Annotated in this window: 56 protein-coding genes, 2 pseudogenes and 1 riboswitch (2 of these 59 only partly in view); of the genes and pseudogenes, 19 read left to right on the plus strand and 39 right to left on the minus strand. The window is 49.2% G+C overall.

What is annotated here, in order from left to right:
- Both V5J35_RS16055 and V5J35_RS16060 read right to left on the minus strand, forming a co-directional pair.
- Positions 1-815, minus strand: the 5' portion of a protein-coding gene (locus tag V5J35_RS16055; RefSeq protein ID WP_354008111.1) for a sodium-dependent transporter. 583 nt of this gene lie to the left of the window's left edge; only the first 815 of its 1,398 coding nucleotides appear in the window; it begins with the start codon at positions 813-815; its stop codon lies off the left edge, out of view.
- A gap of 87 nt (positions 816-902) precedes the next feature.
- Positions 903-1,778, minus strand: a complete 876-nt coding sequence (locus tag V5J35_RS16060; protein WP_354008112.1) for a hypothetical protein — start codon at positions 1,776-1,778, stop codon at positions 903-905.
- 353 nt (positions 1,779-2,131) lie between these two features.
- Here V5J35_RS16060 and V5J35_RS16065 point away from each other — a divergent pair, with 353 nt between their 5' ends.
- Positions 2,132-2,674 carry a hypothetical protein gene (locus V5J35_RS16065; RefSeq protein WP_354016440.1) on the plus strand — a complete coding sequence of 181 codons (543 nt, stop codon included), beginning with the start codon at positions 2,132-2,134 and terminating at the stop codon, positions 2,672-2,674.
- A 19-nt stretch (positions 2,675-2,693) separates the two neighbouring features.
- On the opposite strand, the gene holA is transcribed toward V5J35_RS16065, so the two are convergent.
- The 4 genes from holA to V5J35_RS16085 form a co-directional block, all read right to left on the minus strand.
- A complete protein-coding gene (holA, locus tag V5J35_RS16070; RefSeq protein ID WP_354008114.1) occupies positions 2,694-3,731 on the minus strand; it encodes a DNA polymerase III subunit delta in 1,038 nt (345 codons plus the stop codon).
- On the minus strand, positions 3,728-4,309 hold the full coding sequence (locus tag V5J35_RS16075) for an LPS-assembly lipoprotein LptE (RefSeq protein WP_354016441.1): 582 nt from the start codon (positions 4,307-4,309) through the stop codon (positions 3,728-3,730). Before V5J35_RS16075 ends, holA begins: the two co-directional genes overlap by 4 nt.
- A 104-nt stretch (positions 4,310-4,413) precedes the next feature.
- A complete protein-coding gene (locus V5J35_RS16080; protein ID WP_354008116.1) occupies positions 4,414-5,298 on the minus strand; it encodes an aspartoacylase in 885 nt (294 codons plus the stop codon).
- Positions 5,299-5,424: 126 nt separating this feature from the next.
- The gene (locus V5J35_RS16085) at positions 5,425-5,622 is read right to left on the minus strand and encodes a hypothetical protein (protein ID WP_354008117.1); all 198 of its coding nucleotides are present in this window, start codon (positions 5,620-5,622) and stop codon (positions 5,425-5,427) included.
- A 370-nt stretch (positions 5,623-5,992) separates the two neighbouring features.
- On the opposite strand from V5J35_RS16085, the gene V5J35_RS16090 reads away from it, so the two are divergent.
- Together V5J35_RS16090 and V5J35_RS16095 are read left to right on the plus strand one after the other, a co-directional pair.
- The gene (locus tag V5J35_RS16090) at positions 5,993-7,228 is read left to right on the plus strand and encodes a multidrug effflux MFS transporter (RefSeq protein ID WP_354008118.1); all 1,236 of its coding nucleotides are present in this window, start codon (positions 5,993-5,995) and stop codon (positions 7,226-7,228) included.
- A gap of 127 nt (positions 7,229-7,355) precedes the next feature.
- Positions 7,356-8,804: a catalase gene (locus V5J35_RS16095; RefSeq protein WP_354008119.1), complete on the plus strand. Its 1,449-nt coding sequence runs from the start codon at positions 7,356-7,358 to the stop codon at positions 8,802-8,804.
- Between the two features lie 53 nt (positions 8,805-8,857).
- On the opposite strand, the gene V5J35_RS16100 is transcribed toward V5J35_RS16095, so the two are convergent.
- The 3 genes from V5J35_RS16100 to V5J35_RS16110 all read right to left on the minus strand — a co-directional run bounded on the left by V5J35_RS16100 (position 8,858) and on the right by V5J35_RS16110 (position 11,484).
- Positions 8,858-9,073, minus strand: a complete 216-nt coding sequence (locus V5J35_RS16100; protein ID WP_354008120.1) for a hypothetical protein — start codon at positions 9,071-9,073, stop codon at positions 8,858-8,860.
- Between the two features lie 30 nt (positions 9,074-9,103).
- On the minus strand, positions 9,104-10,276 hold the full coding sequence (locus V5J35_RS16105; protein ID WP_354008121.1) for an alpha/beta hydrolase: 1,173 nt from the start codon (positions 10,274-10,276) through the stop codon (positions 9,104-9,106).
- A gap of 131 nt (positions 10,277-10,407) precedes the next feature.
- Positions 10,408-11,484, minus strand: a complete 1,077-nt coding sequence (locus tag V5J35_RS16110) for an MBL fold metallo-hydrolase (protein ID WP_354008122.1) — start codon at positions 11,482-11,484, stop codon at positions 10,408-10,410.
- A 124-nt stretch (positions 11,485-11,608) separates the two neighbouring features.
- Here V5J35_RS16110 and V5J35_RS16115 point away from each other — a divergent pair, with 124 nt between their 5' ends.
- The 4 genes from V5J35_RS16115 to tatB all read left to right on the plus strand — a co-directional run bounded on the left by V5J35_RS16115 (position 11,609) and on the right by tatB (position 13,664).
- Positions 11,609-12,226 (plus strand): TetR/AcrR family transcriptional regulator, encoded by a 618-nt coding sequence (locus V5J35_RS16115; protein WP_354008123.1) that lies wholly within the window; start codon positions 11,609-11,611, stop codon positions 12,224-12,226.
- A 3-nt stretch (positions 12,227-12,229) separates the two neighbouring features.
- Positions 12,230-12,937, plus strand: coding sequence for a DNA-3-methyladenine glycosylase I (locus V5J35_RS16120; protein WP_354008124.1), 708 nt, complete (start codon positions 12,230-12,232; stop codon positions 12,935-12,937).
- Between the two features lie 176 nt (positions 12,938-13,113).
- Positions 13,114-13,299 carry a twin-arginine translocase TatA/TatE family subunit gene (gene tatA / locus V5J35_RS16125; protein WP_354008125.1) on the plus strand — a complete coding sequence of 62 codons (186 nt, stop codon included), beginning with the start codon at positions 13,114-13,116 and terminating at the stop codon, positions 13,297-13,299.
- 5 nt (positions 13,300-13,304) lie between these two features.
- On the plus strand, positions 13,305-13,664 hold the full coding sequence (gene tatB / locus V5J35_RS16130; protein ID WP_354008126.1) for a Sec-independent protein translocase protein TatB: 360 nt from the start codon (positions 13,305-13,307) through the stop codon (positions 13,662-13,664).
- Between the two features lie 76 nt (positions 13,665-13,740).
- Here the strand turns inward: tatB and V5J35_RS16135 are convergent, their stop codons facing one another.
- Positions 13,741-15,795, minus strand: coding sequence for a metallophosphoesterase (locus V5J35_RS16135; protein ID WP_354008127.1), 2,055 nt, complete (start codon positions 15,793-15,795; stop codon positions 13,741-13,743).
- Between the two features lie 199 nt (positions 15,796-15,994).
- Between V5J35_RS16135 and V5J35_RS16140 the strand changes: the two genes are divergently transcribed.
- The 4 genes from V5J35_RS16140 to V5J35_RS16155 are packed head-to-tail and all read left to right on the plus strand — an operon-like array spanning position 15,995 to position 19,061.
- Positions 15,995-16,945 (plus strand): AEC family transporter, encoded by a 951-nt coding sequence (locus tag V5J35_RS16140; protein WP_354008128.1) that lies wholly within the window; start codon positions 15,995-15,997, stop codon positions 16,943-16,945.
- A gap of 1 nt (position 16,946) precedes the next feature.
- Positions 16,947-18,326 (plus strand): phospholipase D family protein, encoded by a 1,380-nt coding sequence (locus tag V5J35_RS16145; RefSeq protein WP_354016442.1) that lies wholly within the window; start codon positions 16,947-16,949, stop codon positions 18,324-18,326.
- 8 nt (positions 18,327-18,334) lie between these two features.
- On the plus strand, positions 18,335-18,505 hold the full coding sequence (locus tag V5J35_RS16150) for a phospholipase D-like domain-containing protein (RefSeq protein ID WP_354016443.1): 171 nt from the start codon (positions 18,335-18,337) through the stop codon (positions 18,503-18,505).
- A gap of 43 nt (positions 18,506-18,548) precedes the next feature.
- Positions 18,549-19,061 carry a lactoylglutathione lyase family protein gene (locus V5J35_RS16155; RefSeq protein ID WP_354008130.1) on the plus strand — a complete coding sequence of 171 codons (513 nt, stop codon included), beginning with the start codon at positions 18,549-18,551 and terminating at the stop codon, positions 19,059-19,061.
- A 57-nt stretch (positions 19,062-19,118) separates the two neighbouring features.
- On the opposite strand, the gene V5J35_RS16160 is transcribed toward V5J35_RS16155, so the two are convergent.
- Complete coding sequence (locus V5J35_RS16160) at positions 19,119-20,483, minus strand: MATE family efflux transporter (RefSeq protein WP_354008131.1); 1,365 nt, start codon at positions 20,481-20,483, stop codon at positions 19,119-19,121.
- A gap of 284 nt (positions 20,484-20,767) precedes the next feature.
- Here V5J35_RS16160 and V5J35_RS16165 point away from each other — a divergent pair, with 284 nt between their 5' ends.
- A complete protein-coding gene (locus V5J35_RS16165; RefSeq protein ID WP_354008132.1) occupies positions 20,768-21,355 on the plus strand; it encodes a TetR/AcrR family transcriptional regulator in 588 nt (195 codons plus the stop codon).
- 13 nt (positions 21,356-21,368) lie between these two features.
- Here the strand turns inward: V5J35_RS16165 and ribB are convergent, their stop codons facing one another.
- The 10 genes and pseudogenes from ribB to V5J35_RS16215 all read right to left on the minus strand — a co-directional run bounded on the left by ribB (position 21,369) and on the right by V5J35_RS16215 (position 29,669).
- A complete protein-coding gene (ribB, locus tag V5J35_RS16170; protein WP_354008133.1) occupies positions 21,369-22,022 on the minus strand; it encodes a 3,4-dihydroxy-2-butanone-4-phosphate synthase in 654 nt (217 codons plus the stop codon).
- Between the two features lie 150 nt (positions 22,023-22,172).
- Positions 22,173-22,347: riboswitch (FMN riboswitch) on the minus strand.
- Between the two features lie 124 nt (positions 22,348-22,471).
- Positions 22,472-22,762: an AzlD domain-containing protein gene (locus V5J35_RS16175; RefSeq protein ID WP_354008134.1), complete on the minus strand. Its 291-nt coding sequence runs from the start codon at positions 22,760-22,762 to the stop codon at positions 22,472-22,474.
- Entirely contained in the window at positions 22,684-22,869 is a 186-nt protein-coding gene (locus V5J35_RS16180; protein WP_354008135.1) for a hypothetical protein, read from the minus strand. Before V5J35_RS16180 ends, V5J35_RS16175 begins: the two co-directional genes overlap by 79 nt.
- A 10-nt stretch (positions 22,870-22,879) precedes the next feature.
- Positions 22,880-23,131: an AzlC family ABC transporter permease gene (locus V5J35_RS16185; protein ID WP_354008136.1), complete on the minus strand. Its 252-nt coding sequence runs from the start codon at positions 23,129-23,131 to the stop codon at positions 22,880-22,882.
- Between the two features lie 213 nt (positions 23,132-23,344).
- Positions 23,345-23,857: pseudogene (locus V5J35_RS16190) on the minus strand (DUF4019 domain-containing protein).
- Positions 23,858-23,975: 118 nt separating this feature from the next.
- Positions 23,976-24,839, minus strand: a complete 864-nt coding sequence (locus V5J35_RS16195) for an energy transducer TonB family protein (RefSeq protein WP_354008137.1) — start codon at positions 24,837-24,839, stop codon at positions 23,976-23,978.
- Complete coding sequence (locus tag V5J35_RS16200; RefSeq protein WP_354008138.1) at positions 24,839-25,273, minus strand: ExbD/TolR family protein; 435 nt, start codon at positions 25,271-25,273, stop codon at positions 24,839-24,841. Before V5J35_RS16200 ends, V5J35_RS16195 begins: the two co-directional genes overlap by 1 nt.
- 4 nt (positions 25,274-25,277) lie before the next feature.
- Positions 25,278-25,910 (minus strand): MotA/TolQ/ExbB proton channel family protein, encoded by a 633-nt coding sequence (locus V5J35_RS16205; protein WP_354008139.1) that lies wholly within the window; start codon positions 25,908-25,910, stop codon positions 25,278-25,280.
- Entirely contained in the window at positions 25,900-26,910 is a 1,011-nt protein-coding gene (locus tag V5J35_RS16210) for a putative transporter (protein WP_354008140.1), read from the minus strand. Before V5J35_RS16210 ends, V5J35_RS16205 begins: the two co-directional genes overlap by 11 nt.
- A gap of 11 nt (positions 26,911-26,921) precedes the next feature.
- Complete coding sequence (locus V5J35_RS16215) at positions 26,922-29,669, minus strand: M16 family metallopeptidase (protein ID WP_354008141.1); 2,748 nt, start codon at positions 29,667-29,669, stop codon at positions 26,922-26,924.
- 139 nt (positions 29,670-29,808) lie between these two features.
- On the opposite strand from V5J35_RS16215, the gene V5J35_RS16220 reads away from it, so the two are divergent.
- Complete coding sequence (locus V5J35_RS16220) at positions 29,809-32,283, plus strand: TonB-dependent receptor plug domain-containing protein (protein ID WP_354008142.1); 2,475 nt, start codon at positions 29,809-29,811, stop codon at positions 32,281-32,283.
- Positions 32,284-32,461: 178 nt separating this feature from the next.
- Here V5J35_RS16220 and V5J35_RS16225 read toward each other — a convergent pair whose 3' ends face one another.
- Complete coding sequence (locus tag V5J35_RS16225; protein WP_354008143.1) at positions 32,462-33,427, minus strand: hypothetical protein; 966 nt, start codon at positions 33,425-33,427, stop codon at positions 32,462-32,464.
- A gap of 237 nt (positions 33,428-33,664) precedes the next feature.
- Between V5J35_RS16225 and V5J35_RS16230 the strand changes: the two genes are divergently transcribed.
- Positions 33,665-34,069 (plus strand): response regulator, encoded by a 405-nt coding sequence (locus tag V5J35_RS16230; RefSeq protein ID WP_354016444.1) that lies wholly within the window; start codon positions 33,665-33,667, stop codon positions 34,067-34,069.
- Between the two features lie 35 nt (positions 34,070-34,104).
- Here the strand turns inward: V5J35_RS16230 and V5J35_RS16235 are convergent, their stop codons facing one another.
- The 5 genes from V5J35_RS16235 to V5J35_RS16255 all read right to left on the minus strand — a co-directional run bounded on the left by V5J35_RS16235 (position 34,105) and on the right by V5J35_RS16255 (position 42,052).
- Positions 34,105-35,679: a hypothetical protein gene (locus tag V5J35_RS16235; RefSeq protein ID WP_354008146.1), complete on the minus strand. Its 1,575-nt coding sequence runs from the start codon at positions 35,677-35,679 to the stop codon at positions 34,105-34,107.
- Between the two features lie 729 nt (positions 35,680-36,408).
- On the minus strand, positions 36,409-39,009 hold the full coding sequence (gene leuS / locus V5J35_RS16240) for a leucine--tRNA ligase (RefSeq protein WP_354011311.1): 2,601 nt from the start codon (positions 39,007-39,009) through the stop codon (positions 36,409-36,411).
- A gap of 90 nt (positions 39,010-39,099) precedes the next feature.
- Positions 39,100-40,158, minus strand: coding sequence for a hypothetical protein (locus V5J35_RS16245; protein ID WP_354008147.1), 1,059 nt, complete (start codon positions 40,156-40,158; stop codon positions 39,100-39,102).
- A 141-nt stretch (positions 40,159-40,299) separates the two neighbouring features.
- Complete coding sequence (locus tag V5J35_RS16250; protein ID WP_354008148.1) at positions 40,300-41,502, minus strand: hypothetical protein; 1,203 nt, start codon at positions 41,500-41,502, stop codon at positions 40,300-40,302.
- A gap of 235 nt (positions 41,503-41,737) precedes the next feature.
- Complete coding sequence (locus V5J35_RS16255; RefSeq protein WP_354008149.1) at positions 41,738-42,052, minus strand: SCP2 sterol-binding domain-containing protein; 315 nt, start codon at positions 42,050-42,052, stop codon at positions 41,738-41,740.
- Between the two features lie 307 nt (positions 42,053-42,359).
- On the opposite strand from V5J35_RS16255, the gene V5J35_RS16260 reads away from it, so the two are divergent.
- Complete coding sequence (locus V5J35_RS16260) at positions 42,360-43,121, plus strand: enoyl-CoA hydratase (protein WP_354008150.1); 762 nt, start codon at positions 42,360-42,362, stop codon at positions 43,119-43,121.
- Between the two features lie 15 nt (positions 43,122-43,136).
- Here the strand turns inward: V5J35_RS16260 and V5J35_RS16265 are convergent, their stop codons facing one another.
- The 5 genes from V5J35_RS16265 to V5J35_RS16285 are packed head-to-tail and all read right to left on the minus strand — an operon-like array spanning position 43,137 to position 46,800.
- Entirely contained in the window at positions 43,137-43,697 is a 561-nt protein-coding gene (locus tag V5J35_RS16265; RefSeq protein ID WP_354008151.1) for a DUF3299 domain-containing protein, read from the minus strand.
- 15 nt (positions 43,698-43,712) lie between these two features.
- The gene (locus tag V5J35_RS16270) at positions 43,713-44,975 is read right to left on the minus strand and encodes an ABC transporter permease (RefSeq protein ID WP_354008152.1); all 1,263 of its coding nucleotides are present in this window, start codon (positions 44,973-44,975) and stop codon (positions 43,713-43,715) included.
- On the minus strand, positions 44,972-45,703 hold the full coding sequence (locus V5J35_RS16275; RefSeq protein ID WP_354008153.1) for an ABC transporter ATP-binding protein: 732 nt from the start codon (positions 45,701-45,703) through the stop codon (positions 44,972-44,974). Before V5J35_RS16275 ends, V5J35_RS16270 begins: the two co-directional genes overlap by 4 nt.
- A gap of 1 nt (position 45,704) precedes the next feature.
- Positions 45,705-46,373 carry a ZrgA family zinc uptake protein gene (locus V5J35_RS16280; RefSeq protein WP_354008154.1) on the minus strand — a complete coding sequence of 223 codons (669 nt, stop codon included), beginning with the start codon at positions 46,371-46,373 and terminating at the stop codon, positions 45,705-45,707.
- Between the two features lie 46 nt (positions 46,374-46,419).
- On the minus strand, positions 46,420-46,800 hold the full coding sequence (locus V5J35_RS16285; protein WP_354008155.1) for a DUF2946 family protein: 381 nt from the start codon (positions 46,798-46,800) through the stop codon (positions 46,420-46,422).
- A 266-nt stretch (positions 46,801-47,066) separates the two neighbouring features.
- Here V5J35_RS16285 and V5J35_RS16290 point away from each other — a divergent pair, with 266 nt between their 5' ends.
- Both V5J35_RS16290 and V5J35_RS16295 read left to right on the plus strand, forming a co-directional pair.
- Entirely contained in the window at positions 47,067-48,674 is a 1,608-nt protein-coding gene (locus V5J35_RS16290; protein ID WP_354008156.1) for an amidohydrolase family protein, read from the plus strand.
- A 68-nt stretch (positions 48,675-48,742) separates the two neighbouring features.
- A complete protein-coding gene (locus V5J35_RS16295; RefSeq protein ID WP_354008157.1) occupies positions 48,743-49,201 on the plus strand; it encodes a YcgN family cysteine cluster protein in 459 nt (152 codons plus the stop codon).
- Between the two features lie 18 nt (positions 49,202-49,219).
- Here the strand turns inward: V5J35_RS16295 and V5J35_RS16300 are convergent, their stop codons facing one another.
- Complete coding sequence (locus V5J35_RS16300; RefSeq protein WP_354008158.1) at positions 49,220-49,669, minus strand: hypothetical protein; 450 nt, start codon at positions 49,667-49,669, stop codon at positions 49,220-49,222.
- Between the two features lie 159 nt (positions 49,670-49,828).
- Between V5J35_RS16300 and V5J35_RS16305 the strand changes: the two genes are divergently transcribed.
- Complete coding sequence (locus tag V5J35_RS16305) at positions 49,829-51,691, plus strand: sulfatase-like hydrolase/transferase (RefSeq protein WP_354008159.1); 1,863 nt, start codon at positions 49,829-49,831, stop codon at positions 51,689-51,691.
- Positions 51,692-51,793: 102 nt separating this feature from the next.
- The gene (locus tag V5J35_RS16310) at positions 51,794-52,273 is read left to right on the plus strand and encodes a pilin (RefSeq protein WP_419095761.1); all 480 of its coding nucleotides are present in this window, start codon (positions 51,794-51,796) and stop codon (positions 52,271-52,273) included.
- Between the two features lie 46 nt (positions 52,274-52,319).
- On the opposite strand, the gene V5J35_RS16315 is transcribed toward V5J35_RS16310, so the two are convergent.
- From V5J35_RS16315 to V5J35_RS16340, 6 genes and pseudogenes are all read right to left on the minus strand, one after another.
- A complete protein-coding gene (locus tag V5J35_RS16315) occupies positions 52,320-53,378 on the minus strand; it encodes a helix-hairpin-helix domain-containing protein (RefSeq protein ID WP_354016445.1) in 1,059 nt (352 codons plus the stop codon).
- On the minus strand, positions 53,308-54,114 hold the full coding sequence (locus V5J35_RS16320) for a hypothetical protein (protein ID WP_354016446.1): 807 nt from the start codon (positions 54,112-54,114) through the stop codon (positions 53,308-53,310). The genes V5J35_RS16315 and V5J35_RS16320 overlap by 71 nt, the downstream gene beginning before the upstream one ends.
- Positions 54,115-54,145: 31 nt before the next feature.
- Complete coding sequence (locus V5J35_RS16325) at positions 54,146-54,799, minus strand: hypothetical protein (RefSeq protein WP_354008161.1); 654 nt, start codon at positions 54,797-54,799, stop codon at positions 54,146-54,148.
- A 179-nt stretch (positions 54,800-54,978) separates the two neighbouring features.
- A pseudogene (galE, locus tag V5J35_RS16330) lies at positions 54,979-55,996 on the minus strand (UDP-glucose 4-epimerase GalE).
- 101 nt (positions 55,997-56,097) lie between these two features.
- Positions 56,098-56,958 carry a carboxylating nicotinate-nucleotide diphosphorylase gene (nadC, locus tag V5J35_RS16335; RefSeq protein WP_354008163.1) on the minus strand — a complete coding sequence of 287 codons (861 nt, stop codon included), beginning with the start codon at positions 56,956-56,958 and terminating at the stop codon, positions 56,098-56,100.
- 56 nt (positions 56,959-57,014) lie between these two features.
- On the minus strand, positions 57,015-57,227 hold the 3' portion of the coding sequence (locus V5J35_RS16340; protein ID WP_354008164.1) for an ATP-binding protein. It continues 1,491 nt past the right edge of the window; only the last 213 of its 1,704 coding nucleotides appear in the window; the start codon falls outside the window, past its right edge; its stop codon occupies positions 57,015-57,017.

Consider the following 57,227-nt stretch of genomic DNA (forward strand, 5'->3'; position numbering starts at 1 on the left):
GTCACCTGAAGCGCCGTTTTGGGTAGATTGACCTTTCTGTTCAGGTAAGAGCCGTAGACCATCATGCACCCGGTACCCAGAGACATGGAGAAAAAAGATTGCCCCAGTGCGCTGATCAGCAGTTTGTCGTCAAGAATACGGGAAAAATCGGGTAGCAGGTAAATGTTCAGACCTTCCATTCCGCCGGGACGTGTCAGGGCAAAAACAATCAGCACTGCAAGCAGTACAAACAGGGAAGGCATAAGACGATTGCACCAGCGTTCAATGCCATTTTTAACGCCTTCTGTGACAATCAGGGTGGTCAGGCCCATAAACAACAGGGTGACAGCGATGGTGCTCAGAGAGGAGAAGCCTGACAGCCACTGAGCTGCACTGGTAAAGCCTGTCAGACTGGCAAGCGGAGCCAGAGAGAAACCAATAAACCAGCCACCCACTATGCTGTAAAAACTGTAAATCAGGGTCATGGTTAACAGGCCGGCAATGGCGGTTCCCGCACCAATACAGCGCAAAGAGGGGTTGGCACTCAATGATGCCATGGCGGAAATATTATTGCTTTGCCGGTAACGCCCTATGTTCAGTTCCGCGACCAGTGTGGGGTAGGCAAGAATGAATGAAAAGAAAAGATAAACCAGCGTGAAAGCCGCACCGCCGTTTTCGGCAGTCTGGATTGGAAAGCTCCAGATATTCCCGACACCTACGGCACAACCGGCCGCTGCGGTGATAAACCCGATACGGGAACTGAACTGACCTCGCCCGACTATTTCGGGCTCATTGCTGTTGGGTTCGTCGTTGCAGTTTGTCATTGTTCTGGACAAGGTACTTACTCCGGGCACTGGCGTAGACATCGAAGGCTGGACTTAAGGCCCTCTTCCGCTGAGATCCGAATACTATAGCAGTCCCTGTCAGCGGGCAGGCCTGATAAAGAGCAGTGGCATGCCTTTTTCCAGAACGTAGGGATAGGCAATGGTCCTGTTATTGTCTCCGGTACCGACTTTATCCGGCGCAAGGTAGAAGTACACCCAGCCTGGCAATCTGGCGCTGAGCTTCTGGTAAAAGACATTTTCGCTGATGCTCTCCATGCCTTCGCCCTGGGTAATCGCCAGCCTTGGGTAATTGTCATTATCGTGAGAGGCAAAGAACCAGGAGGGTTGTCCGGCAATACTGTAATAGGAGAAAAATGGTGCCTGACTGACAGCCTCGGGTTCCGGTACGTAAAGGCTTAATACACAGTTAAGGCGGGCGAAGCTGCAGATGCCGCCGGATTGCTCCAGATACCACTGTTTGAAATGCAGTTCGTCCAGTTCAAAGGGCTTTTTAAATGCCTGACTCCTGTAACCCATCTCTTCGAGAATGGCGAGCGAAGCCCGACTGAGCATGACTTCCATTTTCTCTCTGGCTTTGCTTTCGTCGTCCGCCATTTCATCCGGCATCCAGGCAAACAGGCGGTTTTCGCTGTAGTGACTGGCTCCGGGAACGGTCCAGCCCCAGTAAAAGCGTTCAAAGGCACCATAAGGCAGGACATTGACACCAACGACACCACTACTGCTGCCATAGGCGGGGTGAGAAATATTGCCGAGTTTGTGTTCCTGCAGATTACCTTCTTTGTCATAGGCCCCGACGGGCAGCTGCTGATCATGTACTTTTTTATGCATGCCAGCGACATGAACCATATTCTTGGCTTTTGACCACTCTTCGTTATAGGGCGGTGATTTTTGAAACTGTAAGGCGCAGCCCGTCATCATCATTGTGGCTACGACCAGCAGGTATCGGATTGTCATGTCCTTATCTCCTGAGCGCTTGTGAGGCCCGGAAGCCTCTGGATGCTGTTTTCTGCTCATGGCTGTCTGATCAGGCTTTAGCCATTTCTGTCATTCGAGCCATCGGCCGGGTATCAGACGCCTTTATGGCATAACGATCCTTGTTGCAAATACTTCTAGTAAGGCTCTGTCTTTAGTATGATAGGTAGTAACCGCAATGCTTTTTGGGGTTACTACTCAATAAAAAGAGGTCTGTTTGTCGAGAGTTGACTGTTTTTTGACCCTGCCTGTTTTTTTCCGGGGTCAGTCGTGTTGGTCAGCTGTCGATTCAAGGATTTTTTCGACACTGTCGGTGATAGAAGGCTTTATCAGAGATGTACCGAATAACAACTATATTGCTTTTCGTCTTGATGCTTACTGGTTGTGACCAGAGAACCCTGCCTCAAAAAAACTACAAGCTGGATGAAGGGGTCATGACGCTTCTGCTTGATGCCAAAGAAGACGCAATCCGGCGCAAGGATGCCGCTGCCGTAAAAGGCTTTTATTCAAAAGATGTGGTGATGGACATAACTGGCCCAAGAGGTCAGATGTTTCAGAGTACCTACAAAATGGTGTCCAGACAGGCTGAGATAAACGCCGAGTACGGTAAGGACTTTTACACCGAGGTTCTGGAGCGCGTGGTATACGTTTCAGCCAACCAGGAGAAAGCCGTCGTACAGCAGCGTATCAGAGAATCCTGGCTGTTCAACTCCCACTTTAATGATGTCATGGTGGAATCTGTGCATCGCATGGAGTGGGAGTTGGTGAATAACATTCCACAGATCACCCGTGCCAGCAAGCGCATTCTGGATCGCAGGGTACTGAATGAAGTTGACCGTCAGGTACCTCCGGAGCAGCACCTGTTGAATGATGCCTGACGACTGCGTGAACAGCCGGTCAGATAACCGGCGCTCCTGCCAGTGTCATTGATAGGGTCAGCAGCTCGTCCCACTCGTTGACCGGGGTCAGCCCCTTTATTCCCTGGTCAATAACGCCTGCATGTTCCAGCATCTGACGTAACTCACGTTCCGACTGGCGGCTCATGCCTTTTTCCAGAAGCCCCCGGCGCTTCTTCAGCATAAAGGGTGAAAAACCGTGCGCCCTGGCTGCCTGCTCTATTGCCAGCTCTGTACTGATTCCCCTGGATTTAAGCCGGCTCAGGTGGCATAGCAGGCGGATTTCTCTGGCCAGCGCCCAGAGCACAATGGGGGGTTCAATGCCTTCGGACCTGAGACCGCCAAGAATACGAACGGTATTCCTGACATCGCCCTGCAGAGCCGTATCGGCAAGCTGAAACACATCAAAGCGGGCATTATCTGAAACCACTTCCCGAACGGTATCGACATCAATGATGTTGCCGTTTGCCAGCAGCTTCAGTTTTTCAATTTCCTGGGCAGCCGCCAGCAGGTTGCCTTCAATCCTTTCAGCCAGCAGGGCGACGGCATCCTTTGATGCCTCGTAACCAGCCATCTTAAAGCGATGGGCTACCCAGCCGGGCAGTTGCCGGTGTTCAACCGGCCAGACCTGGATAAATACACCGGCTTTTTCCAGTTGCTGAAACCACTTGGCTTTCTGCGTCGCAGCATCAATCCGGTCGGTAATGATCAGCAACAGGTTATCCGGTGAGGGATTCTGCAGGTACTCCTGCAGCGCCTTGCGTCCCCTGTCTCCGGGTTTGCCATTAGGCATCCGCAGTTCCAGAATCTGTTTCTCGGCAAACAGTGACAGCGAGTTGGCTGTTTCCAGAAACTCGCTCCAGTCAAAACTGTTATCAATATGGTAGGTGTGCCGCTCTGTAAACCCGCGCTGGCGAGCCTCCTGACGGATGGCATCGCAACATTCAGATACTTGCAGGGGTTCGTCGCCACTGACGATGTAAATGCTACTCAGCTGGCGCTGTAACTGCGCTCCAAGCTGCTCAGGTTTTAACTTCATTCCCGGGCCTCAAGTGCCTCCAGCTCTTTTTTGCGGACTTCCCGGGCGCGCTCGGCTTCCTGTCGCAGAGAGTCTCCCGACATGGCAGCAACCCGGCGAACCGTCGTGTTGATAATGTCCTGACGCAACTCATTGAAGATAATACGCTCCTCGTTGCTGGAAGCGTTGGACTGATTCTGGTCCTGGGTAAAGAAACGCTCGTTACTCAGCTCCATGGGGGTAAACAGCTTCAGGCCGTCATCGGTTTCCAGCTGGTAAGTGACCGTCAGTGTCAGCAGTCGCTCGTAGCTGCCAGCACTGGACTGGGAGCGTTGACCGGTATCCTGGTTGATACGGGTGATTACCAGCCGATAAGGGGCGTCATCGTTAATGCTGATGCCTGTCAGGCTCAGGGCTCTTCTGAGATCCCGGACAAAGGTTCGGTCAGACCCTGTAACAGACAGTTCGGACAGTTCGCTGGCAATATCCATTTGTCCACGCAGCTGAAATCCACACGCCGTTAACAGGCTGGTGACCAGCAACAAAGGCAGGATGGTACGCCATTGAAGGTATCTGGCCTGTTGTGTTGCTCGTTGCATTAATAGCTGTCTGAACATGATCTCTCCATAGCACACAAGAACGACGGTTAATCGCTCAACAATAACATGCTGACCTGTTGTGGTTAAAGGGAAGGATGACACTGCTACCGCTGTTTCAGGTGGTCAACATCCAGAAGCAGTTGCTCTGTTATGATAAACGCCGTGTTTTCCCGGTAATAAGCCGCTTCATTGATAAATATGGGGTAGCCTGAACGCCCCGTATGGGGAAGTGTTTTGCCTTGCAGGGTAAAGAAAGCCGGGTCGCCCGTATCAAGCCAGATGAAATCCCGGTCCTGAAGCTGCTTATGTACCATTGCCGTCAGGTCGCCAGATGCAGATCTGGGGTAAAGTACCCGTTCACAGACTCTGTAGGCTGTTAGGGTGTCTGGCAGATTGATGGGGTGTTGATGGTGGCTCAGGTTTATAAATTCCACCAGTGACGCTATGACCTCCTCGGTTTCAAGCAGTAAATCATGCCGAATCACTGCATTGGCGATCGGACCAACTTCAATGGTCAGGCCAAATTCACAGATACTGTTCAGGGTGCGGCTGTATTTCTGGTCGAGGTCACTGAGAATCAGTTTGATTCCGGGGTGTTTTTGCTGTGCATAAGCAGCCGCCTGAAGATTAAAAGGTGACCGGTCACGCAGTATCAGGGTCATGCCCATATTGGCGGTTGTGCTGTGCAGATCAATCAGAAAGCGGTGGCGGTTGGGTCTGGGGCCCAGCTGGCGGTTGATCTCCCGGGCTCGAAGGTGTTCATAGCAGGTGCAGCCGCTGGCTGAAAGCACATCGTCACTGAAGCAGCGGTTCAGGTCTTCATCAATAAAGCGAACGCCGGCCTTTGTTGCCCTGGGGTTGGCCAGAAGCGTCGATACGCTGATGTTACTGTTCTGATAGGTTCCGAGACTGTCTAATCGCTGAATAATGGTGGGGCCAAGGTATTCGTTGCCATGAGTTCCCCCTGTCAGCGTAATTTCCTGAATCATGATTGGCTCGTTATTGTTTATCAGGTGTCTGGTTTATTAAAACATAGATGATCAGCGAAGTGACGAGGAGGGCATTCAGTGTGTGCAGCCTACGGGCTGCTGCACACAGAGGTGAGATTAAATCAATCAGCCGTGTTCTTTTATAATGCGCAGACAGGCTTTACGACAGATGTCTGAACGGGTTGAAGATGGCAGAACCACACCATGCTTTCTGAGTTCTTTATCAAGTGTTGGCCACTCCTCCAAAGTGCCGCTGATATAACCCAGTGCTGCCTGGCGAATAGGCAGAGATACAGAATCGTAAGACGTGCCAAAACTGGACATGATTTTTTTTTGCTTCCCTGATCGTTTCATAGATACCCCCCAATAGCATTTAATTTGCTTTGGAAATTATTATTCATGAAAACAATTCATCTATTGACTGATGCTGTTGGCTTCATGGTTTATTGTGTTCTACGACACATTAATGTACGCAAGTTACATGCCTGTTACAGGGAATGGGATAGGGGTAAATACTTAGTCAGTATTGCGTGTTGATTTGGATTAATTTGGAACCGGTTACAATTCTGTGCCTGATAGAGGTTGCCAGATTTTGGTTAATTATTATCAAGCAAACGACTCCTGACGCTTATCCTGTTCAGTGATATGATGGCGAAGTATACGACAAAGAATAATTAAAAAAACGGAACCCCTTATGTACAAGGCCAGCTTAGAGCCTCTGTCAATTCGCCTTGCTGTTATGCTGGCAGCCCTGGTTGCTATTGGTCCCTTTGCTATCGACACTTATCTTCCTGCCCTTCCAGCCATGGCAAAAGGCTTTAATGCTTCGGCTGCCAGCCTGCAATTAACCGTAAGTTTTTATTTTATTGGTGCTGCGGTTGGGCAAATAATCGGCGGCCCGGTTTCGGATAGTAAAGGCCGCAAGCCGGTTGCCCTGTTGGGATTGAGCATTTTTTTAATGGCCAGCCTGCTGATCAGTATGGCGGAAACGGTTAACCAGCTTCTGTTATTTCGTTTTATACAGGCGCTTGGGGGCGGGGCAACGGTTGTGATTTCTGCGGCGGCTGTCAGGGATCGCTATGGAGATAAGCGGGAAGCGGCAAAAATGCTGTCCCTGGTATCGATGATGATGTTGATGGCACCACTGGTTGCGCCCGGTTTTGGTGCATTGGTTCTGGCATTTTCGGGCTGGCGCACTATCTTTGTGGCACTGGCTTTTTACAGTGCTTTACTGCTGTTGATGGTTGCCTTTTATTTTCCTGAAACTCTTGGTGTCAAAGCTTCGTCGCCTACTTCTGCCCGCTCAGTTTTTCAGGCTTATGGCAAAGTGTTGAGACATACCAAAGCGATGGGGTTTATTTTCTGCATAAGTTTCGCCCTGGGAGGACTGTTTACGTTCCTGACTTCTTCACCTTTTGCCTATATGGAGTATTTCGGGATTTCACCTAATATTTATCCATTGTTGTTTGGTGCTAATGTTCTGCTTTATATGATGCTTAACCGGTTTAATATGAAACTGCTGAACCGGTATGAACCCGTTCAGCTCATACCCTTTGGCGTTGCCTTGCAGGTTGTGGCTTCACTCTGCCTGGTTCTGTATGTCGCCTTTTATCCACCTCAGTTTGAAGTCGTCTACCTGCTGACCCTGATGAACATCTGTTCAATCAGCCTGATTGCTGCCAATGCGACCAGCTGTGCTCTGAAATATTTTCCTGACCAGGCCGGTACGGCCAATGCGGTTATCGGTACGATGAATTTTGGTCTTGCCGGTTTGACCGGGGTCATAACGTCACTATTTCATGATGGTAGTCTTATGCCGATGGTTGTGACCATGCTGGTCGGCAGCTCTCTTTCTCTGCTGGCATTTGTTGCTGGCAGACAGGTAGCTGAACCTGACGTTAGTTTTGAACAGGTACGCCATCGTCTGTGAGAGGTCGTTATAACCATTAATAGCCTGCCTGCATTGGGTCTATCGATATTTCTGATTAGAACTGCGATAGCCAATCCGTAAAGTAGTGATTGCATAGAATAAAACGCCCACCTTGATGGAGGTTGGAATGAGCAAGACGTATTTAACTACCGCTAATGGCTCCCCGGTCGCTGATGACAACACGAGTGTTACTGCCGGAGAGCGGGGCTCGTTAACATTTGACAATATTCACCTGTTCGAAAAACTGGCGCACTTCAACCGTGAGCGAATTCCTGAGCGTGTTGTTCATGCCAGGGGTTATGGTGCCTATGGAACCTTTACCCTGAATAAGGATCTGTCGGATTATACGGTTGCCGACTTCCTTCAGGGGGCAGGTAAAAAGACAGATGTTTTTCTGCGTTTTTCTACCGTCGCCGGCGGTCAGGACTCTGGGGATTATGTCCGTGACGTGAGAGGGTTTGCCCTGCGCTTTTATACAGAACAGGGTAATTACGATATCGTTGGCAACAATACGCCGGTTTTCTTCATCCGTGACCCGGCCAAATTCCCTGATTTCATCCATTCCCAGAAGAAAGACCCGAAAACCAATCTGCCAGACCCTGCCCATCATTTTGAATTCTGGGCAAACCATCCCCAGTCGATGCACCAGATCACCATTCTTATGTCTGACCGGGGCATTCCTAAATCGCTCAGGCACACGAATGGTTATGGTTCCCACACCCTGAGCCTCTGGAATAAAGACAGTGAACGGTTCTGGGTCAAATGGCACTTCAAGACCAATCAGGGCGTTGAAACGCTGACCAATGACGAGGCAGCAAAACAACCGGGCGATGGTATGCAAAGGGATCTGGTTGAAGCGATTGAGAAAGGTGATTTTCCAAGCTGGTCAGTGAAAATTCAGGTAATGACCGATGAGCAGGCAAAGCAGTGTGAGCTCAACCCATTTGATTTAACCAAGGTCTGGCCTCATAAAGAGTTCCCATTACAAGACATTGGTACACTGGAACTGAATCGTAACGTAGATAATTATTTTGCCGAAACCGAGCAGGTAGCCTTTGCACCTTCCAACCTGGTGCCTGGTGTCGGTGTATCACCGGACAAGGTTCTGCAGGGGCGCTTGTTTGCCTATGCTGATGCCCATCGCTATCGTCTGGGTGTGAACCATCAACAGATTCCGGTCAACAAACCGGTGTGTCCGGTGCATCACTATCAACGTGATGGCGCTATGGCAGGAGCCAGTGGCTGTCCTGTAACCGGTCACCTGCAAAATGCCGATGTTAACTTCTACCCCAATGACCGTTCTGATGCGCCTGTACCTGCGCCTCAGTTTGGTGAGCCACCAATGCCTCTGGAAAATGATGCCTGGCTGAAGGCTTACGACTCTTCTGATGAAGACAATTACTCCCAGGCAGGAAACCTGTATCGGATAATGTCTGAAGACCAGAAGCAGCAGCTGGTGAGCAATATTGCCGGTGGTCTGAGTCAGGCAACGGAATCCGTACAGAGTCGCATGATTGAGCATTTCACCCGTTGTGATGAGGATTACGGGCAGAGAATTAAAGCGTTGTTGAAGTAACCCGTCACCCTCTGTGTTTCATCTGCAAACACAGAGGGTCTTCTATTTTCTATTCACTGCTGTCTGGACAGCCGCGATTTTACACTGTCAGCCATGCCGCCCAGTCCTGGTCTTTCTCCAAGCCTGATAACGTAAAGGGGTTTATCAGTAAACCTGGGGAAATCTGCCTGAAAGTAGAACGTATTGCTGTTGATGATCAGTTCCTGATTTTTCGTCAAGCCCAGAAACGCAACCACCACAATAACCAGTGTTAAAAACAAACGAAACATAGTTTGGAATCCTGAAAGTCACTCATAATTCTATTGTGTAATAGTTTTAATCGACTTTTCCAGCTCTGCAAAATATGGGTTCCATGTCAGTCTCGCATGTATCTTTCCTTCCTCCCGGTAACCCCAGGCTGAATACCAGATATTTTTTGCCCCCGGACATTTTTCGTTGGCCTGAAGTGTCTGACCATTGTCGCACATGCGATAGCTGCCCTTCTCGCCGTAGTAATGATTGGCTGGAGCAAACAGAACGTTCATGTGAGAGAAGTTGCTGATATGCAGCTCCGGTATGGAGCTGTCAAAGACTGAGACTCTTGTATCTTTCGTATCTGGGGGAGACCCGTACCAGACCAGTTGGCTGTGTGGGTGGGTAAACTGTGATTCGAATAAGCTCAGTACCGTATGAGCATCAATAACACTGTCGTTTTCGCTGATGGTCATTAACACTGGAAACGGGACAGGGTTGTCCTCCAGATCGTATCGTACCGCCTTGCTGGTTTTGTAATACTCTCCGGCACCGTTAACAGCCAGCGAGTCATAACGCACATAGTTGCTGGTCAGGTCGATATCGGCCCAGTCCTTGAAATAGGACAGTGCCGGAGACAGTGCCACCAGACTGCTTTTAGGCTTGTAGCCCGGAGAAAACAGCAGCATTCCACTGACTGTGTCTGGTTTCTGCTGTAATGCCCAGCTGGTAATCAGGTTGGCTCCGGTAGAAAAGCCTCCCAGCCAGAGTTCATCGACTTCCGAAGCCAGCAGCTGTGCATGGTGGGCGACAGCTGTCTGCCAGTCTTCCATGTGTACCTGAATCAGGTCAGCGGGTTTGGAACCATGTCCTGGCAATAAAATGGTTCTTACCAGAAAGCCCTGCTGCGCCAGAACGGGGGCAATATCAACGAATGAATAAGGTGAGTCACCCAGTCCGTGTACCAGCAAAATGCCTTTCTTTGCTGTGGTGTTGCTGGCAGGCAGGAGTTCAAACGGACTGTTGCTGTTCAGCTCCAGAGTTTTATTGTGGGTAATAAATGCCCTGTTATCACCAAGCCATGCGCGGGTGTCGTTTATGTACCCGGTAAAAGTACTCTGGTCATAGGCGGGCTGTGAGTCTGATACGGTAAAAGCCGGGCTGTCAGGAGCCTGGCTGCAGCCAGTCAGACTGAAGAATAAAGCCAGCAGGAGGCTGGTTATGACAGGTCGATACAACATCTTCGTAATTGTTTTTAAGTTAGCCGGTTAAGGCAGACTATATCAAAGTCTTTGACCAGATAAAAAAATCATGAACATGTAGTACACTTTTCAATACACAGGCTGGAACGCTATCCAGCCTGTGCTGACCATTACCACCATGGCTCTTTCGGTTCAGGGTTCTGCAATTGGATGATTTCACCGAATTTTGGAGTCAGTACCTTTTGATTGCGTTTCCTGCTCTCATCAACGGATCGTTGCAAAGGTTCGTACCAGGCGTGTAGTGCCAGATCAAATGTACCGTTATGAACCGGAACCATCCATTTGCCCTGAAGGTCGATATGAGCCTGAACACCTTCTTCCGGGAACATGTGGATATTTGCCCACTCCTGATGATACGCACCGGTTTCAATAAAGGTCAGGTCAAAAGGCCCATAGCGTTCACCAATGGTTTTGAAACCATCAAAATAGCCAGTATCACCGCTGTAGAATAAACGTTCGTTGTCAGTCATTATGACCCAGGATGCCCACAGGGTTGAGTTTCTGTCGAGCAGGCCCCGGCCTGAAAAATGCTGGGCAGGCGTGGCGACCAGTTTAACACTGCCATGACTGGCAGACTCCCACCAGTCAAGCTCGGTGATTTTGTCTGCAGCAATTCCCCAATTCTGCATCACCTTTGCTAATCCGAGAGGGACATAAAACTGTTTTACCTGCTTATCCAGCTGCTGGATTGTGTTCTTATCCAGATGGTCATAATGGTCATGGGAAATGATAACGCCTTCGATATCGGGTAAAGCTTCCAGTGTTATGGGAGGTTCGTGAAAGCGTTTTGGCCCTGCCCACTGTACCGGAGAAGCCCGTTCAGAAAAGACCGGATCGACCAGCCAGAAGCCTTCGTCGAGGCGTAACAGAACCGAAGAATGACCCAGTTTGACGGCCAGTGTACCCTTCAGCTTGTCCAGGCTGGAGATGTCGAGCGGAACAACAGGAATATCTTCACTGGGGGAGGCATCGGGTGACTTTTGTCCCAGTGTACGCCAGATAATTTTTGGCAGGCTGCTCAGCCCGGCAGCCTGTTCTCCGCTGGCGTTATGGAATTTGCCATTGTTGTACAGGTCTGAGCCAGAGACCGGGCTATCAGAAAGAGCGTATGGGCTGAACCCCGTGGTCATGGCAATGACTCCCAGATAACTCAAAAAACGTTGAAAATAACGACTCGATAAAGACATTAGAAATAACTGAAAAGTAAACTTATGAGTTTAGTATAGAGATAGTTTTCAGAAAGTAAACTGGCGAGTGTAATATCCTCGTATAAAGATTTTGAACGATTTGTAAACCTTTATGGTGAGAGACATGGCTGAAAAAACGCTGACGAGAAGCGAGCAGAAACGTTCTTCTATCCTCGAAGCAGCAACAAACGAGTTTAAGGAGAAAGGCTTTCAGGGTGCCAGTATGGATCGGATTTCCGAGCGGGCCGGGGTGTCCAAACGAACGGTGTACAATCACTTTCCCAGCAAGGAAGACCTGTTCTCAGACATTTCAGACAACCTCTGGCAACGCATGAAAGCGGCTGAAAAGCTGGAGTACACATCTGAAATTCCCATGGCGCAACAGCTGGAAGCGTTTGCGGCTGAAACGATGACGTTATATGCCTCGGAGGATTACATCGGCCTTTCCCGCTGCATACTGGCAGAGTATATGCACTCAGAGACACTGGCCCGACAAGCTATGACAAAGTTTACTGAAGACGACTCAGCACTGGAGCGATGGATTCAGTCGGGAATAAACGACAAACGTCTGAAGAAAGGCAGCCCGGTGTTTATGGCAACACAGTTTTTCTATTTATTGAAAGGCTTTGGTTTCTGGCCTCAGACGATAGGGCATTCGCCCGTACTGACTTCCGAAGAACAGCAGCAGGTGATTCAGTCTTCAGTATCGATGTTTCTTAACCAGTATCAACTGAAGGAGTAAGGCGTGAAACAGGAAAGTTATCAGGTGATTTATGAACGGGCCTGCGAACGCAAAGGCGGAGAACTGGCGCTGGAATCCCTGTTGGAAAAACCACTGTCATCTACTCAGCTGGAGAGCATTGGCAACGATCGGTATCTGGCAGAATTGACCCGCAAGGTCTTCCAGAGCGGATTTGTCTGGCGCGTTGTTGATCAGAAGTGGCCTGATTTTGAGGACGTTTTCTGGGGCTTTGATATTGAAAAGTTGCTGATGATGCCCGATGACATGCTGGAACGAAAAGCGACTGACCCCAAAATCATACGACATTTGAAGAAGGTGTGGAGCATACGGGACAACGCCCTGATGATCAGGGATGTGAGCGACGAACATGGCAGTTTCGGCCGGTTTATTGCGCAGTGGCCGGAAGATAATATTGTCGGCTTATGGGCTTACCTTAAGAAACATGGCTCACGCCTTGGTGGCAACACCGGGCCTTATGCATTGCGGGCAACAGGCAAAGACACGTTTTTGCTAACCCGTGATATCGAAGGGTATTTCAGGGCAATGGGTATCATTGAGGGTAGCGCAACCAGCCAGAAGAGTCTCAGGGCCATTCAGACCTTTTTTAACGAATTGCATGAAAGCAGTGGTCGAAGCTATAGCGAACTCAGCCGCCTGCTGGCGTTCGGGGTTGGTGATAACCGGGTTCAGGCCGTCGCTGCAATTAGGTAGTTGCAATGTAGCTGTCACACTTACCTGTTAAGATGGACGATTCAATTTTTCCTGATTTGCAGTACCGGGTCGATAACTGTGAAAAGTGATAGTGGACATATGTCTGTTACTTGATTAGAGGTTGTCGTCTGAATCATCGGGCTGTGGACGTTTAATGATTATTATGGAGCAGAGAAATGGGTTTGGGCGGAATCAGTATCTGGCAGCTGGTTATTATTCTTCTGATCAGCGTCATGCTGTTTGGAACCGGTAAGCTGAAAACACTGGGTAGTGATCTGGGGGGAGCGATCAAGGGTTTCAAAAACGCTTTGAGTGACGATGAGCGTGAACCAGAAGCCCTTGATAAAAAAGCCAGAGGTTAAGCTGTATGTTTGATATGGGTTTTGCCGAAATGATCACCATCGGCCTGCTGGCGCTGGTGGTCATGGGACCCGAACGGCTGCCGCAGGCTATACGTTCGATTCTGAAGTGGATTCACTATCTGAGACAGACCGCCAGCACATTGAAAGATACGGTTGAGCAGGAGCTGAAGATTGATGAGATAAAGAAAGACCTGCAAACTGAAGAAATCGAACGTCAGGTTGAGTCATTCAGGCAACAGGCTGCGAAAACGTCAGCAGACTTCAAAAAAGTCAGCCTGAAAAATAAAGAGGAAATTTCTCGCCTGATGGATGAAGATAAAACACCAGAATTGAAAACGGCTCCCGGGAAAGAACAGGCAGCTTAAAGCTTCTTTTTTCAGCCATTAAAAAAAGCGGCACCTTCATTCAAAGGTGCCGCTTTGGTTTCATCAGGAAGCCGTTTCAGATAAACAGTTTATTGCCTGCCATATCCTGTACTTCTCCGAGCTTCAGGTCGATAAAAAAGTGGTCAGCAGGCTGGGCATGCCTGAATTGATAGTACAGGCGGGCAAGGGCGGCAAAGCGTGACTTGATAGTATTCAGGTCACAGTCTTCCATTTTGACCTCACCCCCGTTTTTCGGATTACCACCTACGTAGTCATGCTCCCAGTCGATGGTATCCAGATCACCATCAGAATCGTGTCTGGCAAACAGGTCGGTCGCAACATTTACCGGAATCAGTAATTTGTAGCTCAGGTCTTCCAAAGCCAGCTCGTCACCATTTCGCTGATACAGCGTCGCCAGACAGATTTCATTAAAGGCAGCAGTCATCATTTGCTGGCGGTTCAGACCGTATTCAGCGATGTGTGCGTAGACGGCATTGATCGCCTGAATCATATCGGCTCCGATATTAAGGCTGTCAGCCCGACTGATAACATCGTCATCAGAGGCTGTGTCGTTCATCACATTGAGCAGACTGAGAATCTGGCTGCTGTTGATATTGGTCTCCAGCTCAGACAGTGCCATCAGCCAGAACAGCGGTGTGCGGGCTTCAAACAGCGTCTTCATATCTTCACCCCAGCGGTTTTTAAGGCTGATTTCGATCAGGACTTCCAGGTGCCTGAACATCAGGTCACGGTAGTCTTTTGCCTCCAGCATGATTTTCCATGGAACATCAGCTCCCGCCCACTCACGCCAGTCCATCTCTCGACGGTAGTAAGGGAAAAGCGCATCATAATCCCTGACGTGCTTTAGAGTATGGGTTTCAATTTCAAACAGGTCAGGGCTATGAGGTTTGACCAGCTTGTAAGAGGGGGTGTAGGCCGCCAGGGACGGGCTTTGAATATTAACCAGTGAACCCTGCTCGTTGCGATGAACAGCCGTGTCGTTTACATGGATATGACCACCAAACTGCACTTTAATCCCGGCTGCAATGGCCTGGTCAGCAGTATCCGGCGTTGGTACGCGCGTGTTGTTGTACGAGGCATCGTTAAAGACGTAATAAAAGTCGTTCGCGCTTTTGTTCAGATATTCGGTTATAGGGTAATGGCTGAATATAATCAGAGCCTTGCCCTGTTCTTCTGCACGACGGGTTACATCTTTCAACCATTCAAACACTTCTTTTTTGTGCGTCTTGCCTTCTTCCCAGCCAATGGCTCTCAGGTCCCAGTCGCCATTTTCCCTGGGTGTGTAGATGTTCATATCCACTGAACAGATCCACAAGCCGTTTTCTGGTTCAGCCAGATACGTGGCGTCCGGACACCAGGCTGTAGTCCCATCATTACCTGTGATATTCAAACCACGGTCTTCAAACTGTTCGGAGCCCCACGGGGTTTCATAGTGGAGGTAAGAAGGTTTGTTCCTGAAGCCGTAGTCTGCCAGCACGTCAAACATATGTTCATAACCAGCCCCAAACATACGCTCAGTTTTGTGCTGTTCCTGCACAATGCTGCCGGGGGTAAAACCTCTGTTGAAATCACTGGTGACCTGAACAGAGGCTCCGTCATGTCGTAAAAAGTTTTTGGTCTGGTCCCTGCCAAACGGGCGAACCGGGTCGTGGTTACCGTTAGCAATAAAGAATTCAAAACCGTATTTTTCAATGTATGGCTTAACCACACGATTGAAACCAGCCAGTGTGTCTATCTGGCCATCGTCAGTGAAGTCACCGAGCAGGCAGATGTATTTAATGCCCTGTTCGCCCAGCTCTTCCAGTGCGCTGATAAAGGCAAAATAGTTTTCATTAAACATGCGTGTTGAACCAACGGAGTCCTGCATGCTGCGGATGGTGACTTCACTGTTGTAGTCGCTGAACTCGTAATCTCCAAACACGTCATGGAAGTGAACGTCTGCGAGCATGGCCACTTTCATATTGGCAAAGTCAGGGGCGCCCGGATCCTGTGGACGGTCCTTGCTGTCATCAGTACAGGCGGTTAGTAGCGGAGCTGCGGCTGCAACGGTACCGGCTTTGGCGCTTCCTGCCAGAAAGGAGCGGCGGGATAACAGTTTTGTGATTTCCATCTTGATTACTGCTTTGAGGGAACGTTGGAGCAGGAAGGTTAAATGAGCTTTATGACAATAATGATACGATCAAATGACAGAAATATTTCAACGGTATGAATCTGTCACCGGCATTTTGCGCGTTTCGTTTTCTCTGTATTCCTTTTCAGATAAGGCTTGGGCAAAATTACCGGTTTGCCGGTTAATTGAGTCGTGAGCGATGCCTGATACCCTGTTATTTACAGCTGGAGTAACTCTGCCTGTTTGTATAATGCTGCTGGCGGGTATTCTGTTAAAAAAGACAGGGTATATTGATGATCATTTTATCAGTGTTTCATCCCGGCTGGTGTTTAACTTTGGGTTACCCGCTGTCCTGTTTTTTAGCTTGTCATCGTTAGACCACAGTCAACCATTTGATACCGACCTTTTGTTGTTTACCTGCATCGCAACAGTGACCGGTTTTTTCCTTGCCTGGCTTTTGTCTTTAAAAGTCGTGCCAGTATGGCAGGACCGGGGCGTATTTATTCAGGGCGCGGCACGTGGCAACCTGGCCGTGGTTGGTCTTGCCCTGGCTGGTAATATGTATGGTGAAGAAGGCATTGCACTGTTGTCGCTGCTGATGGTTGTTACCATACCTGTTTATAACATCCTTTCTATTGTACTCCTGGCGTATTATGGGCAGGATCGTTCACAGCAAGTCAGCCCGCTGAAACTTTTTCAGGATATTGTTTCTAATCCACTGATTATTGCTGTACTGGCAGGAGTGCTGTTCAGTACAACCGGGCTGGAGATTCCAGCAGTGATTGATAAAGTGGGTCACTATTTCGCCCGGATCACCCTGCCTCTCGCTTTGCTGGGTGTCGGTGGTACGCTCAGCCTGAAAGCCCTTGGTAAAACCAGTCACGTGTCGTTTTGGGCCAGCCTGGCCAAAGTCGCTTTGTTGCCACTTATTGTTGTACCTGTAGCTATGCTTCTTGGGTATGAAGCAATGGAGCTGGGTGTTTTATTCCTGATGATGTCCTGTCCAACGGCAGCTGCCAGCTTCATTATGGCAAAAGCATCCGGAGGAAACGGAGAGCTGGCCGCTAATATTATTGTTTTGACTACTCTGGCGTCGTTGCCTGCTGTCAGCCTTGGTCTGTTTGTCATGAAGACATGGGGAGTTATCTGAGATGTTACTGTCCAGCTGGCGCGTGCCTAAAACCGGTCTGCTACTGATGGCAGTGATCGTTCTGCTGACAAGCGTCGGCTGTACCAATCTGCCGAAAAATGTTCAGCGCACCGAATCCCATGCTTTTACCACAACAGAAACAACGGTGATTGGTACGCATATCAGGGAAGCCCTGAAATCACACCCGAAGACTGAGACGGGGTTTTACCCCCTTAGTAATGGCCTGGATGCCATGGCGACCAGATTGGCATTGATTGATGCTGCGCAGAAGAGCGTTGACGTACAGTATTATCTCTATCACAACGATCTGGTTGGGCAACTCTTTACTAAACGATTGCTCTATGCGGCGGACCGTGGCGTCAGGGTCAGGATGTTGCTGGATGATCTGGGTGCCTCAGATAAAGACCGTATGCTGTCCGTGTTGAATCAGCACCCTAATATCGAAGTCAGGTTGTTTAATCCAATTACAACCCGTGGACTGTTGCGGAACCTGAATCTGGTGACAGACTTCAGCCGGATTAATCGCCGTATGCACAACAAGTCGTTTATTGTCGATAATCAGATTGCCATTATTGGCGGACGCAATATCGGTGATGAATACTTTGATGCCAGTGTCGTCGAGTTTGCCGATCTTGATATGGTTCAGATTGGTGCAGCTGTGCCGGATATTTCTGTCGATTTTGATGAATACTGGAACAGTAACCACAGTTTTCCGGCTGAAACGATCATCAAGAACCATAACGTCTCTGATAAAAAGCGCGCCAGGCTAATGCAGAAGCTGGAAAAAGCCATGCAGACGTCTGAGGGACAGCAGTACTTTGAACGTTTGCACAATGCACCGATCATCCAGAGCCTGGCTGAGAACGATTTGCAGTGGTTCTGGGGGCAGGCCAATGTTTATGCAGATGCACCCGATAAAATAGAACTGGTTGATATTGATAACAATATTCATCTGACGCCCAGGCTGGAGCCGTATTTCCAGAAAGCGCAAAAAGAAGTGATTATGGTGTCGGCTTATTTTGTACCCGGTGAGGAAGGTATGGCCTTTATTCGCTCAATGGTCGAGCGCGGGGTTCGGGTAACTATTGTCACCAATAGCCTGGCCTCAACCGATGTCGGCATTGTTCATGCGGGTTATCGTCAGTATCGCCCGGAACTGCTGGATCTTGGGGTGCAACTGATTGAGATGAAACCCAGAACGAATGAAAAGAAGCACCTGATCAAGGGTTCCAGCAGTCGTGCAAGTCTGCACGCAAAGACCTATATCATTGATGGCGATATCATGTTTGTCGGATCGCTGAACCTTGACCCACGTTCCATCAGGCTGAATACCGAAAACGGTGTGATCTACCATTCACCCGAGCTGGTCACACATACATAAAGGAAGAAATGCTGGGAGCGGATCGTAAGCTCTATTGGGTGCTGAGAAAAAACGGCAATACGATTGAGTGGGTGAATGGTCAGGGAGAGGTCGATGCCACAACTGACCCGGAAACGTCCTGGCTACTGCGGACCGGTATACGGCTGTTGTCTATTTTCCCCATCGAAAGCCAGTTGTAGTCTATGCTGACTCCTGAAACGAAGCCTGTTTCAGGAGTTGTTCATGTCCAGCCGCACACACCCTTATCCCCGCAGTTTCAGCCATATTGGCCTGTCAGTACCGGATCTTGAAAAAGCCGTTGAATTCTATACTGAGGTGCTGGGCTGGTATCTGATTATGCCTCCCACCGACATCACGGAAGACAACAGTGCTATTGGTGTCATGTGTACCGATGTATTTGGCAGTGGCTGGGGTTCTTTTCGGATTGCCCACCTGTCAACGGGTGACCGGATAGGTGTCGAGATCTTTCAGTTTCCCAACCATGAAATACCTGACGATAATTTTGAGTACTGGAAAACCGGCATCTTTCATTTCTGTGTTCAGGACCCGGATGTAGAAGGGCTGGCAGACCGCATTGTCCGTCATGGAGGCAAGCAGAGGATGCCTGTCAGGTACTATTTTCCCAATGAGAAACCTTATCGGATGGTTTATATGGAAGATCCCTTTGGCAATATTCTTGAAATTTACTCGCACAGTTATGAACTGACGTATTCTGCTGGCGCTTACGGTAGATGAAGCCCTCCTCGAGAAGGGCTTCAGCTCGTCAGTTCTTTTTCATTCGTCCATGACTGTTTATGCTGTCTGCAATGCAGCTTCGCACTGTGCTTTCTTTAGCTTTGGCAGCTCTCTGGCAAAAACAGCCAGTGTCAGAATACAGGCCAGGGCATCGGATACCGGGAAGGCCAGCCAGACGCCTTTCAGCTCAAACACCTGTGGCAACAGGTAAAGCATAGGAATCAAAATTAACACCTGTCGGCTTATCGTCAGGATAAATGCAGCAACAGGTTTGCCCATCGCCTGAAAATAGCCAGCTGCAATGCTCTGGGCTGCCGCCAGTGGCATCAGGACGGTGATCGTTTTCAGCCCCTGAACACCCAGCTCCACAACGGTTTCATCACTGGTAAACAGCTGAATCAGTGCTTCCGGAAAACTCCATGCCAGAAGTGCCAGCGCCCCGGAGACAATGGTTCCGAACAGAATGGATTTATAGACGACTTCGAGAACCCGGTCGTACTGTTTGGCACCATAGTTGTAACCTGCGATAGGCAGAAAGCCCTGTGTCATACCAATAATCGGAACAAACAGCAGGGAGGTGATTCTGTGCAGTATGCCATAAACCGCAACCGCTATAGGCCCTCCGTATAAATACAGGCTCTGGTTGAGCAGTATGACCATGGCACTGCCTGAACCCTGTCGTCCAACAGTGGATGCCCCAAGAGACAGGATTTCACGAATAATGGCTTTGTTCCATCGAAAATACTGTCGTTTGAATTTAAGGTGGCTGCGCCCTCGCAGATAAAACGACAACAGATAAACCAGTCCGGCGATCTGGGACAGGACGGTAGCGATAGCCGCTCCCTTCAGCCCCATATCCATGAAGATAACAAAGACGATATCCAGTATCAGGTTAATAGCCGACGACAGGCACATACCAATGACGGAATATTTGGTCAGACCTTCAGCGCGCAGTGTATTGTTCATACACATCCAGCTGCCCAGGATGGGAATCCCCATAAGAATGATGGTGTAGTATTCCATGGCATAGGGAAGGATCTCCCCGCGTCCGCCAAACACCGAGAGAATTTCGGTGGCATAGATACCGCTAAGCACAGAAACCGTCGTACAGATCAGTATTGCCAGTGAGAGCGCATTACCAAAAGCCAGTCGTGCGGTTTCAAAATCCTTTGCCCCAAGGCTGCGTGAGATAATGGATGCACTACCGACGCCGATGCCCATGCCAAGCGTCGGAATCAGCATGCTGACAGGCAGAACGACTGACATTCCTGCAATAGCCATGGCTCCGGCATACTGGCCGACGATAATAGTATCGATGATGTTATACATCATCAGAACCAGAATGCCTGAGCATGCTGGCAGTGTCATATTGATGAGTAATTTGCCAATGGGGGCATTACCCAGCCGATTCAGTTGGCTCATAAAGATAGGCTAAGGTCGGCAGGATTCTGTCAGGCACTTCAGTGTGACATTTTCCTGAACCTTTCTTGTTTAATTAATTAGTACAGAAGTACATATCATAAAGAGAAATCGCGATGTATTGAGCTATGACGGGGTAGGGGGAAATGCGTAGTTACTTAATAGTTATTTAATAGTTATCTAATAACTGGATGGTCAGCTTTTTATGCGAAACTGGACTTAATCAGACTTGCGTATTGATGAATCGTCAACAAAACTAAGTCCGTATAACTACTTATGGCACCGAGATGGCAAGACCACAGCAGTATGACCGGAACATTGTAACTGATCGTGCTATGCATCTTTTCTGGCATAAAGGTTACTATACGACACCGGTCAGTGAAATCATTAAAACCACAGGACTTCAGGCCGGTAGCCTGTATTCAGCGTTTGGCAGCAAAGAGGGTTTACTTCTGGCGACGCTGAAGCACTATACCGACCAGATGGAACAAATGTTTACCCATTTGTTGAACGAACGGGAATCCGCACGAGATGGCTTTGAAAGGCTGTTTGACGAATTAATTCACCTGGTGACTGACGAGAGTCAGAACGACGGTTGTCTTTTGTTTAATACACTCATCGAAGTCGCAGGACACCAGCCGCATTTGTGTGTGCAGGTAACAGAACAGCTTAAACGACTTGAAAGTTGTTTTCGGCATGGTCTCGAAAGGGCAAGGGCTGAAGGCGACCTGAATAGCTCAATGGATATCAATGGGCTGGTTATTTTTGTGATGGGCGTTACTTGTTCAGTTTCGATTATGGGGCGGCTGGCACCCGATAAAGAGCACATGCAATCGCTGGTAAAACCGGCGTTACAGGCGCTCTTTACGCCCTGAGGCGTTCAGGATATCAGGCTGTCTTCGACTGGTGGTTCAGACGATACTGAACCAGGTCTTCTATAGTCAGGACGGGCATGTGGTGTTGCCTGGCAAACTCTGTCAGTGCTGGCAGGCGCATCATTGTACCGTCCTCATGGGTTAATTCGCACAGTACGCCTGCTGGTTTTAATCCCGCCATTGCCGCGAGGTCTACCGTTCCTTCTGTGTGTCCACGTCGGGTTAATACACCACCCGGTTGAGCGCGAAGTGGAAAAACATGACCAGGGCGAGCCAGGTCTTCCGGACGACAGCCATCGGCTGTGGCCGTTTTAATGGTGGTGACCCGGTCAGCAGCGGAAACACCGGTTGTTACTCCGACCCTTGCTTCAATAGTGACGGTAAAGGCCGTTCCGTTTTTACTGGTGTTATCTGAGACCATAGGAGGCAGGTCAAGCTGGTTAAGCTTTTCATCGGGCAGGCACAGGCAGACTATGCCGCTGCATTCCCTGATCAACAGAGCCATCTGCGGTGGTGTAATGGTTTCAGCTGCAAAGATCAGGTCGCCTTCGTTTTCACGGTCTTCATCGTCGACCAGAACGACGCCCCGCCCCTCTTTAATCGCGTTCAGTGCATTGATAACGCGGTCTTCAGAGGTTCCGAAAGGTGTGAGTAGTGACTGATTCATGGTAGTGGTCCAACCTGGATTGAAAAAGAATTACCAGAATCAGGGCAAAGGAATGAACAGGCACTCATGCGCAATAAGTCGTCATGTGTAATGAGCAATGCAGCATGCCTGAATGAACGAACTCAGGCTTCAGTCAGTGCTGAAACCCTGGTTTATTCTCTTCCATCCGGACTGTAACCGTCGGCTCTGGTTTCTCACCAGATCTGCTGACCCTGTTACCGAAAGTACTTAACAGCAACAGGCGCTCGCGGGCTCTCTTTATTCGACAACTTACTGAATAAAGAATACCGCCGGTGGGGAATTTCACCCCGCCCTGAGAATAGTTTTACCAGACGCGTGCATCTGGTTCGCACATCCTAATAAAACCTGCTCTCAGGCTCAATAGTATGAATAACGGATGAGGTAAGTGCCTGGCCAGAAAATACGGTTTTGTATGGTTGGATACTTATTTACAGGAAAGTGATGAACGCCCAGTAAAACAGCAATCCGGCTATCACAGTAACCATCAGGCTTTTGCTGATGCGAGCGACGATAAAGGCGACAATGGCAGAACAAAGGAAAGCTTTGTTAATACCCAGAGAACCATCCGGAGCCTGAACCATAATGGTTTGAATAATAATGGCACTTAGTACAGCGATGGGGACGTATTTCAGAGATCGTTCTACGTTCGGAGGACGTGTCCAGCTGAACCCGTGTAATACCAGTACAGCCCTTTGCCTTCTTTGTTGTTGCGAAGCCATCCTGAGACCACGGCAAAGGTTTCATCAGTCAGCCAGAATGCCAGTTTGGCTCGTATGGAACTACGCATGTGGCGAGTATGGGGAACCAGGGTAGCGGCATAGAGCATGTGGCGCAGGTTAAGAAAAAAAGGTGGCCAGTAAAATGGCGGGCCAGGCTGCGGCAGCTCCCAGCATGGACACGGCAATAAACTGTGCCGAACCGGCAAAGACCAGGGCTGACATTCCCATTATCGCCAAGTCGGACATTCCGGCTGCTTTCGCCAGAACACCATAGAGAATGCCGAAAGGGACAGCCGCCAGAATCAGTGGCAGTGAGTGTTGGGTACCCTGAAGCAGTAAACGGGCTGGAGACAGTGCTTGATCAGGCATTGTTGTGTTGTTGTTTGCAGTTTTGAGTGGTCAGACTTTAGTTTTTTTGCTGGAAAAATGCCAACCTCCTGTTCCAGAATTCTCTGAGAAGCTACGTAATCCCCCTCCATACTTTTTACTGTTTTTTCATCAATTAATACTCTGCTGAAAAAATTAATGCAAAGACGCTCTGGGCTAACGGTGTTGTTATACACCAGAGCGTTCAGGTTGCTATTATTTAATGAAGTAACCTACGGCTTTCCATTCGTCGCCCACTTGTATGAACGTGACGGTTTCAATGGCACTGTCTTTGTTTGTGAATTTTGTTTTGTAGATCATAACCTGATAATGCCTGGCAGGAGCATTGGGCAAACTTGCAGAATAGCTTGACTGATAAAGCTCTCTGGAAATGACTTCCCCCAAGGGCCTGCGGACAGATTTCAGGGCTTATACCCAATTTCTTTCTGATACATGAGATTGAAAAAAGGGTGCAGCATTTTGCCAGCTTTGTTGATATGAACCGTTGTCAATTGAGTTTAACCAATCTGACACGGCATTCAGGTTAATCTCTGGTTTACTATGGTTGGCATTAATGCCCTGCTGATCTTTTCCACTGTGTGCCTGTAGCTGATGTTGTGATGATCCTTCTACGGCATCAGTTCCATTTTGATCATGATTAGCACAGCCTGATAATGATAACACCGATGCAGCGATGCATATTTTCAGTGCGATTTTTGATTTGATCATTAACTACTCCTTCAAAAAAGTTAATATGTTTGTTAGTTTTTCGTATTCGCGTATTAAAAGCAGGCTGTTGGGTACTCATGTTCAGAGATCAATATGTCAGGCTCCCCAATCGGACAGATCATTGAATAGAATAAACAACATTAATCGTGTACTTCCGTTGTTCCCAGTCGGCAGAAGGCGGTGCTTTTGGATACGGTGCTGCCTGCCTCACCAGACTGATAGCTGCCCTGTTGAACTCCCTGACCCTTGAGCTTCTGGCAATACCTTGCTCAAGCAGCTTGCCTTCGCGGTCAATAGTGAATTCAACGGTTACTGTACCGGACTGCTGTCTGCGCCTGAGTACATTGGGCGTCACCTTGTTAGCCAGCAGATGTTGGCGAACATGGGCGTCAAAGACTTCCTGTTCAGAACCACCTGCCTCCTGACCCAGTCCGCTATCCTGTTCATCCGGATCTTTGTTGCGAGAACCGTCAACGCCCTCATGGCCACTGTAGTTTTCCATTGACGCTATCTGCTGCTCCAGAGGTTCTGTTTCCATTTCCTGAACTTCTACAATTTCCTCTGGCTCAGCCTGCTCTTCTTCGGGTTCAGGGTCTTCTTCGGGAAGATTTTCAGGCTCCTGTTCTTTTTGCTCAATGGGTTCTTGCTCTACTTCCTGAATATCTTCCTCAACTGTTTCAAGAGGAGGTTCTTCGATGCTTTCTTCTTCCTGAAGCGGCTCTTCTTCAGGCAGTTCTGTGTCGTCTTCCTCGGATACATCTTCGATCTGCTCAGTAGGCGGCAGAAACTCTGTAACCTCCTGAGCAGCCGTCGCTCCGGCTATTGCTGCCTGCATACCCGATGACACCACCAGACTGTCTGAAAGTCTGGCCAGCACAGGTGGCGGTGCCGTTACTTTCCACAGTCCAATCCCCAGAAGCAGGTGTAGTGACAGAGAAATAATGACATTTCTGGAAAATGCATCAGAAGACAGTGGATTCATTAAGAAGGTTTCCCCCCGGACTGCAATGCCAGGTGAGCGACTTCCAGTTTTAACGACTGCAAAATGGCAAACAGGTTAACCATGGCCTGAACAGATGCATCTTTATCACTGCTGACAACAATGCTGAACGATTCATCGTATTCTGTTGTCAGCCTCACAAGCTCGGTTTTTAATTGCTCGTCGCTGTCAATCTTTTGCTCATTCAAAAACCATCCCTCAACCTCAGGGTTAATGGTGATGGTGATAACCTCTTTTTCCAAAGGGGTAGTAGAAGCAACAGCCGATTCGGTTTCAGGCAGCTCTACTTGCATATTCAGCATCGGAGCGTTAATCATGAGCATCATAAAAGCAATCAACGAGAAAATGACGTCAATCATCGGCGTCATGGCATCCTGAACGGATACGTTTTTTTCCGGCTCTGGAATATCGATCATTAATTTATCCTGCTGACGCTGCACTGCCAGAAGCGTTTTGCAATTCCAGACTGTGAGAGAACAGATTCAGCAAATCCTTCGCATCGGCTAAGTGATGGCGAATGCGAGAGTTAATCAGCGCATGCAGAAAGACACAAAACACAGCAATCAGCATACCGGCTGCAGTGGTGGTCAGAGCTTGCCAGAGTCCATCAGCCACCACTGATGGCTCGACAGGCCCCTGGGAAATCCCGATATCCCTGAACGAGCGCATCAGACCAATAATGGTACCCAGCAAACCCAGCATAGGGGCCAGCGAGGCAATGGTGATCAGACCTGACATTCGCCGCTGCAACTGGTTGGCATAGCGTACCAGCATGATCTGAATCGCTTCATCGCGAACGGCTTTGCTGTTGTCGCGGTGGCTCATCATCTCTTCAATAACCGGCTGATAACTGGTGGGTGAATCATCCAGTACCGCAAGGGCATCGTTGGTCTGGTGCTGTTTTAATGCTGAGAGCACGACCTGTTTCTGCTGCTTGCTCAACCCTTTGCGGGTCAGAATAAAACAAATGCGCTCAATTGCTATCGCAAGGGCAAAAACTGAGCAAAGCAGCAGCGGAATGCCTGTTGCGATGGATAAACTGTTAGCAGGCATACTGTTCTGCCTCTGAAGAAAGTGTGTTGGAACGCTTGATTTCCTTTTCAAAACCATTCAGTCGTTTAAAGACCGACATCAGCTCGACAATGGTTGACCAGCTTCTGATCAGGTAATGCAGAGACCCTTCCACACGTTTGAAAGCACGCAAAACCTGCTGCATGATGCCCAGAGTGATGGCACCGGACACCAGTGTCGGAGCCAGAACAACGTAAGGAACAATGGAAGACAGTTGCAGATAAGACCATTTGGTGGTATCGAAGTACAGGTAGTGCCTGTACATTGCCACATAGTTTTCCCGGACATGGCGGAACAGCTCTTTCATGGTTTTTGGATCAGCACGACTGTTGTCGTCTTCACCCAGAACCAGCTCTTTGCGCAGAGCCGCCTCGGCCTTCTGGTTATTGAATTCCAGACCCGGCAGTTTCACTCCTACCAGTGCCAGCAGAACGGTACCAATGACCGATGTTAAAATAGCGGTGTAAATCAGCACATGATCAACGTGTCCGATGAATGGCACCTGATTAATCTTTTTACTGAGTTCCCACAACAGAGGCTGAAACATCAGAAAGGTCATGACGGAGCGCAAGAGCGATACGCCCAGTCGTTCAATAATCTGGGCAAAGCGCATGGTGTCTTCCTGAATACGCTGGGATGCTCCTTCAATATGCCTCACCTTGCTCCAGTGCTTTGTGTAATATTCATGCATGGCCGTACGCCAGCGAAACACGTAATGGCGCAGTAAAAACTCCAGAGATGCCATCACGGCAATATAGACGGCAGATATTCTGGCAAAGGTCAGCAGGTGCATCAGCAATTCCCTTTCGGTCACAGAGCCGGGGTCTGCCAGGGCATCCTGAATAGCGTTGTAAAACTGACCAAACCACTCATTGACCTCAAGGTCTATCTGAACCTGATACCAGGTGGCCAGAATGATAATAACAGTGCCTGCCCAAGACCAGAGTCGCCACCGGGCATCAAGGAAAAAACTTCTAAACATGATTCAGTCTATTACTTCTTGTTAACGGGTAAGCCAATAAAAATACGTTGGCTTTTCAGGGGGAAAATCTGCTCAGCCATTGATGTAAGCTGTTCAGCATCAATGGACTGGCTAAGCTGCTGCATAGTGTGCAGATACTGCGGTGACTGGTAGCGTTTAAAGCTTAAGATCAGTCTCCTCAGCCAGGTGTTTGCGTCAGCCATTCGCAGGCTTTCAGCAAAATCAATGTCGTCACGAACCCGGTCAAGATTTTCTGATGCGATGACATTCTCCAGATTATTGAGAACGCCCTCTGAAGCAGCGATTAATTCATCAACCCGTCCGGGGTTCGTGGTAAATTCCAGCCGGGTGGTTAACTGGTCGTTTTGATTCAGCTGCATCTCGAACTGTACGCGGTATACGCCACCGAGCCTGTGTCGCAATTCATTGCGCAATGCTCTCTGGATAATCGGGTTCAGGGCAGAGATATAGAAACTGGTTTCAGGCTTCCATGACAGAGTGCTGTGTCCATTGATGGTGACGGTCGCTTTTCCCTGCGGATGAATATAATCGACCCGACGTTCAGACCCCTCAGGTGCTGGAGTTGCTGCTGCCATTGTGAAAGGTTTGCTGGTTGTCAGTGTGGCGAGATAGGGCAGAACCTGCCCGGCGATTTGTGCTTTGGTTGCCTCCCCAACGATATAAAGCGTTGCCGGTTGTTGGGCAAAAGTGCGCATTATGTCTTTGAATGCAGAATGATCGAGAGTCTCTAATGTGTTGAGTGCTTCCTGTGGTTCGGACATCGCCTGTATGCTCGTTGACAGGGTATCCATCAGCTGCTCAAAATCAGATTCACTGAACTGCCACAGAGACTGCCGGGCAGTGTAAAGGCGAATCAGTTTATCCAGCTTATCAGCCTCAATGACAGCTCCCCGATCCAGTTGATGTTCTCTGTGCGTCCATGACCATTCAATACCATTCTGTCCTTGCCATCCCTGTAAATGTTCAGCAGACACAGGGGACAGGTCGGTCTGTTGCCATACCTGAACCGCCGCTTTGTTCATCCACTCAGGGTTCTGGCTATTCAGGTAACCACCGTTGTCTATTGTCCGGATATAGAGTTTGTTATCGCGGGTAGGCTGTTTCAGCCAGACCACTGAATAGCCATTGTCTAATGTCCACTGTTGGACACCTGTTTCTGGCCAGGATTTTTTAGTAAAAGGCGGCGGTTCTGAAGCAGCTGGCAGTGAAGACCAGTCAATGCGAACCGGCTCCTGTTCCTTTTCAGTCAGAGCATTGTCTGCTTCCTGAGAAGGTTCCGGTGCCTGTGCCAGTGGTAGCTTTTTAGCGGGCAGACGAGCTTTGAAGGCTTTGACCTGCTGTTGCGACGGTAAGTCTCTCTCTATGCCTCCGGGAACCTGATAGTAAATAAACTGATCATCTGCTGATAACAGCTCGTTCAGCCGTTCGTTCAGCTCGCTCAGGGTCAGGTCATCAATCCATTGCAGCGTGCGGCTGGCACGGACTTCGTAATCCTCAAGAATGCCCTGTTGCATAACAGCAGTGGTGATTTTATCTTCCCACTGCTGAAAGTTTCTTTGAGTCACCAGTGTTCGATTGCGTTCAACCGATTGTCTGGCATCAGCTTTTAACTGCTCAAAAGCTTCCCGGTTGAGTCCGTTCTGTTTCAGTCGTTCAATTTCTGTCAGTACGGCTTTAAGGCCGAGATCGTGGTCTGGTGTCCGCGCAGCCAGTGCCAATACCTGACGCTGGGCTGTTGATTCTTCAAAGACCAGTGAGAGGGAGTTGATGTCAACGTTTTCATAAAAGGACATTTGCTGTCGGACCTGCCGGGAGGCCAGTCTGCGCAGGAAATAGATCTGAAAACGCTGATACAGTCCTTCCATTGTCGTGTAGGGCTCAAGAGGGCTGCGAAAACCGGTTGACACAATAGACGACACACCCTGTGGGTCCTGAACCTTGCCAATATACAACTGTTCTTTTAGCGGCAGTTCCACATAGTCACGCACCGGTGCCGGAGAAAAAGGTTGCTTGCCAAAGGTTTCATTAACAGCACTGTCCAATACCTTCAGGTCAATATTACCTGTCACAATCAATGTCATATTGGCAGGCACGTAAAAGGTTTCATAGAACGCCCTGATATCCTCAATGGTGGTGTTCTGGACATCTTCTTTCAGGCCAATGGTCGGGCGGTCAGCATAGCGGGAGTTGTTACGTACCACTTTCTTTTTCAGCTCATTGACCCGGCCTGCCAGACTGTCTCCCAGACGCATTTCTTCCAGAATAACGTTACGTTCAACCTGCCAGTCTTCGTCCAGCAGGCTGGCGTTAAAGGCAATGTTGGCAAGAAGATCAATGGACTGCTCCAGGTTCAGGGCATCATCGGGTCTGGTGCGAACCATGAACTGGGTTTCACTCTGGCGGGTCAGGGCATTGACCTGTAGTCCGGTTCGCCAGCCCAGCAGGTCAAGATAATTGTAAATAGTGTTACCGGCATAAGCTTTATTTGCCCGGAACACCATGTGTTCGATGTTGTGCGCCATGCCACGCAGTTCGTCATCGACTGAACCGACATGAACAATCAGCCTCAGGTTAAAGGGATCACTGTCTGTTTCGCTGTTGTAAGCAATGTAGCGGAAGCCGTTGTCCAGAGTTCTGACGGTTAACTGGCTATCCCATGCGACATCGGCAGGCGTTTCAGCTTTGAGAGTAACAGGAATTAATAAAATCAGTATATGAAACAGAAGCTTATACGACACCTCTGACCAATATCGGAATGTAAGCATTTGGACAGCAAAAACCAAACTAAATGTAATAAAATTGTTGCCAATAATAATCATTATCAATAAGATTCGCAATTATTGTTCAGTAGTACTTCCGCTTAGAACCCTCTTTTTCATGAATAAAAAATCTCTGTACACCGCCATACTGATCGGTGCGTCTAATGCAGCTTTCAATGTTGCTATGGCTCAGACTGAAGCCATTGAGCTGGGCGAACTTGATATTGCCGATACCGCTGCAACTGCTCAAACATCCACAGCCGTCGAAGCATCCTACGAAAGTTATGACCCTGTTGATAGCGGTGTTTCTGTCATCAATGAGCAGTCTGTACAGAACAGCAGAGGGGGGGGGATTGATACCACGGAACTGCTGGAGCAACTGCCGTTTGTGCAGATGGACGTTGAACGTGAACGGGTGACACAGGAAAACATCCAGTCCATCCGCCCATCCGACTTTTCTATTTCCGGTGGTAACTACTACGACAACAACATCATGATTAATGGTGTGTCGGCTAACTCGGTGCACGACGCCACGCCACAGAGCGATAACTCGATTGAGGATGTGTACGGTCAGACGTCTCAGACGTTTTATGTAGACCCGTCGTTGATCGGCAGTGTAGAAGTCTTTGACTCCAACGTATCGGCTAAATACGGTGACTTCATGGGGGGTGTGGTCAACTACAATGTGCGCGACCCCAAAAAAGAATTTGGCATGAATCTGAGTGTGGGTTACCAGTCGGATAGCATGGTCAAATACAATGTTGACCGTAAGACTCTGGATGAAGGTGAAGTACTGGACCCAAAACCGGAATTCAGCAAATACACGACATCCATCTCTTTTGATTTACCGGTTAATGAACAGCTCTCGTTGTTAACGGCCTATACACGCGCAGAATCCAGTGTTAACTATAGACGCGATGACAGTTTCGGCGGGGGCAAATTCTCCAGTGGTGATACCTCAGAAAACTTCCTGCTCAAGGCGGTGTACGAACACAGTGAGAATCTCACCTTTGATGGTCAGATCATGTACAGCCCTTACGATAGTGAGCGTGAGCAGCCGAACCGCTTCAACAGCTATACCACGTCTGAATCCAGTGGTTTACAGGGTTATCTGGGGGCCAGCGGTGTTGCTGGCAACACCGACTGGAACACCAAACTGTCTTTTATGCATAACGATTCCAGCCGTGAGTCGGCTAATGAGCTGATTCGCTGGACTGGTTCAACCGTAGACTGGTGTGACGCAACGAACTGTTTTGATGGTGGCATTGGTGATCTTGAGCAAACCCAGACCGATTACACCTGGAATTTCGATGCCTCGACTCCTCTTTTTGCTGGCCTGTTGAACTATGGAGCGGAGTGGCGTCATACAGTAGCCGAGAAAAACCGAACCAGTGAGTACAATTCATATACGTCTGCCAAAACACCTGACGAAGGAATTAGCTGGGACTGTCGGCCTGGTGACCCTGCCTGTAAAGGCGACAATGTTGCAACACAGTACACTAATTACGGTAAAAACGACGCAAGGGTGACTGTCAACTCCCGGACGCTATGGTCTGAATACATTCAGGATATTGGTTCGGTCAGCATTCGTGCCGGGGCACGGCTGACTCATGATGATTTCCTGAAAAATGCTAACTTTGCCCCCCGCTTGACTACCTCCTGGGAGTTTATGGACGACACATTCCTGACTCTTGGTGCGAACCGCTATTACTCCAGTAGTATGGTGGGCTATGCCATTCGGTCAAAAGAATCCGATCGTTTAATTTACAGACGTGAAGTGGATGAAGAAACCGGTGAAATTGGAGACTGGGAACTGAGCAGTAGCTTTTCACCAACGCAGTATGGCGAATCTGATCTGGATACTCCCTACAGTGATGAGCTGACTGCTGCCTTAACTATTCCGACGGCTCTGGATGGCACACTTCGTCTAAAAAGCGTAATGCGCAAGTATAGAAAGCAGTTCTCCAGCAGTGACCGAATTTATGGTGAAGATGGAAAAAGCTACCATTTTGAGATGGCTAACGATGGAGCAACAGACTACATAGGTCACTCCATTGAATGGTCCGGCAGTTATGACAATCATTTCTTTAATGCCAACGTCACCTGGTCTGAAACGAAAAACAAGGGTCAGTCTGATTACTTTGATTTCGTCGATCCAGAGGATGATAACAATTATGTCTATTACCGCGGTGAAATAATTTCCTTGTCGGAACTGCATGACATAGAAGGTCGTCAAAACTTTGCGGCTCCGTTCAGAGCCCGTGTTTCTTGGAGTACCAACTGGTTTGATGAAAGCCTGATGACTCATGTTAGCGCAACCCACCGAGGTGCTTACACGCACATTAATAAGACCAGAGATACCATTGAAATTGATGATACTGAATACGATATGTATGAAAAAACAAAGAAAAAGGCATTCACAACCGTAGACCTCAATAGCCGCTATCGCCTTATCAAAACGGCTGACTATGAAGCAAGTGTTGAAGTTAAAATCAGAAATCTGTTCAATAACCTGCCGCACACCACGACCACATCCGGCAAGCGTTACCAGATGGGTCGTGCTTACTGGGTTGGGCTGAACTTCAGTATCTGATGACAGGCTTTTGAAGCCACGGTACAGGGTTGTACGCTAACGGCAAAAGAGTTCCTCTTGTTGTGAACAGGCCTCAGCGTGCAACCCTCTCCTACAACGGCTAAAAGAACATGGGTGCGGTTCCTTCGTCTCACAAAGTTTTTTCAGAAGCTCACGGAATGAACAACAACGTCATGTTTCAAATGCCTCTGGGGGTAAGGGATAGCAGAGTTTTCTGTGCCAGTTTCAGTTCTTCGTTCCAGAACTCTTTTTTATGCAGCTGGTCTATTTTGTGGAACAGAGCTTCTGTCAGCTGTTCGGTCATCTGTGTTTGAAACCGGGGGTGATGTATCACCTGCGAAATGCAGTTGCTGTAAAGGGTATAGGTATCTTCGGGATTGTCTTCGGGCAGGTTTATAGCTTTTTCCAGAGATTTGAATGCATCAGAATACTGCCCCTGCTTCATGGCCTCTGATGCCTGTTCCCTGAACCAGGCCGCTCCAACCGGTACACCAAACTGGGCAAGATCCCTTGACCAGATGCCTTGGTCACAGAGTTGCTCTAACTGATTCAGGATGACTTTGGGGGAAGTACCCTGCTTTCGCTCGTCTTCCATAAAGCCCAGCCATGCCTCAATTTCCAGATCGCCCATAGCTTCAGTAAAGTCATGGGGAACCCCTTTACGGTGTTTTTTAGACAGTTCAAGGGTATCAATAGCCGCTTTGTAGTGCTCATTCCGCGCCTGGATGAAGATGGCAACAAACAGCGCCTTGCCTTTAATACCTTTGATTTTGGCGTCTTGATGGGAGAGGCTCCATTCCAACAGCCCCGGTTCCATATCCGGTCCCCCTTTGTGGATATGACCTAGCGCCCGGATAATCTGTTCGGGAGTGTATTCATGCTCAAGCATAAAGCTGAAAACAGAGTACAGCTGCTTTGGATGATTATTTTCAATAGCCTGCTTCAGAAAACCGTCCACCTGATTTTTGGTCGCTTTCTCGGCAATAGCGGGAAAGTCGTCATGGCAGGCAGGCTTTCTTTCCATCACAGGCTTGTCGATGATCGAAACCGGCTCAATGGGCAGTCCTGTTTCAAGATCGTGTCCCAGGGCGTTGGCTGCTTCTTCCAGCTTCATTGCATGCAGATTACTGGCCGTGGGCTTCATAGAGTTCTTCCTGTGCAGTTAAGGGATCAAATTGGCCTATTTCTTGTATTTCGGACTTTACGGCTATTGATTAAGGCGATTGCTGGCTTTTTTATCGGCAGATGATGGTTTCCCCGGGTTATTGAGAAAGAGTCGGTTTTTTGTCATGAGACAAAAGTCGCAGTCATTTGGCGATAAGTTTTTTCTTCCGCCAACCGATGATTTATTAACTTGTAGCAAATGAGCAGGGTGAATGCCGTGGAAGACTATCAGTCGATTCTGACCGGTAAACAGATTCTGGTGGCAGAAGATAACTCTGCAAACCAGATGGTGATGAAAAAGCTGTTAAAGAAAGTCGGTATTGAGGCGGAGTTTGCTAACAACGGGCAAATTGCCCTGGAAAACTACCAGCAAAACCATGAACGCTGGCAACTGGTGTTGATGGACTGTGAAATGCCGGTGCTGGACGGTTACGATGCGACCGCTGCCATCAGGCAGTTCGAAGAAGAAGCGGGTTTAGACAGGAAGCTGATAATAGGGCTAAGCGCCCATGCCATTAATGAGTTAAAAAAGAAAGCCCTGGAACGGGGAATGGACGACTACCTGACCAAGCCGATTGACCGGGACTTGCTTTACAAGACGCTGGTTGACTACCTCTCCTGAAAAAGCGGAAGGTGAACCCTTCCGCTGAGCTGATCTTATTTATACTGGATACAAAAAGCCGACCAGTGCAAGCCTTGGCTCCTTGGTGCAGCCGGGTTAATTTCCCGGTATCCCTTATCCTCCAAGGCTATAAGCTTTCTATCTGGAGTAACCTGATAAGCAGGGGTGCCTTCACTAAGACCTACTTCAGGCAGGGATGTGACCTGGTACCATTGCTGTTCGGGTTGATTAATCATATCGCCTTTAAGATTCGCTGGTATTGGATGGGCATACACTTTGTCAGGAAGTTCGTAGCGCCATGGGAAGACCATCATTTGTCCCTGGCTCACCTTGAGATAGTCATTACCCAGCCACAGTTTCGGGGCTTTTCCGACCACGGTTCGAGAGGTAACCCTGTCCACTTCTGCATAGGCATTAGGCCTGAAGGTTTTGCTGAATTCATCTGATTTGAAAAACTCGGATTCAACGTAGCCAACATTGTGCAGGCGGTACATAGACGGATGAAAGACAGAGTCGTTTGTCGGCCGAACCATCTCGTTGAAAATCATCGGGTTCATGGTTTCAGCATTCAGTGTGTCGCTTTCTCTGAGTGCCTGTACTTTTGCATCAATGGCTGGGTGCCTGGCCTGAGGTTCACTGACAACGACAGGCTGGTTGTGATGCCCATGCATGGCCATAACCGGAGGATATTCCGGATCTGATTCTATGGCGAGATAAGTGAAATCCCGTTTCAGGCCGCCATCCGAGGGGTTGTTGCTCGTTCTTGCGAATTGTAAAGGCACTGCGAAAGGTGCTGGCCCGGTTTCTACAACGCTTAACCCATCTTTAGTCAGCCTGGACATATTGACCGGTACCGGTCCGTCTTTGGCATGATCGGCGGTGTAACTGTTAAACAGGCAGGCATTGCCTTCAGAATCCTTTGTCAAAGCCAGTGTGATAATTGATGAATTAGCTTCAGCATACTGACAGGTATTGTCAGGGCCGGTCAGGGGCTGAAAACCTTCGGGCATTTGTCCTGGTTGTGGGCAAAGCTTGATCGTTGCAGAGGCTCCCTGACGAGCTTTTTCAACATCAAGTACAAAAATCCGTCCCTCAAAACTGATGTACAGCAGTTTGGTCTGATTATCATAGGCAAGGGAGATGCCGTAGTCTTTGTTATATTCCTGCAGCTTGTCAAAGTCCTTTGTGGCCAGTGTACTCATGTCCAGGCTGATATCCAGAATGTCTGGTTGGTCGGCAGGTGCTTTGATAAGCACATGGGAACGCTCAACAGTAAAAGCAAGACTGTTATCAGGCAGTGCCGTCATATCCTGCAATTTGGGCAGGGAGTCAAATTCACGATGGGTGAACTCAACGGGTTCTTTGGTTTTGGAGTGGCTGGGATATTCAGTAACGATTCGGGACTGAATGGACACTGGGTGATCCGTATATTTTGCCACAGGCTGCCAGGCATCGGGCGTGCCATTAAAGAGTGACTTTCCTTTAACTGCTTTGATACGTCCCTGACTGTCACTTTCAAGTGGGACTTCAGCAACAAGATGCCCATCTGGCCCTGAAGCAAGGGCGACAAGGTAAGGTTTATAAGCGGGCGCTCCGGTAGGATCTGGCATGAGATAAGTACTCCTAATTCCATTTAGAGAATGGGAAACAGAGCGTTCTGCCTCCCTGATGTTGCCCTCTTTGACTGGTAGAATCGGCCTGAGTTCCTTCACGACTTTTAAACAGCGGCTCCATAGACAGCAATAGCAAGCTGCAGAGTGTGTTTCTATACTCATTAAAAACTTAATACGCAGGGATACGACAATGATAAAAAATGCTGCTCTTTTGACCGTATTGCTGTTTTTTTATACAGAACTCTACTCAGCTCCTATGCTGCCCAGACCTGAACAGGGTTCTCTACAGGAACTTCGGAATCAGGTCCCTGAAGCCTGCCGGACTCAGTGCCGCCTGGAGAAAAAGCCCTGGATTGGAAAAATTATATTACCGGGAGAAGAAAAGGCTGTTGATTATCAAAACGCCGATATCACAGAGCCATTGAACTATTATTGTGCTTGCAGAAACAGGCAGGCATCGACGAACAGAGATGCTCTTTATAATAACACCCATGCTGCTGCCGAATGTCCTAAACGTTGTGAGAAGGAAGTGGACAAGGTTACCAAACTTCCGGGGATGATATGGACAGGAGCCTGGTGGTCACTAGATACCATACCCAGTAGTTCAGTTTGTTTGTGTGCTTCGAGCATGCCCAATTAAAACTTGCCTCTTGTTTTGGACCTAAAAAAAGACCGGCGCAATACCGGTCTTTTCTCAGAATCATCTATCGATGATCAGCAGACACCTCAGTTGGCAACAATATTGACCAGCTTGCCCGGTACCACGATCACCTTGCGGATGGTCTTGCCATCGGTAAACTTGGTGACGTTTTCCTGTTCCAGAGCCAGTTTTTCAACGTCGTCCTTAGCCATGCCTGCAGGCACTTCCAGTTTGGCGCGAACCTTGCCGTTTACCTGAATGACCATAGTGATGGCGTCTTTCTTCAGGGCAGATTCGTCTACCACCGGCCAGTTGGCACCGACAACGGCTTCCGTGTGACCCAGGGACTGCCAGATGCTGTGCATGGCATGCGGTGCAATCGGAGCCAGCATCAGGGTAGTGGCTTCCAGCGCTTCACGCACAACGGCACGGCCCTGGTCGCTGCTGTCTTTGAACTTGCCCAGGGCGTTGTTCAGTTCCATGATGGCCGCGATGGCGGTGTTGAAGGTCAGGCGACGGGCGCAGTCATCAGATACCTTTTTGATGGTTTCATGAGTCTTGCGACGCAGGTCTTTCTGCTCTTTAGTCAGCGCGTTCAGATCCAGTGCCGGGGCTTCGCCACCCGCCGTGTGATCAGCTACCTGTTTCCAGAAACGGCGCAGGAAGCGGTGCGCGCCTTCCACGGCGCTTTCAGACCATTCCAGAGTCTGCTCCGGTGGCGCAGCAAACATGGTGTACAGACGGATGGTATCGGCACCGTACTGGTTGATCATCTCCTGTGGATCGATACCGTTGTTCTTGGATTTGGACATCTTGCTCATGCCCGCGTGCTCAACGGCTTCCCCAGTCTCTTTCAGCGTCGCTTTTACCAGACGGCCTTTGTCGTCGAACTCCATGTCAACGTCAGTTGGCGCAATCCACTGCTTAACGCCTTTTTCGTCCAGTTTGTAGAAGGTGTCCGCCAGAACCATGCCCTGACACAGCAGACGCTTGAACGGCTCATCACTGTCGACCAGGCCTGCATCACGCAGCAGCTTGTGGAAGAAACGGGAGTACAGCAGGTGCATCACCGCATGCTCGATACCACCGATATACTGGTCAACCGGCAGCCAGTAGTTGGCAGCAGCCGGGTCCAGCATCATGTCGTCGGACTGCGGAGAACAGTAGCGGGCGTAGTACCAGCTGGACTCCATAAAGGTGTCGAAGGTGTCGGTTTCCAGGGTTGCCGCAGCACCGTTGTGAGTGGTTTTTGCCCATTCAGGATCGGCCTTGATGGGGGATTGAACACCGTCCATTTCCACATCTTCCGGCAGCAGAACCGGCAGTTCTTCCAGAGGGACAGGAATTTCAGTACCGTCTTCCAGGTACTTCATCGGGATTGGCGCGCCCCAGTAACGCTGGCGGCTTACACCCCAGTCACGCAGACGGTAGTTTACCTGCTTTTCACCCTTGCCTTCGGCAATCAGCTTGTCGCAGATGGCATTGAAGGCGTCTTCAAAGGCCATTCCGTCGAACTCGCCAGAGTTCACCAGCCTGCCTTTTTCAGTGAAAGCGGCTTTAGACAGGTCACACTCTTCATCACTGCTCAGGGGTTCAATGACCTGCTCAATTGGCAGACCAAAGCGCTGAGCGAACTCATAGTCACGCTGGTCATGGCCCGGAACCGACATAACGGCACCAGTGCCGTAATCCATCAGTACGAAGTTAGCTGCCCAGACGGGTACTTCACGACCTGTGATCGGGTGAATGGCACGCAGGCCGGTATCAACGCCCATTTTTTCCATGGTCGCCATTTCGGCTTCGGTGACACCGTTGCTCTTGCACTCTTCAATGAACGCAGCCAGTTTTTCATCATTGGCAGCCGCAGCTTTTGCCAGAGGGTGTTCTGCGGCAACGGCTACGTAAGTGATGCCCATCACGGTGTCCGGACGGGTGGTGTAAATCTGGAACTCTTCCGGCGTGCCAGCGATCGGGTTGGCAACCTTAAAGGTCATCTGCACGCCTTCAGAACGACCAATCCAGTTACGCTGCATCGCTTTAACCTGTTCAGGCCACTCTTCCAGCTTGTCCAGGTCTGCCAGCAGTTCGTCAGCGTAGTCAGTGATTTTGACAAACCACTGTGGCAGCTCTTTACGTTCTACCAGCGTGTCACAACGCCAGCAGCGTCCGTCTTCTACCTGTTCGTTAGCCAGTACCGTCGCGTCGTTCGGACACCAGTTAACGTTGGACATTTTTTTGTACACCAGACCTTTTTCATACAGTTTGGTGAAGAACCACTGTTCCCACTTGTAGTAATCCGGCTTACAGGTCGCCAGTTCGCGGTCCCAGTCGTAGCCAAAGCCCAGACGCTTCAGCTGGCCTTTCATGTACTCAATGTTTTCGTAAGTCCATGGGGCTGGTGCGGTCTTGTTCTTGATGGCTGCGTTTTCCGCAGGCAGACCGAAGGCATCCCAACCCATAGGCTGCATGACATTTTTGCCCTGCATGCGTTGATAGCGGGAAATCACGTCACCAATGGTGTAGTTGCGGACGTGACCCATGTGTAGTCGACCACTTGGGTAGGGGAACATGGAAAGGCAGTAGTATTTCTCCTTTCCTTCGTCCTCGGTAACAGCAAAGCTGTTGTTTTTATCCCAGTAAGTCTGGGCATCAGTTTCGATCTGATGCGGGTGGTAATGCTCTTCCATCATAGCTCTAATAAATAGCTCTATCGAGAATCAGGTATCGGGTTTAAACGGACAAGGATACCTCAGTGAAACCGCTTGGGACAGTTTTCTTTACAGGTCTTCCTTGCTAAAAGCATTTTCGTTTGTGCGCTTGCGAACACTGTCATCTGTATTGTCAGCAACCCTTTCAAAGGTAATATGAGACTGATAATGATCCATCTGGGGTTGACCGCCAGTTAAGTCTTTTAGCTCTCTGGGGGAAGGAGGAGCAGGCAGTTTGTCGGGCCAGTTGCAAACTCTGGGAAGGTGCTGTCTGGAATGGGCTGGCAGCATGCCTGTATCACATTTGAATTTATCAGAGGCGTAATTAAAAGGATTATGCTCATGCGATTCGGTGGAAGTGCTTGATGTGTCTTTCCATTGTTTGTCGGGAACGCCGTTGGTCAGAGGCAGGCTTTGAATAAGAAGCTCAGGCTTTTCTGTCTTTTTGTCGGGTAAGTCCAGAGCACCCAACAAATGAAACTTGTTTTGTTTATCCCTGAAAATATCAAACCCGGCCATTGGCTGAGTATAATCGATGCCTTTTTGATCGCTACCCATTCGCAGGTAAATACCGCCATAAAAGCCGAGATAGCGAGTCCAGCTGTCTATTGTGACGAGTTGTTTTGTGTTGAGGTCAATAATGAACAGGTTGCCTTTCTGGGTGACAAATAACCAGTTTTTTCCAGAGGCATTGTTAAACTCTTTGCTGAATGCCATGAAAACAGGTGACGGTTTCCACAGTAAACCAACCCCTAAGCCGTCCTTTAAATATATTTCGTCATACCAGTACCAGTAATTTGTGGGAAGCAGGACAGACTCAACCGGCTTACCATTTTCGGCAATAAATACGTAACCATTCGTACAGCCAAAAGCAAACTGGTTATTGCCCAGAGGTTGGTGAAAGGTATTCCGGACAGGTCTATCTGGCTGATCACTTTTGTTTACCTCGCAATTGCCAAGCGTACCTTCAAACACAACTTCCCAGTGTTCGGCTCCTGAATTTTCAATAACAACCGTTGTTCCAGCAGAATCTGTTCCAGCCAGTTGATGAATGACATCAGCATGAATGTTTGTTGAGACACCCATGAATAAAGCGGTAAAGGGCAGTGCTTTGAGTAACCTGTTCATTGAGCTGATCCCGTCTGTCTGAACGTTTTGACAGAACTGGTTATAGATGGCGAATACAGTAGAAAGGTAGTTCAGTTTACAGCGGGACACATTTTGTCAGCGGACGACAGGCTTCCGGGAAGCTGGTATTCGGCACGCTGCTTATAAGTCTAACTGGTCTTTTTTGCTGAACGTTTTTTTGTCAACACGATGATTCCAACAGCTTCCCGCTGCGTCGCTGTAAGTCCTTCCATACCTTGAGGAGTACATCTCAAAGGTTTTGAAGGAGTAATAGTGCGCCACCTGCGGTTGAACCTTGAGTCCTTTGAGTTTTTGGGGAGAGGGGTATTCGGGGGATGCTTTTATCCAATTACAGTCAATGAAGTCAGAGGCTTGAATTTTTTTTGTAAGACTCAGCTTTGTGTTTGTGTCGCATTTTAACACACACCCGCTGTTGCCAGCGGAGAAAACAGTCCTGCCATCCGCTTGCAGAAGTGTATAAGAGCTTTCGGTGCCGCTGAAGGCTTCGCTATACCTTTTTTGCAGGTAAAGTAGAGTGATGTCACCCTCTTTTTCATCGATGGTTTCATTTTTGGAATTTCTCCAACGGTTCTCAGCAAACCTGTAGGAACACAAGTCTTGAATCAGGTGCATCGGCTTTGTTTCCTTTTTTTGGGATGTACTGAACTCTACGGCAGCCCGCAAATATGCGACTCCCCTGCGATCATGGATAACACCAAGTCCTGTTGTGGGTTTTGTATGGTCAACGTCATCCCTGCCTTCCCCCATTGGCAAATAAGATTGCCAAAAGCCAGGCCAGTCTTTAAAACTAACCAGTTTCTTCACTTTGACATCAATGATAAAGAGATAGCCTTTCTGGATAACAAATAACCACTTATCATCATGGTTTTGTTTCATGTGCCCATTGAAAAGCATGTATGCGGGCGACTTTTTCCATAAATGGTCGGTTTGAAGGTTAAACCCCCAATTTTCAGTGATACCAAACTCGTACCCGTCTAACCAAAACCAGCTTGCTGTAGGAAGTTGGACATATTCAGCCTGCTTGCCGTTTTCGGCTATATATACATAGCCATTGGAGCAGGCAAAGGCAAATTTACCGTCGTCCAGTGGCTGATGGAAAGTGTTGGGTATGTGATCATCTAACTCTTCAGGAGTATTCATCAGGCAGTTATCAAGGTGGCCCTCAAAAACAACTTTCCATGGGCGATCCTGTGAGCCTTCGATTACGACTGTGTTGCCAGCGAGGTCTATGGTGGCCAGTTGATGAATGTAATCAGCACTGACCATTACTGAAAGGCTCACGAAGGAGGCGGAATAAAGAAGAGTTTTGAACAGCCTGCCCATAAAGAAACTCCGCACGTTAAAGTGCTGTATCAATTTTTATTACAAAACCCGAACTCCGTAGATAAAGTAGCTCAGTTCACAGAGGAACACATTTCGTCAGCGGATGGCAGGCTTCCGGGAAGCAGTAAGGGCATTGCAGAGGAAGTATAGAAAGGGCTCTCAGTCAGCCATGAACAGCGGTTCAAAAGGCTGACTGAGAGTGTTCTGTTGCGGCGGGGGACGGTAATAAACGATTCTACTGCTTGAACAACTCGCCCAGCTTGCTGGCCAGCATCATATTGCCTTCGGTGCGCAGCTTGCCGGTCATAAATGCCTGCATGCCATTCACTTCGCCGGTCATGATACCGACAAACGTGTCGGTGTCAGAAATCAGGCTGACGCTTGGGTTATTGCTGGTACCTTCAACGATGTCACAGGTGCCGTCGTTAACGTCGATGTGGAACGGATCACCATCAGTGATATTGAACTGAAAGACAATGTTCAGGCCAGCAGCTGCGCCTGCGTCAAAACGATCGGACAGGCCACTGAGGATTTCCTGCATATCTGCCATTGTTGTTGCTCCGTTGTTATTGTATTGGGCTAATCTCAGTAGCCGTAGCCGCTGAGATAGACGACAAATAATTTCTTTTGAGTCTGTCGTTACTGCTCACCTGCAAGATTGCCTGTTAGGTGGTCTGATGGCAAGGTTTTGTGACGATGTTTTTCTTTCGCTATGGGCATTTGTGAAGCAGGTACGGTTTGGGCAAATATCCTGCGGTGAGCGTATAAACTAACGACAGGCTGATTTTTCAGATGGGCTCAAGTATGATCTTTATCATCCAGGCATACGACACCAATAACATAATAAGGTGAATAAAGTGGAAGGCGTATTCCAATCTGACCATGTTCTGCTGGAGCAGCAGGGGCGTATTTTAACCATCACGCTGAACCGCGTTGAGAAAAAGAACGCCCTGAGCGGTGATATGTACAAAGCCATGACCTCTGCGCTGGCTTATGCGGCCGGTGAAGAGTCTGTGTATGCCGTACTGGTTACCGGCAGTAACGACTGCTTTACAGCAGGCAATGATCTGGCTGATTTTCTGCAGTCAGAACTGGGCAACAATGCGCCGGTTATGCTGTTTCTCCGCCAGCTGATTGATTTTGAAAAACCGCTGGTGGCTGCGGTGAACGGGGTGGCCGTGGGAATTGGTATTACCATGCTGCTTCACTGTGACCTGGTGTATATCGGTGAAAACACCCGCTGTCGTCTGCCTTTTGTAAATCTCGGGCTGGTACCGGAAGCGGCATCCAGCCTGCTTCTGCCGAACATCATGGGACATCAGAGAGCTGCTGAACTGCTGATGCTGGGGGATTTCTTTGATGGCAGAAAGGCAGCGAGCTACGGTATTGCCAATGAAGCCCTGTCTGATGGCGATGCTGTCACTCAAAGAGCGCTGGAACAGGTTAACAAACTGGCACAGCAACCAAGGGAAGCATTACGGCTTACCCGCAGGCTGCTGAAAAAACGTGAATACGACCCGGTGGAACACCGTATTGGCGAAGAGGGGATGATATTTGCCAAACAGCTGCGTTCAAAAGAAGCAACAGACATCATGGAAGCGTTCTTCACGGGGGGCTGATCTGCCCCCTCATGCTCAGAAATACCCTTTGATCGACTCGACTTCAATAGAATAAAGGGTGTCGGTGTACTCCGAGGAGTTTTTCTCAACCAGCAGTGTTCCGGTTACCCAGTAAGGTGTGTACCCGGCTTCGGTCACACGGATACCCTTGTCGAATTTAATGTAGATCGTCTGATTCGGCGGTGGCGGTGGCACATGAATGCAGGCACCCATGGACGGAACCAGTAACAGCTCAGTAGCTTTCTGGTTTTTGTCCATATTCAGGGGTACCAGAAAGCCCGGCATTTTGCCGTAAGTTTTATCCATTTTTTCAACTGCTGTATTACCCAGCTTGTCCAGATAAGCGATAATAGCATCACGATCTATTTTGCCTTTCTGGAAGTCTTCCACTATTTTCGGATCCGGCTCAGGCATTAGCTCACGCCAGTCAAGCTCACGTAATTCCTCTTTTGAGTCAGCTTTGGCAGTTTTCTCTGCTGCTTTCTGTTTGCCTGTATCGACGGGGCTGGCCAGGGATTCGCCCACTGACAAAGTGGCTGCCACAGTCAGCGCCAGTGTGAGTAATCCTTTTTTCATCGTTTAATTCCTGTTTCAGAGTCGTACAGTCAGACCGTCGGCCAGTGAATTTCTGTAGGCGCGCCAGGCGGGAATTAATCCCAGAATAGTCGCACAGAATACAACAATACCGGCTATCAAGCACTCTACAGCGCCGGGAGCCGTAATCGGCAGATAAAAGCCAAAATACTTCTGAAGTGACGGCTGAACGGCAAACAGAAGACCATACTGCAACGCAAAACCAAGCGCGGTTCCAGCTATCGCATAAATCAGTGATTCACTGACCATCAGGGCAAAGATATGCCCGGGACGAGCGCCAACAGATCGTAAAATAGCCATTTCCCGTCGTCTTTCATTGAGAGAAGTCAGAATAGTCGTCAGCATCCCTATCAGCCCAGCCAGTACCACCATCACTGAAACGGCCAGCAGAGCCTTTTCCGCCGAACCAATCAGTTGCCACAATTCCTGCAGGGCAACGCCTGGCAGGATGGCAGACAGTGCTTCCTGACGATAGTCATTAATCATGCGTTGGTAGCGGAAGGCCGCCACCCTTGATTTCAGGCCCACAAAGTAAGCGGTAATGCTCGCGGGTTTCAGATCCATCTGCCGGGTTCTGTCTGCCGATATATTGAAGCCGGGAACCGGTGGTGCGCCACTGATCCAGTCAACATGCAGGGCTTCGATGCCTTCCAGCGAGATCATAATCACCCGGTCCATCGGTGTGCCGGTAGCTTCAAGAATACCGCTGATGACAAAGGGTTTGTCGTCGTGCTTCTGCAATGAAGTCGCTTCAACACCATGGCTCAGGGTAATGGGCTGACCCACTGAATAACCCAGGGCCAGCGCAATTTCTGCGCCGATGACTGCATCGTACAGATCATCAAACGATTTTCCGGTTCTGAACGACAATGTTTGATCATCGGCATACCGGTAATGATCAAACATCCCCTGAGTCGTACCAACCACCCGATACCCCTGATGGGAATCGCCCAGTGCAATGGGAACCGTCCAGGCTACTGCAGGGTTGGAAGACAGCTCTTCATAGGTCTGCCAGGTGATGTTGTTGGTGGCATTGCCAATGTGGAACACCGAATACAGCAGCAGATTAATTGAGCTGCTGCGGGCACCGACAATCAGGTCGGTACCGGAAATTGTGCTGGTGAAACTGTTCTTTGCCTCAATCCTTACCCGTTCAACACCCAGCAACAGAGCAACACTGACAGCAATGGAAAAAATAGTCAGTAACGCCGTGGTTTTGCGATTGCGCAGGCTTTTTAATGCCAGACTGGCTGTGCTCATAATACTTCTCCCGGTCTGGCGCCTGAACTTGCGTGATTGATTTCATGCAAGGCTATAGTACGGTCAAACAGCTTTTCCAGAGTAGGGTCGTGGCTGACAAATACCAGCGTGTTTTCTGCTGCCTGACACTCTTCAAACAGGAGTTCAATAAAGGCTTCACGGGTATCGGTATCGAGTGCTGAAGTGGGTTCATCAGCAATGACAATACCGGGGCGGCCAATCATGGCTCTGGCGGCGGCAACACGCTGCTGCTGTCCAATACTCAGTTCAGTCACACTGTTGTGCAGTTGTTCATGGTCGTTTAATCCAAGATGCGACAGCAAGCGTAAGGCTTCCTGACGGGCGCTCAAGCCGGATTGTTCGACCTGCTGCTGTCGCCGTTCGGAAAAACTCAGCGGCAGAGTGACGTTATCAACCAGTGACAGGTAGGGAATCAGGTTGAACATCTGAAAAATAAAACCGATATGGTTGGCACGGAAATGATCCCGCTGTGCTGGGGACAAACCGCACAGGTTTGTCCCCAGCACACTGACTGACCCCCGTTCAGGTACCAGCACGCCACCCAGAAGTCCCAGCAATGTGGTTTTACCAGAGCCGGAAGGTCCCCGGATAAAGACCTTTTCTCCCTGATAAATAGTCAACTGACTAATATCCAGAACCGTCGAGCCCTGCTTCCAACTGAACTGAACCTGATCCAGCTCAATAACCGGTGAACGGGAATCAGTCATATCAGAAACGTACCTGTGGCTGGTTCGGGGTCATGGTTTCGGACAGCTGACCACTTTGGGTGAAGCCCTGCACACGAATCCTTTCACTGCGTGGGAATGCTTCGAACAGTGCGGTTGACAACTGGTTCAGCTGGTTAACCGCCTTGCACTCGTAGACATAGGAAGCAGCAATATCCATATGCCCGTCGTGATCATGGTCATGATGATGTTCATGGTCATGATCGTGCTTGTCATGGCTGTGTCCGTGATCATGGTCGTGCTTGTCATGGCTGTGTCCGTGGTCATGGTCGTGCTTGTCATGACCATGACCATGACCATCCTTAACATGAATCTCTTTCGTTGGGCTGGCATGGGCATGATTCAGCTGGCAGCCTGCAGCAACAGACAGTGACCAGATAGTGTCAGATTCCAGTTTTTCCAGCGCTTCATTCAGCTGTTTCTTCTGGGCATGGGTGTTAATGCTCTCAAAGCCCAGTATGTCGTGGGCGGGCATCATCAGCTCCAGATGCAGTTCTGAACCTTCTGTCGCAAAGTTCAGTTCGCCTTCCCCGTGTACATGAGCCCCGGCATGGCGAACTTCATCATTATGATGGTGGCTGTGTGCCATGGCTGCACCGGAAACCGCCAGAGTACAGGCAGCCGCCGCTGCCATACGAATAGATGTACGCATAAATAAATCCTGCTGCATAAAAATGGTAAAAAATAGTCAGGGAATATCAGACAACAGGTGGTGCGCGGGTCAGTCGTTTGGTGGGGGTTTTACGGGAAAAATAACTGAGTTCCGGAGTCGTTAAGGTGGTATCAGCTTTCAGGGTGGCGACGGTGCTGGTGGCATCAGCCGCGGGATGACTGAACTGGAACTTACAGGCGGTACAGTCGTGTGCATCACTGTCCCAGTCATGACTATGGCCTTCCAGTTCCAGAGAATGAACAAACTGGTGTAGCTCCTGATGAAAGTTTTCAGCAGTGTCAGAGTGTGTTTTATGGGTATGAGCTGTGGCGTAACTGGCACCTGTGATGTAAAGAAACATCAATAGCCAGATAACAGCGGTGTGACGCTGCAGCCGTCGCAGAATGTTGGCTATTGACAGGCTCATAGAGTGTTCCAGTGAAAAACAACGGATGACGTTTTCTCAAACAAGTCGACTATTTTTGCATAAAAAATATTTTTTCTATAACAATTATTGTTTTTTTTACTACTGTTCTAAATTCAGGCTTCTCTGTTCTGAAAAAACAGTTGAGGTTGGAGATTTTGGTCAGACTAAGGGAAGTTCGTACAAATGCAGTTGGTGCAATTGATGGCATAGGGTAGGGTATAGAGAAGTAGCTGCATAAAAAAAATAAAAATCGCATGGAGAGCGTTATGTCGGATCGTTTTATTCTTACCGGTGGAATGATTTGCGACGGCACCGGTCAAGACGCCTTTCAGGGTGAACTGCTGGTTGAAAACGGAGTGATTCAGCAAGTACGCCGGGGTGTCACCGCTCCGGTTGACAGTACTCCCAGAGTAAACTGTCAAGGTCTTGTTGTGGCTCCGGGTTTTATTGATATCAACTCAAACATGGATTTTTATGCCGGTTTTGGCGGTGCGGTTTATTTTGAAGGCTTTACCCGCCAGGGAGTCACCAGCTTTGTCACCGGGCAGGGAGGATACAGCCCGTTTGCGATAGCGGCTCACAGCCCTCATCAGTCATTACTGAATCAACCACCCTTTGATATAGGGCAGATTGAACAACCTGCAGGCGGTCTGCGGCAATTCCATCATCACCTCAGTCCGGATATTCATCATCAATTGATTCCCCTGGCGGGACATGGCAGCTGTCGTTTATCCATTGCCGGTTATGACAATCGCCCACTGAAGGGTAAAGAGCGACAGCAGTTACTGGGTCTGCTGGAAGAATCCCTTCAGGATGGTGCAGCAGGGCTATCCATTGGATTAAATGAACGTCCCGGAATGTTTGCCACAAAGGAAGAGTTGCTGGCGGTGGCTCAGCTCGCTCAGCGATACGGAAGGCTGTTACGGGTTACTGGCCGGACACAGATGGCGTTGTCGGGTTATTACCCGCCCGTTTCCCTGATGCGGCACAACCTGAAGGCGATTGATGAAATGGTGACACTGGCTCGGCAGACCGGAGTAAAACTCCAGTGTTCACACCTTGCCTTTATGGGGGACCGGTCGTGGTATACCTTTAATACTGCACTCGAGAGTATTCATAAGGCCTGTGAACTCGGTGTGGATATCCAGTTTGATCTTTCACCCCACAGTGTTGCAACGACGACGCTGGTTAATCTGTTGCCTCAGTGGGCTGTGGGAAACTGGCAGCAGGTCATGGAATCCAGCCTGCAGCGATCCCGGTTAAAACTGGCACTGACTATGAACTTTGCCATGTCCGGGCTCAGTTTCAATGATATCAGGCTGGTGTCGGCTGTTTCTGACCAGTATGAGCAGTACGAAGGCGAACGTCTGGACACGATTGCCAATGCAACCGGGCAGAATCATTTTAATACGTTGCTGGATATTTTAAGCAAAAGCCAAAGTCAGGCCCGGGTTATGGTTTACGAACGCTATGGCGTTGGCATGGTGCAGCAGTTGATGGAACATGCATGTTCACTGCTGGGTTCCGGAGCCGTACCTGAACCGCTTTCCGGTGTGCATAATCCATCGGCTGCAGCGGCGTTTCCCAGGTTCCTGCAAATAGCCCGTAATACCGGTGTTCTGTCGATGGAACATTGTGTGCGTAAAATGACCGGCGGTGTGGCTGATCGTGCCGGAGTGCGGGACCGTGGCTATCTGCTGGAAGGTAAACGGGCCGATATCACCGTGTTTAACTGGAAGAGCCTGATGGACCTGACCGACTTTGCCGGTTATAACGCTCAGCCGGACGGCATTGAACAGGTGTATATTGGCGGGAAATGCCTGCTGAGAAACTCGCAACTGGTTTCGGCAGAAAGCGTTTCCAGCAGCGTGTGATACGGGTTCTTTTTCCCGACAGGTCGAGGTAAAGTGGCGCACCTTTTATTCCCTGCGGGGACGGTGTGATGAAATCGGCCTGTGACTCAAAACAGCCTTTCTGGCTGCAAAAAAACCTTGATGAAATGACCTCTCAGGAATGGGAATCCTTATGCGACGGTTGCGGGCGTTGCTGCCTGAACAAGCTGGTGGATGAAGACGATAATATTCTGACCGTTGCCGTAGCATGCAAACTGCTCGACCTGGACAGCGGCCTGTGCAAAAACTACAAGCACCGCCGCAAGCATGTACCGGACTGCATTAAATTCACCCCTAAAACCCTGCACGAACACCTGAAGTGGCTACCTGACAGCTGTGCCTATCGTTTGTTGTATGATGGTTATAGTCTGCCGGACTGGCATCCGCTGGTGACTGGAAACCCTGAATCAGTACATGACGCTGGATTTTCAGTTCGAAACAAAGGGTTTGTATCAGAAGACGATGTACCGGTAACACAGTGGCACGATTACATTATTTGTACGGACTGAACTGTTGGCTACGGTGGCTTATTCCTGGATCCTGACTTTTCTGGCAGTAAGGTCAGGATCTAAAAAGCCTTTGTAATAAAAAAACTCTTCCGTAATCTTTTTCTCATAACTCACCTTATACAAAAGAATAAAAGGCAGACTTTCGTTACTGTGCCTATTTCTAACATCTGTATTCCACCCAATAAACCGGTGAGACTGATAAGCCCCCAGCTCATTGTCCAGCAGCGGCAGAAAATGGTTTTTTTTATTGCCGGTGGCGGTTAGCACATGGCGGTCCATCTGAATGACCAGATTGTCTTCCCTGGCTATGCCATCAGCAAAGTAGTTGTTGACTTCCTGCTGGTAGAAATACTGCAAACTGGCTGCTGCGGTAATCAGTCCAGCAGTAAAAATCAGCACCACGGTGATGCAGCGTGAAAGAAGCGAGAGTTTTCGGTTGCTGATCAGAACCCGCTTTTTTATGCCCATAAAATGTCCCCTGTCATTAATCAGACATATCGGACAAAGCGGGGAAACGCTTAGCTGAAAAATTGACACAGTCACCACTGGCAGTTTGCCATTACATGCCGATGAAAAATATTCAGGTAAAAGAATTCAGACCAAAACAATAACAACAGGGTAAAGCTCATGAAGGTGAGTAAATCGACAGTAGGGGAATGGTTATTGCTGGTGATGCTGACACTGGGGCTTATGCTGCTTCAGGGGGGGTACCGGTTCTGGATGTTTGCAGAAACCTTTGCCATTAAGAAAGGCTCCATCAATGCAGATATGATGATTGCCGCTTTCTGGGAAAGCCCGAAACTCCAGAGTGATTTACTGCATTACCTGATGATGCAGTTTTTATTGCACCTTTCCCTGGCAGTGCTGGCCTGGTTGCTGGCCCGATGTTTTTTGAAACGGCTCCCCGATTATGCCAATCAGCCGAAAAGGGTTATCGTACTGTTCTGGGCTGTTCTGGTGCTGTGTACCTTTATTGGTAACTCACTGGTTTACAAGTTTTCATTCTTCTCATGGTACACCGCCATTAACGAATGGTTCGCTATTGCCTTTCTGGCATTGGTGGGGGCGCTTACCATTTACCTGAGCCGGGGCTGGGTGTTGCTGTTAGTCGCTGCCTGGTTACTGCCTTTTACCAGCACAACAAAACACACCGTTGCAGAGTCTGAACAGCCGAATATTTTTATTATCGGGGTGGATTCATTAAGGGCCGATATTATCGAGGCAGAACAGTCCCCTGCACCGGTGTTAAAAGCTATCACGGAATCATCGGCCTATTTCAAAAATACACTCACCCCCGTTGCCCGCACGTTTCCGGCATGGATTTCGATTTTAACGGGCAATGCACCACAAACCACCGGAGTACGCATCAATCTTCAGAACGTCTCGGAAATGGACTGGAGCCAGACCCTGCCCAGTATTCTGCAAACCCGGGGCTACCAGACCGCTTATATTACCGATGAAAAACGCTTCAGCAATATTGACCATCGTTATGGTTTTGATGTGCTGGGCGGTCCTGAAATCGGTGCTTACGATTTTATGCTGGGCAGAATTAACGACTTCCCCCTGTCCAACCTGGTTATGAACTCAGGGCTGGGAAAAAAACTGTTTCGCTACACCCACCTGAACCGGGCTGCTGACCATGTCTATGACCCGGATTATTTTGTTGATAAAACCATTGAACTGCTGGGTGGCATGGGTTCGAAGGGCAGCGTGTTTGCTGCGGTGCATCTGTGTCTGCCGCACTGGCCTTATGTCTGGGGGGATGCCGGGCGCGACAAGACTCTTTTTGTACGGTATCTGAAAGCTGCCGCAGAAGCTGACCGGCAGGTTGGGCGACTGTTGGACGGCTTACAGAGAAAGGGAATGCTGGAGAACAGTATTGTCGTATTTCTGTCGGATCACGGTGAAGCCTTTCCGACCGCCTATGAAAATGGCAAGCCCCTGTTTCCCTGGTTGTCTGAGAAATATGTCGATTATGTAGGACTGCACGGGACGGATCTGCTGAGTATTAACCAGAACCGTGTATTGCTGGCCATTAAGGATTATCGCCCGAAAGCCCGGTTTAACCCGCAAACCGTCACAGAAGTTGCTTCATTAATGGATATTGCACCAACACTGCTAGGTCTGGTCGGGATGGAACGGCCGTCAGACAGATACTTTGACGGGGTTGACCTGCTGGCAGAAGGCTCAGAAGCGATTCTTCAGTCCAGGACACTCTTTCTGGAAACCGGCTTTACAGTAGAAGCCATGTTTCGGGCAAAGGGGCTGAATCTTACGGATATTGTTAATGAGTCGTTTGATTTCTATGAAATTGATACTGATACGGGGCGTTTGCAGGTAAAGCACGATTCGGCTCATAGTCTGATTGAGAATAAATCCTTCGGGGTGCTTAAGGACGGTCTTCTGAAGGTGACGGGCGCTTCTCATGAGGCAGGCAATACGCTGGATATAAAGACAGGGGAAGTTTTTTTCTCTGAACCACTGGAATAATGACAAAAACGACAAGAGGACGACTACCATTAATTAAAGGTCGAATTAATCGAGCCGAAACATTCAACAGGACCACTTTCAGTGGTTGGCTGATGATACTCAATGATCGAGGATGAGAAAATGAAGACAAGGATGTCTGGTAACAGGGGTTTTACCCTTATCGAATTGATGATCGTTGTAGCGATCATCGGTATTCTGGCGGCGGTGGCTATTCCGCAGTATCAGAATTATACGCGTAATGCGACAGTGAACGCGGCAATGCAAGAGGCAAGCTCATACAAGACTGCAATCTCTATCTGTTTGCAATCTCGCTCTCTAACAAACTGTGATCTTGGTGAAGGAGGCGTTCCTGCAGCTCCAGCAGCGCCAACAGGCGGTACAGCCATTATTGGTGCTGGTACTCCTGATACAGCTTCATTTACTATTACCCCTGGTGGTCCATTTGATGCTCAAAGCTTGACAATGACACCAAACGCTACCGGTAATTCCTGGGTCCTGACTTGCGCAGGAACAGGTACCGGAGACGTGAATCTTTGTAATAATGACTCTGTGGAAGCATTCATTGCTCAGTTCAGCTCTTGACGGCCTGACCCTGAATCAATAAAAAAGGCTGGTTTCCCAGCCTTTTTTATTGCCTGCTTTGCAGCTGTCTGAGTATTTTGATCAGCGCCTGATTTTCTGGTCTCTGTAAATATCGCCTGAGCTGCTGAATGGTGGCTTCCCCAACGTCTGCTATTGCCTGAAGCTGTTTGTTTTCGGCCTGAAGCAGTTGATCCCAGTTAGAAAATGCTTTTCCAAGCTTTGTGGAGCGGGCTTTGCCGATATCCGGAATGCCCAGCGCCCGAACCTGCTGTTCGAAAGGCAGAGCGCCTGTGAGTTCAATAGCCGAACGAAAATAACCGCTCTGTTCCCAAGTGCTGCCCGCTTCCTGAAGTTGCTCTCTGCTGAGTGTTAACAGGTCAGCCAGCGTCTTTAACTGGCCACTATTGACCAGATTATGGATAACGGGCTCATCCAACCCAGGCAAGTCCAGTCGTTTACTGAGCCACTGAATCCGGGCAATAAACTGTTCTTTGCAGCCCTCAATCAGGGACAGGCAGGTGAACGGGCTGTATTGCTGTGAATCGGGCAGAACCGGACGCTTTCGCTGTGAATCTCTCAGAATGACTTTATTGAAGGTGGGCGTGGCGGAACCCTTCAGGGCAATGGAAATCTGGTCGCCAATGGCAATGTCTTTGCCTTGCAGGTTATTCAGACTGCCCATAGAGACCCGGGTGATGGTTTGTTCTCTTATCTCAACCGGATCAAACACCACGACCGGGGTGATATTTCCGGTTCTGCCCACCTTGAATTCAATGTTCCGGACGGTAGTGACCGCTACATCAGGGGGGAATTTCCATGCCAGCATCCAGTTCGGTATGAAGTTGGATGACCCCATTGCCAGCTGTTGAGCCTGACTGTTGACTTTGAGCACTATGCCATCCAGAAGAAAGGGTAAACGATCCGCCTGCTTTTGCAGCTGGTCGCGTTTTCTGATGACCTCTTCAAGGCTTTTTACCGGCTCGGTAAATTGCGTGGGAAGGTCAAAGCCCATGGTGTAGAGCTGGTTAACGGTGTCAGATTCCCGACCTGGCCGCTGATGGCTGAAATAACGTCCACGGGAAAAAATCCAGCACTTCCAGTGCACTGAGTTCTGGTGCGTTGCTATGAATGATACCTGCCACAAAATGACGGGCGCTGGAGTAGCGCCCCCTGTTGTGAGTCTTTTCATTCCAGCGGTCAAGGCGGACAAACAGTTCACCATGTAAGACGATGCGGGCGTAGGTAACAGGCACTTCGTCCGGAATCGCAGGAATGGCTTTTACCTTCGCCAGAATATTTTTACCGATAATGCCATCGCCACGGGTAGAGGCGGATACAAGCTTTCCATCGTGGTAAACCAGTTCAATGGCAATACCATCAATTTTGGGTTGCAGCATAACGCCGGAGTGGTAGCTGGCGCGGAAAACCTGTTGCAGGAACTCGCTGATGTCTTTCTCAGACTCTGCCTTGCGAAGACTGCCCATGGCATAAATATGCTGGATATGGTTATCCGCACTCTTATCCGAACTCTTATCCAAAGAGTTATCAGGCGCCAGTCGCTCAGTTATGCCAGTGTTCAGCTTAATGTCTGGAAAGCAATCCGACAGCACTTGCAGGCGTTTAGCCAGCGCATCAAACTCGTGGTCGGATAGTACGGGCATCTGCTTGAAGAAGTAGAGCTGATTGTGGTGCTGGATTTCCTGATTGAGTTGTTCAAGCTTCTGGCGCGCGTCCTGTTCAGACCATTCAGGGCAGCTGGCTCGTTCTACAGGGAGTGCAATAGAGGGTGTTATAAAAGGGGCGATTAAGGGAATAAGCAATAATGATGAAAAGCGTTGCATTACGACGACACCCGTTGATGTTGCTGTTTTATTATCCGCCTGCCTGTAACTGCTTTAATTCTCGCTCAGCCTGTATGTTTTCGGCTACGCGAAGCCTCTGTATAGCGTTTTCCTGTTTTTCGATTCGTGTTTCCAGATTTTTAAGGGCTGTTTTAGCAGTTCTCTCTAACTGTACGGCTTTGAAAAAACGGTTTCTTGCTGACGCAAACTTCGCGGAGCGCAGTGCGGTTTGGCGTCTTAGTCCTGCTTGTCTACTGAGTTTATTAAACTGCCTGCCCGTTTTTTCTTTGAGCGCAGTGGTCCGGCTGACGGCATCGTTAAGAATGGACCAGTTTTGATTCAGTTCCATCAATTGAAATTCGGCATTGTAAATCTGTTCCTGAACAGAATCGGATTCCAGCAGAGGGTGAGTGGGTGTTTTTGTCGTGGGGCTGCTTTGAGATGTTACAGGTGTTCGTATCGAAGCCAGTTCGGACGTGTTTGTCTGACGGATGCTTCGTGAATGTAACGGAGTGGATTCAGGTTTGCTGTTCCCAAGGCTGGCTTTTTTGATATGACTGTTGCCGGAGACTTTGCTGACACTGCCAAAATGAAGGAAGCCTTTCAGGGCTTTTGTTGTTTTTGCGGAAGCCTGTTTAAACCAGTTTCCAGAGGTTTGACCTGCGCTATTGACACTTTCAGTCATCGAGAGCTTCCCTTCAGTCGTAAAATCTGCCGTATGACTTTTAGCCTGGATTGTTAATTTATCGGTCGAGGTGAGAATAACTTGTAGGTTGGGACGAGCGATAGCGACTCCCAACACGGTGACTACAGAATGATCAGCTTGTTACATAGCTGCAACTTACCGTGTTGGGTGGTAATTGATCAGGAAGGATAACCGTCCGGATTTTGAGACTGCCAGCGCCAGGCATCGCTGACCATATCTTCCAGTACTTTTTCAGCTTTCCAGCCCAGTTCGCTCAGGGCTTTGTCCGGGTTGGCGTAACAGGCAGCAATATCACCCGCACGACGATCTGTTATGGCATAAGGTACTGCTTTGCCTGACGCCTTCTCAAAGGCTGCCACCATATCCAGTACGCTGTAGCCTTTACCCACGCCGAGGTTCCACGCAGTGGCACCTGTGGTGGTGCGCAGTTTCTCAATGGCACGGACATGTCCTATCGACAGGTCAACCACATGAATGTAATCGCGCACACCGGTGCCGTCGTGAGTCGGGTAGTCGTTACCAAATACTCGCAGTTTTTCCAGCTTACCAATGGCCACCTGTGTCACATAAGGCATAAGGTTGTTGGGGATATCGTTCGGATCTTCACCAATCGTGCCGGACGGATGGGCGCCAACCGGGTTGAAATAACGCAGCAGGGCAATGCTCCACTCGTTGTCCGACAGGTACAGGTCACGCAGAATGTCTTCCACCATCAGTTTGGAACGACCATAAGGGTTGGTGGCAGACAGCGGGAAATCTTCCATGATCGGCAGACTTGCCGGGTCGCCATAAACCGTGGCGGAAGAACTGAATACGATACGCTTCACATTGGCTGCTTTCATGGCTTCGCAGAGAACCACGGTGCCGTAAACATTGTTGTCGTAGTAATCGAGAGGAATTTCGCAGGATTCACCCACGGCCTTCAGCCCGGCAAAATGGATGACCGCTTCGAAATCGTGTTCGCTGAACAACCGGTTCAGCAGACTGCGGTCACGAAATATCACCATTAACAAAGGTCAGGCTTTTGCCGGTGATTTCCTGAACCCGGCGCAGGGATTCTTCACTGCTGTTGCTCAGGTTATCCAGTACAACAATATCGTAGTTGTCGTTTAGAAGCTCGACACAGGTGTGGCTGCCGATATAGCCGGCCCCGCCTGTTACCAGAATTTTACTCATAATGGGTCACTCCCGGAGGTTGTCATCATTATGGCAATGCGGCGTCATTGCCATAGTTTTGACATGTTCTTTGTTATAAATGTAGCCGTTTATAAATGCAGTCAGCCTGCTACTTCGGTCAGGCGCATGGACAGGTCGACAGCCTCACAATGTTTCGTGAGAGCGCCAATGGAAATGTAATCCACGCCGGTTGCCGCAATGTGAGGCAGGGTCTTTTCGGTAATGTTGCCTGACGCTTCCAGTTCAGGGCGGTTGCCTGCCAAAGTTTTGTTCAGCTCAACGGTCTGTTGCAACAGGTCGAGAGCAAAGTTATCCAGCATAATGCGGTCTGCTCCGGCATCGCGGGCCTGATGGAACTCGTCGAGGTTTTCGACTTCTATTTCTACTGGCTTGCCGGGAGTCATGACTTTGGCGGTTTCTACCGCCTGACGAATACCACCGCAGGCAGCAATATGATTTTCCTTGATCAGAAAAGCATCAAACAAACCAGTGCGGTGGTTGTGACAGCCACCCTGAGCAACGGCATACTTTTGTGCCAGACGCAGTCCCGGAAGGGTTTTGCGGGTATCCAGCAGTTTGACCTGTGTGCCTTTAACCAGACTCAGGTAATGGTGGCAGCGGGTGGCGGTGCCGGACAACGTCTGCAGGAAATTCATGGCGGCACGTTCACCGGTCAGAAGGCTTCGGGCAGAACCTGTAAGGGTGACCAGCAACTGGTCGGCCGCCACCTGTTCGCCTTCTTCAATATGCCATTCGATGGTGACATCAGGATCAATCTGCCTGAACACTTCATTAAACCATGGGCGACCACAAATCACAGCCTGTTCACGACAAATCAGGCGGGCAATTGCCTGTTGCTGTTCAGGAATCAGTGCGGCGGTAATGTCGCCGGTGCCAATGTCTTCATTCAGGGCGTGCTGGACATTGATGTTAATGGTGTCTTTCAGTTCAGGCGTCTTCATCGTGATCGCTTTTGGATCTTCTTAAAAAAAGTGCGCTGCATTATAAGGGAATAACGCTAAAGGGACACCTCGCTCTCTTTCTTAATGGCAGTTGGTCGTGTTTTTTGCCGCTCCAGTGGCAGGTTGATGGTGAATTGACTGCCCTGGTTTATGACGGAATCGACCGTCAAACGGCCCTGATGGTGGGTCGTAATAATGAAATAGGAGACAGATAGCCCAAGACCGGTGCCGACCCCAACATCCTTGGTCGTAAAGAACGGTTCGAAAAT

This window comes from Endozoicomonas sp. NE40, assembly GCF_040549045.1.
Classification (GTDB): domain Bacteria; phylum Pseudomonadota; class Gammaproteobacteria; order Pseudomonadales; family Endozoicomonadaceae; genus Endozoicomonas_A; species Endozoicomonas_A lisbonensis.

Coding starts and splice junctions, on each gene's coding strand:
- holA (WP_354008114.1), bottom strand. CDS start 3,731: ATGAAGTTAAAACCTGAGCAGCTTGGAGCGCAGTTACAGCGCCAGCTG.
- V5J35_RS16110 (WP_354008122.1), bottom strand. CDS start 11,484: ATGTCTTTATCGAGTCGTTATTTTCAACGTTTTTTGAGTTATCTGGGA.
- V5J35_RS16225 (WP_354008143.1), bottom strand. CDS start 33,427: ATGAAGCCCACGGCCAGTAATCTGCATGCAATGAAGCTGGAAGAAGCA.
- V5J35_RS16135 (WP_354008127.1), bottom strand. CDS start 15,795: ATGGAAATCACAAAACTGTTATCCCGCCGCTCCTTTCTGGCAGGAAGC.
- V5J35_RS16305 (WP_354008159.1), top strand. CDS start 49,829: ATGAAGGTGAGTAAATCGACAGTAGGGGAATGGTTATTGCTGGTGATG.
- V5J35_RS16145 (WP_354016442.1), top strand. CDS start 16,947: ATGTTACTGTCCAGCTGGCGCGTGCCTAAAACCGGTCTGCTACTGATG.
- V5J35_RS16275 (WP_354008153.1), bottom strand. CDS start 45,703: ATGACTGATTCCCGTTCACCGGTTATTGAGCTGGATCAGGTTCAGTTC.
- V5J35_RS16155 (WP_354008130.1), top strand. CDS start 18,549: ATGTCCAGCCGCACACACCCTTATCCCCGCAGTTTCAGCCATATTGGC.
- V5J35_RS16205 (WP_354008139.1), bottom strand. CDS start 25,910: ATGCCTGCTAACAGTTTATCCATCGCAACAGGCATTCCGCTGCTGCTT.
- V5J35_RS16100 (WP_354008120.1), bottom strand. CDS start 9,073: ATGTTTCGTTTGTTTTTAACACTGGTTATTGTGGTGGTTGCGTTTCTG.
- V5J35_RS16150 (WP_354016443.1), top strand. CDS start 18,335: ATGCTGGGAGCGGATCGTAAGCTCTATTGGGTGCTGAGAAAAAACGGC.
- V5J35_RS16060 (WP_354008112.1), bottom strand. CDS start 1,778: ATGACAATCCGATACCTGCTGGTCGTAGCCACAATGATGATGACGGGC.
- V5J35_RS16210 (WP_354008140.1), bottom strand. CDS start 26,910: ATGTTTAGAAGTTTTTTCCTTGATGCCCGGTGGCGACTCTGGTCTTGG.
- V5J35_RS16090 (WP_354008118.1), top strand. CDS start 5,993: ATGTACAAGGCCAGCTTAGAGCCTCTGTCAATTCGCCTTGCTGTTATG.
- V5J35_RS16320 (WP_354016446.1), bottom strand. CDS start 54,114: ATGCAACGCTTTTCATCATTATTGCTTATTCCCTTAATCGCCCCTTTT.
- V5J35_RS16310 (WP_419095761.1), top strand. CDS start 51,794: ATGATCGAGGATGAGAAAATGAAGACAAGGATGTCTGGTAACAGGGGT.
- V5J35_RS16270 (WP_354008152.1), bottom strand. CDS start 44,975: ATGAGCACAGCCAGTCTGGCATTAAAAAGCCTGCGCAATCGCAAAACC.
- V5J35_RS16080 (WP_354008116.1), bottom strand. CDS start 5,298: ATGATTCAGGAAATTACGCTGACAGGGGGAACTCATGGCAACGAATAC.
- ribB (WP_354008133.1), bottom strand. CDS start 22,022: ATGAATCAGTCACTACTCACACCTTTCGGAACCTCTGAAGACCGCGTT.
- V5J35_RS16095 (WP_354008119.1), top strand. CDS start 7,356: ATGAGCAAGACGTATTTAACTACCGCTAATGGCTCCCCGGTCGCTGAT.
- V5J35_RS16255 (WP_354008149.1), bottom strand. CDS start 42,052: ATGGCAGATATGCAGGAAATCCTCAGTGGCCTGTCCGATCGTTTTGAC.
- V5J35_RS16160 (WP_354008131.1), bottom strand. CDS start 20,483: ATGAGCCAACTGAATCGGCTGGGTAATGCCCCCATTGGCAAATTACTC.
- V5J35_RS16325 (WP_354008161.1), bottom strand. CDS start 54,799: ATGACTGAAAGTGTCAATAGCGCAGGTCAAACCTCTGGAAACTGGTTT.
- V5J35_RS16300 (WP_354008158.1), bottom strand. CDS start 49,669: ATGGGCATAAAAAAGCGGGTTCTGATCAGCAACCGAAAACTCTCGCTT.
- V5J35_RS16195 (WP_354008137.1), bottom strand. CDS start 24,839: ATGAATCCACTGTCTTCTGATGCATTTTCCAGAAATGTCATTATTTCT.
- V5J35_RS16265 (WP_354008151.1), bottom strand. CDS start 43,697: ATGAAAAAAGGATTACTCACACTGGCGCTGACTGTGGCAGCCACTTTG.
- V5J35_RS16235 (WP_354008146.1), bottom strand. CDS start 35,679: ATGCCAGATCCTACCGGAGCGCCCGCTTATAAACCTTACCTTGTCGCC.
- V5J35_RS16220 (WP_354008142.1), top strand. CDS start 29,809: ATGAATAAAAAATCTCTGTACACCGCCATACTGATCGGTGCGTCTAAT.
- V5J35_RS16105 (WP_354008121.1), bottom strand. CDS start 10,276: ATGTTGTATCGACCTGTCATAACCAGCCTCCTGCTGGCTTTATTCTTC.
- V5J35_RS16175 (WP_354008134.1), bottom strand. CDS start 22,762: ATGGCTTCGCAACAACAAAGAAGGCAAAGGGCTGTACTGGTATTACAC.
- V5J35_RS16085 (WP_354008117.1), bottom strand. CDS start 5,622: ATGTCCAGTTTTGGCACGTCTTACGATTCTGTATCTCTGCCTATTCGC.
- tatA (WP_354008125.1), top strand. CDS start 13,114: ATGGGTTTGGGCGGAATCAGTATCTGGCAGCTGGTTATTATTCTTCTG.
- V5J35_RS16245 (WP_354008147.1), bottom strand. CDS start 40,158: ATGAACAGGTTACTCAAAGCACTGCCCTTTACCGCTTTATTCATGGGT.
- V5J35_RS16115 (WP_354008123.1), top strand. CDS start 11,609: ATGGCTGAAAAAACGCTGACGAGAAGCGAGCAGAAACGTTCTTCTATC.
- V5J35_RS16295 (WP_354008157.1), top strand. CDS start 48,743: ATGAAATCGGCCTGTGACTCAAAACAGCCTTTCTGGCTGCAAAAAAAC.
- nadC (WP_354008163.1), bottom strand. CDS start 56,958: ATGAAGACGCCTGAACTGAAAGACACCATTAACATCAATGTCCAGCAC.
- V5J35_RS16200 (WP_354008138.1), bottom strand. CDS start 25,273: ATGATCGATATTCCAGAGCCGGAAAAAAACGTATCCGTTCAGGATGCC.
- V5J35_RS16075 (WP_354016441.1), bottom strand. CDS start 4,309: ATGCAACGAGCAACACAACAGGCCAGATACCTTCAATGGCGTACCATC.
- tatB (WP_354008126.1), top strand. CDS start 13,305: ATGTTTGATATGGGTTTTGCCGAAATGATCACCATCGGCCTGCTGGCG.
- V5J35_RS16180 (WP_354008135.1), bottom strand. CDS start 22,869: ATGCTCTATGCCGCTACCCTGGTTCCCCATACTCGCCACATGCGTAGT.
- leuS (WP_354011311.1), bottom strand. CDS start 39,009: ATGGAAGAGCATTACCACCCGCATCAGATCGAAACTGATGCCCAGACT.
- V5J35_RS16185 (WP_354008136.1), bottom strand. CDS start 23,131: ATGCCTGATCAAGCACTGTCTCCAGCCCGTTTACTGCTTCAGGGTACC.
- V5J35_RS16140 (WP_354008128.1), top strand. CDS start 15,995: ATGCCTGATACCCTGTTATTTACAGCTGGAGTAACTCTGCCTGTTTGT.
- V5J35_RS16280 (WP_354008154.1), bottom strand. CDS start 46,373: ATGCGTACATCTATTCGTATGGCAGCGGCGGCTGCCTGTACTCTGGCG.
- V5J35_RS16065 (WP_354016440.1), top strand. CDS start 2,132: ATGTACCGAATAACAACTATATTGCTTTTCGTCTTGATGCTTACTGGT.
- V5J35_RS16250 (WP_354008148.1), bottom strand. CDS start 41,502: ATGGGCAGGCTGTTCAAAACTCTTCTTTATTCCGCCTCCTTCGTGAGC.
- V5J35_RS16290 (WP_354008156.1), top strand. CDS start 47,067: ATGTCGGATCGTTTTATTCTTACCGGTGGAATGATTTGCGACGGCACC.
- V5J35_RS16285 (WP_354008155.1), bottom strand. CDS start 46,800: ATGAGCCTGTCAATAGCCAACATTCTGCGACGGCTGCAGCGTCACACC.
- V5J35_RS16165 (WP_354008132.1), top strand. CDS start 20,768: ATGGCAAGACCACAGCAGTATGACCGGAACATTGTAACTGATCGTGCT.